The organism is Achromobacter sp. 18P8.1.1 (assembly GCF_057799415.1).
On the sequence record NZ_JBYOKH010000012.1, the window covers coordinates 1 to 56420 of the forward strand.

The following is a 56420-nucleotide window of genomic DNA, read 5'->3' on the forward strand; positions in this document are numbered from 1 at the left end:
GGCGGCCGGGGTGGGGGGGGGGCGGGGGCCCCCAATGCCGCTGCCATCATATCGTCAAACGACCCGCCGAATCAGTCCGGATTCATTGCCGCAAACGTCGCGTCGTACCGCCCGTCACGCTCTGCCCAGCGCCGGGCCCGGTCGCGTTCAACCAGCACTTCACCCCGGGGGTAATCGCCCGTCGACAACCGTTGCATCACCTCGGCCACGTATTCCGCCAACGGCATCGCGCGGGGATCAGAGGCCTGGCTGCCGCCCGTCAGCGCCGTTTGCACATAAGGCGGCGCCAGTTCCAGCACTTGAACCGGCACCTGGCGCAGTTGGTGGCGCAGCGATTGCAGCCACGAATGCAGGAATGCCTTGCTGGCGCAGTAGGCCGGAAAGTCGGCGCGGGGGATGAAGGCCAGGTTGGAGCTGGTTGCCATCAGCACCGCGTCCGCGTTGCGTTTCAAGAACGGCAGGAACGCCGCCGTGACGCGCACGACACCCATGATGTTGGTATCGACAATGGCCTGGGTGGCGGTGGCGTCCCAGCCATCTGCGCGCACGTCTTCTGCCCGCGAAATGCCGGCGTTGGCGATCAGCACGTTCAGGTCGGGAAAGCGTTGTTGAACGTCGGCGACGACTTGGGGCAACGAGGCCGGGTCGTCCAGGTCCAACGCCATGCCGGTCAAGCCCGGCCGGCTGGCGGTGATGTCATCCAGCAAGCGTTGCCGACGTCCGGTGACGATGACGCGGTTGCCCTGGTCGTGAAACGCTTCGGCCAGTGCACGGCCAATGCCGCTTGTGCCGCCGGTGATAAGGATGGTGTTGCCAGTGGTTTTCATGATTCGCGACTCCTGGGATGCAAGAGGCATCCGTCAAGGTGGCGGGCTGGCGACGTCGCCGGGTGCGGTTCGTGGATCAGGATCCCGCGAACGCGCCCCACGGCAAGCGGCCCCGGCATGGCAGAAGCCAAGATGGGGCGAAGCGAAGGAAGTGGGGGAAGTGACGTCATGCCAGCGCGCCTTTGTACCGTCAAGACACTCCCAGCTGGGATCCTCTCGACAAAGGACGCGTTGGATGACGGTAACGCCTACGGCCGCGCATTGCGCGCTGCGAAGCGAATTTAGCGCGGCGGGATTGCCGTCGTCAATACGCTTGCCGCATCGCTATCGACGGATGCGATCAGGCTCTGAAGCCACGCCCGATGCGCGGCGAAGGTTCCCAACTGCGCGTCGGCCGCATGCCGTTCGCGCAGGAATCGGTCCAGGTACCGGAAGCCGACCGCCTGCGCGGCTTGCCGGAGCGTGTCGTCCGGCAGGTCGCGTTCGTACAGGAAATCAAAGCGATGCAGCCAGAACCCTTGCTCGCTGCGGGCGATCACGTCGATATCGCGCGGGCGTTCGATGCTGTAGCGGTTGAACTCCAAACCGTCCTCGTCTTTCAGGACGGCGTAGACCATAGCGTCCTGGTCCCAAAGCGCGATCCAGACCGGGCCGTCGGACGCGCCGGGCCGCGGGTAGGCACGCGTTGGGGGTCCGACGCAGATGCCGCGGAACGCCTCGTGCAGGCACGTGCCGGATGACAACTGCACCAATGGCTCGGACACGCCAAGCCGCCGCAGCGCCGCGATCCGTTCTGCTTCGCTGCGGTCCGCCATCTTGGCCACCGTGCCGCCGCAATGGCGGCACACGCGGGCGTCCCGCAGGATGCGCTGGCCGCATCCCGGGCAATCGATGTGCGTCGCGACAACAGGCTGCCTGGCGCGCGGCGAGCGGTCGTCGATGGTCATCAGGAAAATGCCGGCCACGACCGGGCTGATCAGGCAGGCAAGAATCGTCCAACCGACAGCCTTGCGCCCCCGCCGGGCCGCCAACAGGCCGACCCCCAGGGACAACGCGATCCAAAGGAGGATAAGGGAAATGAGCATGGCGCGATGTTAAACCGATGGCGCACGCGGTTTATTTGCGCGCGGCGATCGAAACCGCGTCCGAAGGCATCGGGCGGGAGTAATCTTCACCCTAGCGTCAACCCTGACGCAACCCGGTCGCTTGCAACCAAAAGGAAGTCCACATGCTCAACTCTTTTTCGAAATTGCGTAAAACTGGCGTGGCCGCGTTGACGCTCGGGGTGGCCAGCGTGTTCCTTGCCGGTTGCACCATGAACGGCCCGCAGGCGTCGCCCACCGCCGCCGAAAAGCGCCAGGAACTGAATGCCGCCACCTCCGCCACCTTGTCCAAGCTGTACGAGGCCGCGCCGCAGTCCAAGCAATTGGTCGCGCAAGCCCGTGGCGTGCTGGTGTTTCCGGCGGTGCTGAGCGCCAGCTTCATCGTTGGCGCGCAGCATGGAACGGGCGCGTTGCGGGTGAACGGCCAGGACACCGGCTACTACAGCATCACGGGCGGCTCGATCGGATTCCAGGCGGGCGCCCAGTCCAAAGCCATGGTGGTGCTCTTCATGACGGATGACGCCCTGGCCAAGTTCCGCGCCAGCAGCGGGTGGACGATCGGGGCCGATGCGACGGTTGCCGTGGCGAACGTGGGCGCAAACGGCAATATCGATTCCAATACCGTCCAGCAACCCATCGTGGGCTTTGTCATGAACAACGGCGGCCTGATGGCCGGCGTGTCGGTAGACGGCAGCAAGATTTCCCCGCTGCTGCTGTAACGCCATCCGTAAAAGACTAGGGGCCCGCCGATTGGCGGGCCCCTGGTCTTTTGCGAGTGCGACTTCAAGCCAGCATCGGCGCCATATCCGGGTCGCCCTGCTTCATGGCGCGACGGTACGCGTCACGGGCGCCGATGCGCTGCAGATAGGCCAGGATATTCGGATACGGCGACAAGTCGAACGGATAGAACAGCCGCATCGTCGTCAACGAAAACACCGCGATGATGTCCGCAGCGGTCAACGCGTTGCCCGCCAGATAATCGTTCGCCCCCAAGCGGGTATCGATCAGGCTCAGCGCCTGCTTGCGCCGGGCATCGGCAAACTGCACAACCGGCTTGTCTGCCGGCACCTCGGCCCGGGCCAGGACCATGCACCGCATCAGGGCGGGCTGCAGCGAGCCGTTGGCGAAATGGAACCAATAAAGATAATCCGCGAAATTCGCATCGGCCGGCGCCGCCGTCAGGCGGCCATTGCCGAACTTGGCCAGCAGGTATTCGACGATGGCGGTGGATTCAGCCAGCACGGTGTCGCCGTCGGTAATGATGGGCGCGGTGCCCAGCGGATGCAGCGCCTTGTATTCGGGCGGCGCCAGGCGGGTGACCGGGTCGCGGTCATAGACCTTCAATTCGTAGGGGATGGCGAGTTCTTCGCACAGCCACACGATGCGTTCGGATTGCGATTTTCCCAGATGATGGACGGTCAGCATGCAAATTCCCCGATTCGGATACGCCAGCGCGTTAACCCCGCCACTCTACCCTGCTTGGCCAGCACCGCGATATCCTTGGACCATTCCCGGCAGACGCCGCTTTCCAGAACAAGGAGACCCCCGTGATCAACGAACAGGACAAGAAGCACCTTGCACGGTGCGTGGCGCTGGCCAGGCAAGCCCTGGAGTCGGGCGACGAACCCTTCGGTTCCATCCTGGTGTCCGCCGACGGCAAGGTGCTGTTTGAAGACCACAACCACGTGGCGGGCGGCGACCACACGCAGCATCCGGAATTCGAGATTGCCCGCTGGGCCGCCAACCATGTGCCGGCATCCGAGCGGGCCAGCTGCGTCGTCTATACCTCGGGCGAACACTGCCCGATGTGTTCGGCCGCGCATGGCTGGGTGGGTCTGGGCCGCATCGTCTACGCCAGTTCGTCCGCACAGTATTCGGCGTGGATGCGCGAATGGGGCGTGCCGGCGTCGCGGGTGCGGCCGCTGGCCATTGGCGAAGTGGTGGACGGCATAGAAGTCGACGGGCCAGTCGCGGAGTTTGCCGAGCAAGTCCGTCTGCTGCATCAGCAGAATGTGCAAAAGCGGACCGGGGCGTAAGACACTCCGTTGGTTAACCGATAGATACATTCCGCCGAAAACCGGCAACGATTTGACGCAATCTGCATGCTAATTTAGGCGCCCGTAACCGCCCTCGCCTGAGGGCGGCATTTTCCCCTCTATTCATGACCATGCACACGACGCCTGATCGCGATACGACTACCGCCCATAAGCCGAAGCGGATTTCCCGGATGATTCCCCTGGCGTTGGGCCTTGCGCTTGCCGTGGCTTCGCCCATTATTGCGGCGCAGAATGCAGGCGCGGTGCGGGCCCACGGCCCCGCCCAGCCTAATGGCGCCGCCACCCAGCAGAACGCCGCCCCCCTTCAGCAGAGCGGCGCTGCCCCCCAACAAAGCGTCGCGCCGGCCCAGCAGAATGGCGCCGCCCTTGCGCCGGTCGCCAAGACCGAAATCAAGAACCAGGCCGCCTACGAACGCCTGCTGAACAACAGCGGTGTCAGCGTGCAATGGCTCTGGTCCGCCGATCGCGGCCACCTGACCGCAAAAGATGAAAACGACGTCGTGCGCATCGATGGCACGCAAGCCAACTTTGAAGGCACCTTGAAAATCAAGGGTGAAATCGTCTCGATCGACAGCGACCGCTTTGTGTTCCGCGGCACCATCCTGATCCTGGACGCGCCGGATAAAGGCCGTCGCTGCGAACGCACCGGGGACTACGAGTTCCGCGCCACTGGCAAACGCAAATACTGGCGCTTGCAGCAGATGGAAAGCTGCGGCCGCCTGACCGACTACGTCGATATCTATTACTAAGCCGCCAGCGCCTCGACCCGGAATCCACGATGCCCCCTACCGCGATCAAATGGCTGGCCAGCATTGCATTTGGCCTGTTGGTCGGCAGAGCCGCCTACGGCATGGTCAATCCGCTCTTGATCCTCGCGTTCGGGCTGAACGGGCCGGCGGCGGGCGCCGACGTGGCTGCCGAAGCCGCCACCGTGGACAAACTGCAATTGGCCGGCGGCATCATCACGTTGCTGCTGACGATCGCGGTCGCGGCGGCGCTGGTCCGCGTTCCCAATATGCGCCGCCTGATCGGCTGGGGCTGCGCGCTGTTGGGGATCTCGTTGTTGCTCACGGTCCCCATGAGCCTGCTGACGATGGACTTCCCGGCGCATGATGCGGCAACCGTGGGCGCACGCGCCGCCAATGACGCAAACACGGCGCTCTTCTTCTGGGCGCTTATCTTTGGTTTGCCGTATGTCGGCGGCGGATTGGCGCTGACCATCGCCGGCGTCATCCTGATCCGTAAAAATCCGGGCCTGGCCGAGCCCAGCCCCGCGCGGCCCTAAGCGCCCCCTTACACCACGGGCAGCTTCAACACCTGTTCCGTCGTCAAGACATCCCCGAACGTGTCATCAATGCTGGCCAAGGCGGCGCGGTGCAGGCTGTCGTGCCCGACGACGCTGCCGTCGGCCCGGTCCAGGTCGCGCGTGGCGCAGGCATCTTCGGCCACGATGACGCCGTAACCCAGCGGCACGGCGTCGCGCGCGGCGCCGGCCACGCAAGCGTGCGTCATCAGGCCGGTGATCACCAGCGTCTTCACACCGGCGGCCTTCAACTGCTGATCCAGGTCGGTCGTGGGAAATACGCTGACCGAGGATTTGCGCACGACGTGGTGCTTGGCGCCCGGCTGCAGCTCGGCATGGAACTCGCCGGTGGGGCTTTGGTCGGCGAAGACCGGGCTGCCCGCAGGCGTGACGTGCTGGACGTGGTAAACGGGAATGCCCGCCTTGTCGGCGTGCGCGATCAGGCGTTGCGCATTGCCCAGGGCCGACTTGCCGGCGGGAATGGGCAGCTTGCCGCTGAAATATTCGTTCTGAAAATCGATCACCAGCAAAGCGGTACTGGACGCGTCGATCGAGGCCGGGGCGGCGGCGCCGGCCAGCGTGCGGATGGTGGGATGGTTCACGGCTTGCCTCTTGGAGTGAAGTGGAAGAAGCCCCAGTGTCCCGCTAACGCCAGGTTGGCGATAGTGGCCCGATGGACAACAATTGCTAGAATCGGGCCAAAGCCATCCTGCCCCTGCACCAGCCCTGCGCCAGCCCCCCCACACCCGCCATGCATACCGTCGCCGTCATCGCCTTTGAAGGCATCAGCCCGTTCCATCTGTCCGTCCCCTGCATGGTGTTCGGCGACGATCTGGCCCGCTTGGGCGTGCCGCGGTATCAGCTGCTGATCTGCGGCGAACGAACCGGGCTGATCCCCACCATGTCCGGGTTCAAGATCGAGGTCGAACACGACCTGTCGGCGCTGGCCCAGGCCGACACCATCATCATGCCCGCGTGGCGCGACCCCGAGGAATCCGCGCCCCCCGCGCTGCTGGACGCATTGCGGGCCGGCCACGCCCGCGGCGCCCGCATCGCCGGGCTATGCCTGGGCACCTTCGTGCTGGCCGAAGCGGGTTTGCTGGACGGGCGCACGGCGGCCACGCACTGGGTATGGGGCGACGATTTCGAGCGCCGGCATCCGAAAGTCCGCCTGGACCGGAAATCCCTGTACATCGATGACGGCGATATCCTGACGTCCGCGGGCACGGCCGCCGCCATCGATTGCTGCCTGCACTTGCTGCGCCGCGATCACGGCGCCGAGATCGCCAACCGCGTCGCCCGCCGCATGGTCGTCGCCCCCCACCGGCATGGCGGCCAGGCCCAATACATCGAGCAGCCGCTACCCGAACGCAAGGGCTCGGACATGCTCAGCGCCACGTTGGACTGGGCCATCGAAAACCTGCAGCAGCCCCTGACGCTGGACCTGCTGGCCGATAAAGCCGGCATGAGCCGCCGCAACTTCACGCGGCGTTTCAAGGCGAAGACGGGCGCCACGGTGTCCGGCTGGGTGTTGAACCACCGCCTGGCCGCCGCGCAGCGCCTGCTTGAGACCAGCGGACAGGCAGTGGACCAGATCGCTGAAAACGTCGGTTTCGGGTCGTCGGTGTCGTTTCGGCAGCACTTCACGCACGCGTTCGCGATTTCGCCTTCCGCCTACCGCAAGCAGTTCCGGGCAAACGTCGCGTAGGCCTAGCCGGATATCGCTTGCCAGCAATGGCGTGCCGGCCCGGGCCCCCACGACGTCTAGCGGTTCGCCACCAGCCAATCCCGCGGCGAGGCCCCCATCCGTTGCCGGAAGGCTTTGGATAAGGACGACGCGCTGGCAAAGCCCAGCTCGTCCGCGACCAGTTTGACGGGGCGGCCTGACCGCATCATCGATGCCGCCAGGCTCAAGCGCCAGTCGGTCAGGTAGGCGGCCGGCGTCGTGCCCGTGGCCTCCTTGAAGGCGGCAGCAAAAGCGCTGCGCGACATGCCGGCGATGGCCGCCATTTTCTCCAGCGGCCAATCGTCGCGCGGCGCCTGGTGCAGGGCCACCAGCGCCCGGGCCAGCTTCGGATCCGCCAGCCCCATCACCAGCCCACTGCTGACTCCGGCCTGTGCGGGGTGATCCAGTATCCACCGCAGCAATTGGATCAGCACCACTTCAAACAGCCGATCCGCCAAAAGGCGCGAACCGCAACGTACGTTGTCGGCCTCGGCAAACAGCAGATCCAAGGCGGGCCGCAGCCCTTCGACGGCGTTCAACGGCACCCGCAGCACCGGCGGCAAAGACTGCACAAGGGGATTGCGCTCGCCGCCATCGAAATCCAGCGCCGCGCAGGTGAAGTCCGACCCGGCGACGGGCGGATTGATGAACTCATGGTGCATGGCGCGGGGATAGAACAGCAGCGTCGGTTCGGTCAGCGTCATGCGTTGCGGGCCGGCCGCGCCAGGCAGGTGCCGGATTTCCATTTCGCCCTGGCGCAGCACATGTAGAAAGCCCCTGCCCGGCTGCGCCTCGAAGGTCTGGATACCGCAGAGCGCCCCCGTGTGGAACAAGCTGGCGCGCACGCGGAAGCGGTCCAGCAGGGCCGACAGACGATCAACGGGGGAAAGCATCGGGGTATTCATGGCTTGGACTATAGGACATGTTTTATGGACATAACAGACCCATACATCCAGGAATTGTACGTACGATTCCCTTAACCCGCCACTACCCGGCGGCGTCCCCTACCCCAGACAGGAGTTATAACCATGACCCGCGTATCCCTCATCGATTCCAGCAACACCACCGCTGACCGCGCTGCGCTGCTGACCCAGATCCACGGCGCCTTTGGCGCAACGCCCAACATGTTCAAGGCCGTGGCCAATTCGCCCGCCGCGCTGCAAAGCATGTGGGGCGCGTTCGGCGCCTTGGGCAGCGGCGTCATCCCGGCCAAGCTGGGCGAACAGATTGCCGTGGCGGTGGCCGACAGCAATGCCTGCGAATATTGCCTGGCCGCCCACACGGCGCTGGGCCGCAAGGCCGGCGCCAGCGCGGAAGAGATGTCGGCAGCCCAGGCCGGCCAAGCGACGGACCCCAAGACGGCCGCCGCCTTGCGCTTTGCGTTGCAGTTGGTGGAAGCACGCGGCCAGGTCAGCCAGGCGGACGTGCAAGCCGTGCGCGCCGCGGGCTTCAACGACGAAGCCATCGTCGAAATCCTGGCGCATGTGGCGCTGAACCTGTTCACGAACTATGTGAACGTGGCGTTTGCGGTGCCGGTGGACTTTCCCGGCGTGAAGCTGCGCCGCGCGGCGTAAGCGCATGGCGGGACGCGGGCGTGGTCCGCCGGCTTGCCGTACCAGGATCACGCGCCGCGCAGTTCCCGCACTCCGCGTCCCAAGCGGCGGCGCAGCAACGTGCGCAACGTTGCGCCGTCGCCGTAGCCGACTTCGGCCGCGATTGCCTCGATGTTCAGCTTGCTGGTGCGCAACAGGTGAACGGCGCGCTCCACGCGCAGGTCCTGGAAATACGACAAGGGCGATTTGCCCAGCACGGCTTCGATCCGGCGCTGCAGCGTGCGTGTGCTGGTCGCCAATGCCGCGGCGGCGGCATCCAGCGAAAAGCCTTCGGCCAGGCGCCCTCTTGCCCAATGTTCAAAACGTTCGACCAACGGGTCCGCGCGTGCCAGATGGTCGGGAATCATGTACGGCGCTTGCGATGGCCGGGCGTCCACCAACAGATAGCGGACGACCACGGACGCCAGGGCCGGGCTGGCCTGGTTCAGCAGCCACAGCGCCAGGTCCAGGTGCCCCATGGCGGCGCCCGCCGTGGTGAATTCACCCGAGGGCACCATCATGCGCGTGCTGTCCAGCCGCACGTCGGGATAGCGCTGGCGAAACAGCGGCGCCAGCCACCAGGAGGTGGTGGCCTCGTGGCCATTCAACAATCCCGATTCCGCCAGCACGAACGTGCCGATGCATGCGGCCGCGATTTTCACGCCACTGGCGTGGCTATCGCGCAGCAACGCCATGGCATCCGCCACGTCGGGGCGGGCCAGCGCCGGCAGCAGCTGTGCCGGCATTTTGGTGGCAATGGCCGGCATGACCAGCCAGTCGGGCTTGCCCAGGTCGGCAACAGCCTGCACGGGAACGCGCATGCCCAACCCCGTGCGCACATCGGGGCGTACGCCCACCACCTTGATGTCGAAAGGCTGCCCTTCGGCGGGCCGCTCCAACGCAGCCAGCTCGTTGGCGGTGGTGAATGCGTCAAGAATCGCCGACAGGCCGGTGTCGAAACAGCCCTCCAGGGCCAGAACGGAAATTTTCATGGCGGGAATGACTCTAAAAATGTCATTTACGACAATAGAGCCGATGTCGATTCCTGTCTACAGTAGGGCCCGTGACGCATCTGGCGCCAACTACCGGAATCCGCATGAATACCTCCCCCTCCCATCCGCTCGACAACCCCGTGTGGAACGCCCTGGCCGTGGCGCACGCCCATCTGCGTCAAGGCGATGGCCTGGCCTGCCGCTACCTGTCCGACGTCGCACCGTTCGCAGCCCTGGCGTCTGACGCCGCGCCGGCCTGGCAGGCGCTGGCGCAGCTTTTGCCGGCCGGCGAACAGGTCGCCATCCTGGCCGCGGGGCCGATCACGCCAGACGCCCGGTTTCGTACGCAGCCGATTGGCGTGCTGCACCAAATGACGGCGACGGCCGCTGCTTCCGCCGCCGACGATGCCCCCGACATCGCCCTCCTGGGCAGCGACGATGCGGCAGACATGCTGGAACTGACCCAAGCGACCAAACCCGGCCCGTTCTGCAAGCGCACCCACGAAATGGGGCGCTACATCGGCATTCGGAATCAAGGACGCCTGATCGCAATGGCGGGCGAACGGATGCGCCCGGAAGGACATGTCGAGATCAGCGCGGTCTGCGTGGATCCGGCCTGGCGCGGCAAGGGCATCGCCGCCCGGCTCATCAAACGGTTGCAAGCCAGCATCCAAGAGCGCGGCGACACGCCGTTCCTGCATGTGCTGGGCAGCAACCAGAATGCCATCGCCTTGTACGAACGCCTGGGATTCACCCTGCGGCGAACGTTCTTCCTGACGCTGATCGGACAGGCCGAGCGCAACGTCTAGCCGGCAACTGCCCCCCAAGCCTGACTGCGGCCTCGCCAGCGCTTATGCCTGGCTGCGCGAGGCGTCCCAGATCGCCATCAGCTGCGTGATCGCGGCGTCGAAGGTGGGATAGCGGACGCCGTCGCGCGCCAGCGTGGACACCCCCACCAGGAACCCGTCAAACACGCACGCCAGGGAACGGGCGTCCGTCGTGGCGGACAATTCGCCACTGGCGATGCCGCGTTCCACGCAATGGACAAAGCCCGCACGGGTGCGTTGGCGTGAGGCCGTCAGGGGTTTGGTCACGTCCGCGTGCTCGGGCGTCGGTGCGCTCATGACGCCCAGCGCCACCATGCAGCCCTTGGGATGCCCCCGCTCGCACTGCATCTTCGACGATTGGCGCAACGCCAGTTCGACCGCATTGCGGGCGGGCATGGCGTCGTCCCACAGGCATTCCGTGACCAGCGCATAGGTTTCCAGATAGCGCTGCACGGTCTCTTGGAACAAGGCCTCTTTCGATCCGAAGGCTGCGTAGAAGCTTGGCGCGGAAATGCCGCCGCCAATGCCGGCTTTCAGTTGGCTCAACGACGTGGATTCGTAGCCCTGCTCCCAGAATAGATGCAACGCCTGGTCGATCGCCTGGTGACGATCAAACGCGCGCGGCCGGCCCATCTGCGCCATATCAGACTCCTTTGGTCACGACATCCATACTACTCGATACAAAAGTCGTTGACAACGCGCTGGCTCGCACCCTACATTTGTACCGATCGATATATAAATGCTGAGGCATTGCCGACGGTCAGCCGTCCACCCGTCTGCCCGATCGGTCCCGATTCATCTTCAAAAGGATTTTTGTGTGAGCCACTTTTCCACTCAGGCCGGACAGCCCGCCTCCGACCGCCTGCCCGTCTCTGCCCTGCTGGCCCTGGCAATGACCGGCTTTATCTGTATCGTCACCGAGACCTTGCCCGCCGGACTGCTGCCGCAGATCAGCGACGGGCTGGATGTCAGCGCGTCGCTGGCCGGCCAGATGGTCACCGCCTATGCGCTGGGTTCGCTACTGGCGGCCATTCCGCTGACGATCGCCACCCGCGGCTGGCGGCGCCGCAACGTCCTGCTGCTGACCATCGTCGGCTTCCTGGTCTTCAATTCGGCCACGGCCTTGTCATCCCATTACGGGGTGACCCTGGTGGCGCGATTCTTTGCCGGCGTGGCGGCCGGGCTGGCCTGGAGCCTGCTGGCCGGTTATGCGCGGCGCATGGTCGCCCCTTACCAGCAAGGCCAGGCGATGGCGCTTGCCATGGTGGGCACGCCCATCGCCTTGTCCCTGGGCGTGCCGCTGGGCACCTTGCTGGGATCCGCAGTGGGTTGGCGTGCGGCGTTCTGGATCATGTCCGGATTGACGCTGGTGCTGATCGCGTGGGTGCTGGCCAAGGTGCCCGACTACCCCGGCCAGTCCGCCCATGAGCGGATGCCGCTGCGCCGCGTCTTCACGACGCCTGGCGTGCGGCGCGTGCTGGCCGTCGTCATCGCGTGGATGCTGGCCCACAACATCCTCTACACCTACATCGCGCCCTTTGTCGCGCCTGCCGGACTGGGCGCGCGGGTGGACCTGGTGCTGTTCATATTTGGGGCGTCCGCGCTTGTCGGCATCTGGATCACGGGCAAGCTGGTCGACCGCCACTTGCGCTCGACGGTGCTGGCCAGCCTGGCCGCATTTGGCGCCACCGCGCTTGCGTTTGGCCTGGTGCCGGGAAACCCGGCCGTGATCTACGTGGGAATCGCGGTGTGGGGAATCAGCTTTGGCGGCGCGGCCACGCTGCTGCAGACGGCGCTGGCCGACGCGGCCGGACGCGGCGCCGACGTGGCGCTGTCCATGAATGTCGTCGCCTGGAATGGGGCGATTGCCGGCGCGGGCGTGGTGGGCGGCATGCTGCTTGACGTGTGGGGCGCAGGCGCTTTCCCGTGGGCCCTGGTAATCCTGGCGGGTATTGCGTTCATGATTGCGTCGTCGGGCCACGCTTACGCGTTCCGGCCCGGGCTGCGCAGTTCGGGTGCGGTCGTTGTCGGACATTGACCGAGGTCGGCCCGGGCAGGCATTAAATTGCAGATTGAAACGTTTTGTCGCCCGGGGGCCGGCCCCCGCCCGGGCGACGCCAGTACAATTCCCCGCGCTCTCCTCTCTTTTTTCACTCCGGCCGCCTTTCTTCCCATGTCCAACCTCATCGTCCACGGTGGCACGCCCCTGCGCGGCCGCGTCATTCCTTCGGCCAACAAAAACGCCGTACTTCCCATTCTGTGCGCCACTCTGTTGACGGATCAGCCGTTGAAGCTGCATGGGGTCCCGGACATCACGGACGTGCGCAAGATCCTGGACATCTTCCGCACGCTGGGCAGCGAAGTCCGGCTGGATGAGACCACCCGCACGCTGGATCTGCACCACAAACACACTCAGTTCGACGCCACCGCCCACCGCCTGCCGGAAGAAATGCGGTCATCCATCATGCTGGTGCCGCCGCTCCTGGCCCGCTTTGGCGTGGCGCGGCTGGAAGACAACGTGAAGGGCTGCACGCTGGGGGTGCGCGAGATCGACCCGCACGTGGAGATCTTCCGTTCGTTTGGCGGCGAGGTCGAGCGCGCAAGCGGCTCCTTGCTGGTGCGCAGCAGCGGCGCGCTCAAGCCCACCCATCATTGGCTGGACTACGCGTCGGTCACCACGACCGAGAACTTCGTGCTGTGCGCGGCGGCCGCCGAAGGCGAATCGTCGCTGACCAACGCCGCTTCCGAACCGCACGTGCAGGAATTCTGCCGTTTCATGACGATGATGGGCGCCGATATCGACGGTATCGGCACGTCTCGCCTGACGGTGCGCGGCGGCACGCGCTTGGGTGGCGGCGAGTTCACGTTTGAAGAAGACTTCCACGAAATCACCACGTTCCTGGCGCTGGGCGCAATCACGGGCGGCGACGTCGTAGTGCGCAACCGCACGCCGGGCAATTTCCCTCTGATCGACCGCACGTTCGCCAAGTTCGGCGTGCAGATCGAACACAAGGACGGCTGGTCGCGCGCACTGCGTTCGGGCCCACTGAAGGTGCAGACGCCTTTCACCAGCAACGTGCTGACCAAGGTGGAAGCGGCGCCGTGGCCGTACTTTCCGGTGGACCTGCTGCCGATCTTCATCGCGCTGGGCGTGTGCGCCGAGGGCAACGCGATGTTCTGGAACAAGGTCTACGACGGCGCGCTGGGCTGGACGGGCGAATTGTCGAAGTTCGGCGCGCACGTGTTTTCGTCGGACCCGCACCGGGTGGTGACCTTCGGCGGCAATCCGCTGACGCCGGCCGTGGTCGAAAGCCCCTACATCATTCGCGTCGCGATCGCCCTGTTCATGGTGGCCAGCAGCATCAAGGGCCGCTCTGAAATCCGCAACGCCACGCCGATCCGCCGCGCCCACCCCCAGTTCGTGGAAAACCTGCGCAGCCTGGGCGTGCAGGTGGAATGGACCAGCGAAGAGTAAAACGGCGGCGCATCCCCGCTCTTTTTCGACCATCACATAAAAAGCACCAATTCCAGTGATGTTCAGGCTCCCCCCGGAAGAATAGTCTGCAGCAGGTCAGACCACGCCCCGACCCAGCAGGGGCATTCCGGGAGGCGGCATGCAGAATCTGTCCCATTCGAACGGCGTCAAGCACCTGGACATCGGCGTTCGCGCGATCCAGCGAGACTACGACGCGCTGATACGGCATCTGAAAGCAAACGATGTGGTTGCTGCGCAGACGACGATCCGCGCGCTCAAGCACAACATCGACTCCATGAAATCGCTGAGCGGCTTTGCAAAAGAAGCCGCCCTGGCGACTCAGGGAGCGATCGTGTACATGATCAAGGGGCTGATCGATCTGATGACGGAGACCGAATCCAACATCCGATCGTTGACGGCGCAACAGAACGACGTTCTAGCCAATCAAAACACCTTGAAGAAGGCCCTCGAAGACAAGCAAAAGGCGCTTGATCTCGTAGCGGCGAAAATAAAAAAGGCCAGGGACGACCTCGCCGAGAAAGAACGCGAGAAGGCGGCCCAGCGCAGCTCCAACATTCCAATCTGGAAATGGCTAAAACGGGCCTTCTATGCCGCATTGGACGCAATCAATACCGCCATCGAAGCAATCAAGAAAGCCCTGAATCTGGCCCACGATCAGCAGAAAACGCTTGAACGGGAGCTGGCGGACCTGGCTCGGGACCGAGCGAAACTGCAAGCCGCCATGGCGAATCTCAAGGCCCGGAATCAAGCGCTGCAGGCCGAACTGGATCAGTTGAAGCCGGTCAAGCGTTCACTTGTCGACCTCAAGAAATACATGGAAACCCAACTCGTGTTTTTCAACGACGTTGCGAACTTCTACGTCCTGGCCGCCAACCGTTGCGACAGCGTCAGCTACGACATTGCCGACATCAGCGAGATCATTTTGCTGCTTGGCGACAGCAATCCCGTCATCGACTACTTCGAAGACACCCGCATCGAGAGATTGTCTCTACTGGATGCCGTGATCCGATTCGACCAGATGGTCGTATCCGCATACCAGGCACTTGAGGCCCACCCGGCCTGATCGCCTTTCCCGCACGTTTACCTCCCACGCAATGCCGCCGACTCGCGCCGCAGAACGGCGGCCCCGCGTCCGCAATCAGTGTTTTCTTGAACCTTCAGCGCTAACTACGGAGAAGCAACATGGCTGCCGAATATGAAATCCTCATCGTTGAAAACCGCGAATACGTCCTCAACGAACGTCCGTCGGCCGCCGACGTATTGGTTCTGCAGAAGCAGAAGGAGATCCTGGGCAACCTGCGTCTGGACACCGTCATCAACAATCTGGACCTGTGCGTGGACATGTACCGGCTGGCTTATATCGGCGCCACCGCGGCCAACGCCGGCGTCGTCAAGTCCAAGGTCATCGACCTGCAAAGCGAATTCGGCAAGATATGCGTGCTGGCCAATGAAACGATGCTGACCCTCAAGGACAGTTGCCAGCAAACTTTGAAGCTGCTGGACGCAGCCTATGCCTACCTGATCCAGGGCAGCGACGGCGTGGCCCTGGCCAAATTGGCGCGCTGCGCGGATCAGGCCAAGAGAATGTCGGCGGCTGCGGCAAAATTGTCCGACCAGTTCCTGGACCTGCAAGGAAAATCCGCCGAGGCAAAAAGCGAAGCGGCGTTGGCCCACGCTTCCGAAGAAGAAAAGCGGCGTCACGCCCACCAGGAAATGGTGAAGCTGAACGCTGAACTGAAGGGTTGCGAAACCAGCATAGGGAACCTTGTCAAGGAACTCGAAAGCGTCAACGCTGACCAAGCGAAGGCCGAAAAGGAGTTGTCGGCCGACAAGAAGCGGGGCTTTGTCCTTGGCATCATTTCGCTGGTAAGCGGCGTGGCGGCGGCAGGCCTGCAGACGTATGCGCAGACACGCAATCCGCTGTCGGTGCTTGTTGCGCAGAATCAGACCGGCGCCCTGGACGCCGAACTCAAGCAGATAACCGAAAAATGGGAAGCAGCAAAGAAGGAAAAGGACGACGTCAACAAGAAGCTCAGGGATCTGACCCGCAAGCTGGATTGCGCCAAAGAGACCATCGCCTTGAGCCAGAAGGAAGTCGACGATCTGAAAGCGCAGCCGGACAGCGAGGCAGCACAAGAAGAGGACGGCGCCGCGAAGAAGATCAGCCGCGACAAATCCATTGCGGACAAGCAAGCGATCATTCAAGCCGAAACCAAGAACGTCGCGCAGTTTGAGGCCGACATCAAGGATCTGAAAGCGCAGTCGGCCGCGGCGGGTGAAACGTATGCCGCCCTGGGCGCCTCTGCGCGGAAGCTGGCGGAAGGCACCGACAACATGGCCAAACAGTCATTCAGCGCTGCGGACCAGTCTCAGTCAAAACTCGAAAAGATCATCGACATCAAGCGTCAGGTCAATCAAGAACGCAACGATCTTGAGATAAAGATGGGCGGGATGGTCGGGCAATTGGCAGCCACGCAGGTCGTCGGCGCCAATGCCGAGATCGCGGTCAAGGCGTTGCAGGTGGCGATGTTCGCCATCAGCCAAGTCATCGTGGCGCTGAATGATGCGGCCATGTTCTGGCGGCAGATTTCGACGGCGTGCGAGAACTTGCGCCAGGACAGCATGGACAAGCAGGTGATCGACCTGGAGTCGCTGTCCAAGGACGAACGTATCGCGGAATACAAATCGCAAGTCTTCATGCTGTCATACCTGGAGCACATCTGCTCCTGGGCCGCCCTGCACGAGATCGCGCATCAATACACCATCAGCGTCGAGCAGTCCCGCACGCTGAACAATCAGCACATCAGCCATTCGATCGATGATCCGGAGCAAGCTGCGAAGATCGTCTCGACGTTGGCCAAATCGATCAACGACAAAATCATGCTGCAGGCCACTCAAAGCCTGGCCGTGCTGGAAGCCTGACGATCGCCCCCACTCGAATCAATCTCTACTCCATTGACCAAGGACGACCCGCATGCCTCCCCCATACCAAACAGTACAGTTCGTCGGTCACAGTTTGTGCTCGGCGCCAAAGCAGGATGCGCAAGGCACCCTGACTTATTTGGGCAATGCCAACACCAACCAGGACTACGCCCTGCGATGCGACGTGGTGGACCAGGCGATCCAACAGGCGGTACGGCAGGACAGTATCGACAACAACCCCAGGTGCCTGAAGATCTACATGATGCCGGAGTTCTTTTTCCGCGGCGTGGACGGGGCCTATCCGGTAGACCGGACATCGGCAGTCGTGTTGAAACTGCAAGAGCTGGTCCGAAAGCCGGAATACAAGGACTGGCTCTTTGTGTTCGGCACCATCCTTTCTCAAAGCATCGACACCGGGGCTGACCGATACCAGGCGTATAACCACTGCCTTATCCAGAAGGGCGGCGCAACGCCAGCCCCGGAAGACGGCCATCTCGTCATCAAAGAGTTCAAGTCCACCATCGACTTCATCAAATGGCAAAGCCTTTCCGCCGGTAGGAACCTCTTTCCGCTGACGGACGAATGGACCGATCACCTGAGCCGGCTGCCGTCATCCATGGCCGGCATCCCCAGCAGCGAACGGCAGTTGCGCCACGACGACGGACACTGCATTTTTGTTCTGGACGGCCTGACGATCGGGGTCGAAATCTGCCTGGATCATTTGATGCAGAGAATCAAGAACTCCATGACGCCCCCTGCCCTGGACATCCAGCTGGTGACCTCGTGCGGCATGCAGTTGATCGACTCGGCGTTGAATCTGCGGGACGGCGGTTTGGCCTTTTGCACCGACGGTGCCGCGCAGGACGGCAACACACTTGCCGGGCTCCCGTACAAGACAGAGGTCAAAACCATCACGAACGGCCAGATCCAAGCCATGACCGCGACTCATGGCGGCCCGGTCCAGCGGGTGCCGCTGGCCATTCCCGCCGCGGCCGCGCTGTTCTGCGGCGGCGCAGGCAGCCTGGAAATCTACCCTGCCCTACCGCTTTAACCCCAAGCGCAGGCCAGGCAAGGCAGACGTCGGGCTGCGGCGTCCCCTACTCCGCTCTATCCCGCTGCCCGTCCAAGAAACTCCAGCACGGCCAGATAAGACCCTTCGTTGCCCGCCGCGTTCGCGGCGGGCGTGCCGCCCGCGTCGAGCAGCAACCCCGACATCGCATGGGGCTTGCTGATCAATGTGGCCGGCAAGTAGGGATAGTGCACGTGGTGCCCCGCCCCCATGCAGACATGGTGGAACGTGGGCAGGCCGTGCGACTGGCGCTGCCGCATCACGATTTCTGAATAAGCGGTGCTGGGCCAGAAGCCGTCGTCGGACGCGCTGACCAGCATGACCGGACCCGGATAGTTTTCAACCGGGATGCGCGCGCGTTCGAATGCGGCGCTGTCGCGGGTGGCGCTCAGGAACGCATGGGTCTGCCGGTATGGCGGTTCCGGCGCGTAGGCCGCTTCCCAATCCGCGCTGGCGTTGTCTTGCCACAGATGCGGCAACGGTTCGCCGCCCTGCGTCCAGACCTGCGCATTGCGCCCCGTTCCGGGCGCGCCGGCGCTGACCACGCCATGCGTGACGGGCGACGGCACATAGGCCACGACCGCACTGACCAGTTCCGGATAGTGCGAGGCCACCAGCAGCGAGGTCTCGCCGCCCCGGCTGATGCCGGACAACGCTACAAAGCCGTCGCGCGGCGCCAGTTCGGCGCGTGCCCACTGCAGCACATGCTGGAAATACTCCAGCGGCATGTCGTTCAGGTACTTGGGCCGCCCTTCGTAGTTGAAGATGGCCAGGGCCAGGCACTGGAACCCGCGGGCGGCGAAGAGCGCGGCGCGCGGCGCATTCACGCCGCCCGACGAACCGTTCATGTAGATCACCAGCGGATGCGGACCGGGCCCGGCCGGCGTATAGAGTTCGCCCGACACCGTCATGCCGCCGACCTGTTCGCGCACCGCGCGATGGGTCACGCCCTCTTCCAGGAATTCCTGCACCAGCCGCGCCGAGGCGATGTGGCTGCCGTCGGTCGCTTCGATCTGGATGACCAGGGGATCCGTGCGATCGGGCGGAAACACTACGCGGCTCATGTCTTCGCACACCATCGACCACACGATGCCCATCGCTGAGGGTTCGGCATAGCTGCCCGAGACGGGGCTGTCGCGCCCCAAGTCCAGGCTGCCGTCGTGGCCGGCCACGAAGACCGCTTGCGAGCGCCATGGGGCGCCACACATCTGCATGGTGGCGGTGACGGTGATGAAGGCGTAAGCCGGAAAGCCGTCGATGCGGATGTCGCGGGCGACGTCGATCAGCGCGAATTCGGGATTGACGGTGATGCGGGCTTGTTCAGTCACGGGATGTCCTTACGCTTTCAGATCGGTCTTGGGTACGCCGTTGGCCTTGATGACCTGGGCCCACATGGCGGATTCGTCGGCAATCACCTTGTCCAGATCGGCGGACGACGTGAACTCCACCGCCACGCCCTGTTCGGCGAACTGCTGCACCAGGCTGGGGTCCCGCGTGCCTTCGCGCACCGCGTTCTCCAGCACTTTCACCACCTCTGCCGGCATGGCGGCGGGGCCCGAGATCATCATGCGGGTGTAGAGCTCGAAGTCGTCCACGCCGGCCTCTTTCATGGTGGGCACGTCAGGCAGGCTGGACAGCCGCTTGTCGGCGGTCACCGCCAGCACCTGCAGCTTGCCCGACTTGATATTGGCCAGCGCGGAGGTGGGGAAGTCGAACGTGCTTTGCACCGTGCCGGCCATCAGGTCCAGCAGCGCGGGGCCGCTGCCCTTGTACGGCACGTCCTGGAACTGGGTGCCGGTCTTGGACTGGAAATGCAGCAGCGCCAGGTGGTTGATGACGCCGCGGCCGGCATGGGCGCAGGTGATGTCGCCCGGCTTCTTCTTGGCCAGCGCGATGAATTCCTGCACGTTCTTCACGCCCAGCGCGGGGTGCACGATCAACAGCATGGGCGACTTGCCCATCGACCCCAGTTGCTTGAAGTCCGACTGCTGGTACGGCAGGTTGTTGTACAGCAAGGGGTTCAGGATCATGCCGTTGGTGCCGGCGAACCCCAGCGTATAGCCATCCGGCTCGGCGCGCGCCACGGCCACCGTCGCGATGATGGCCTGACCGCCGGGGCGGTTTTCGACGACCACGTTCTGCTTGAGCGTCTTGCCCATGCGTTCGGCCAGCGCGCGGGCGGCGATGTCGGTCAGGCCGCCGGGCGCAAAGCCCACCAGCAGCCGCACGGGGCGCGTGGGGAACGTGCTCTGGGCCCAGACGGGACGGGACATCAGGGGCAGCGCGGCAAGCGCGCCCAGGGCGTGGCGGCGATTCATTCGCATACGGGTCTCCAGCAAGGAAACGGTATGTTGTATGCAATCTGATTCGTCCGCCATTTAGGGATATCCCGTGAGGGCCTCCCCCCAACAGCGGTCAAGCCCCGCCGTCAGGCCTTGGTCATCAGCTTCTTCCAGCCTTCCAGACCCAGCTTGTTCATCGTGTCGATGTTCTTTTCATAGATCTCGGCGGCGTCCGGGAAGGACTCCACGGCGCGGTCGATGCTGTCTTCGCGCAAGAGGTGCAGGATGGGGTACGGCGACCGGTTCGTGTAGTTCTCGATGTCGTCAGGTTGCGTATCGGCGAACTGGAACAACGGGTGGAAGGTAGCGACCTGAAGCTCGCCCACCAGGCGCATGCGCTTGAGCAAGCGGTCGGACAGTTCTTCGAAATCGTTGAAATCCAGGAAGTCGTCCAGCGCGTCCGGGATGATCAGCAGGGTCGTGTCGATCTTTTCGGGGTCGGCTTCGGCCAGCAGCGCCAGTTCGTCCTGCAGGTCGGTCAGCACGCCCTCGGCGTCGGTGGCGTCGCTGACGGCAAAGCGGATCTGGTCCTTGACCTGGACCGCTTTGGCGAACGGACAGAGGTTCAGGCCGATCACGGCCTTGGTCAGCCAATCGCGGGTTTCGGCAACCACGTTGGCGTAGGCGTCGGAAGTGGAAATCATCGGGTCAGTCCTGAAAAAAGAAAGAGCGCAAGGCCTGGCGGCCCGCGCTCTGTGGAGCGTGCGTGTACGTCAGGCAGCCGGCATGGCCGCCATGGTTTGGGCGACCGCTGCGGTCAGCTTCTTGCCGTAAGGCACGTGCAGGAATTCATTGGGACCGTGGGCGTTGGACTTGGGGCCCAACACGCCGCAGACCATGAACTGGGCCTTGGGGAAGCCCTTTTGCAGGATGCTCATCAGCGGAATCGTGCCGCCCTGGCCGATGTAACCGCAGGGTTGGCCGTAGTATTGCTGGGACGCGGCGTCCAGGGCCTGGGTCAGCCACGGCACGGATGCCGGCGCGTTCCAGCCGGTGGCGGCGCCTTCGTTGGCCTTGAAGATGACCTTGGCGTTGTAGGGCGCGTCGGCTTCCAGCAATTCCTTGATCTCTTGCGAGGCGGCCACGGCGTCCACCAACGGCGGCAGGCGCAGCGACAGCTTGAACGCGGTGCGCGGGCGCAGCACGTTGCCGGCGCTGGACAGCGGCGGCAGGCCTTCGGCGCCGGTCACCGACAGGGTCGGACGCCAGGTGCGGTTCAGCAGGGCCTGTTCGGGTTCGGTCGTCATCGGCAGCACGAAGCCGCCTTCAGCGCCGCAGCTCCAGGGGAAACGGCGCCAGACTTCGTCGCCCAGGATGCGCGCGGTGGCGGACACCTGTTCAATGCGTTCGGCGGGAATCTCGCAGTGCAGGCTTTGCGGCAACAGGCGGCCGGTGCCGCTGTCTTCCAGGCGGTCCAGCAGATGGCGCAGGATGCGGAACGACGACGGCACGACGCCGCTGGAGTCGCCCGAGTGCACGCCTTCGTCCAGCACCTGGACTTCCAGCGTGCCCGACACCATGCCGCGCAGCGACGTGGTCATCCACAGTTGGTCGTAGTTGCCGGCGCCCGAATCCAGGCACACCACCAGGGCCACGTTGCCCAGGCGGTCGCGCAGCGCATCCACGTAAGGCAGCAGGTCATAGCTGCCGGATTCTTCACAGGTCTCGACGATGCCCACGCAGCGCGGACGCGGAATGCCCTGCTTGTCCAGCGCCATGATGGCGGTCAGCGAGGCATACACGGCGTAGCCGTCATCCGCGCCGCCGCGGCCGTACAGCTTGCCGTCTTCGTATTTGGGCGTCCACGGGCCCAGGCCCGCGCGCCAGCCCGAAAATTCCGGCTGCTTGTCCAGGTGACCGTACAGCAGCACGGTGTCGCCGTTGTCGCTGCGGGTGGCGGGCGCGTCGAAAAAGATGACGGGCGTGCGGCCCGGCAGGCGCACCACTTCCAGCTTCAGGCCCGACACCTTCTGCGCTTCGACCCATTGCGCCGCATCGCGCACCACGCGCTCGATGAACGCGTTCTTTTCCCAGTCGGCATCAAACGCCGGGCTCTTGGCGGGCACGGCGATGTAGTCGGTCAGCGCGGGGATGATCTCGTTATCCCATTTGTCGTCGACAAATTCCTGGAGGGCCTTGGGGTCCAGGGTGGGCGGCAGTGCGTCTTCGGGGATACGTGCGTTCATGGCGCGGGATCCTGTGTGTGCGGGAAAGGGTAATTTTCTATTTTATGCCTGAGCGCGCCCGGCGGCATCTTTTGTCCCCGTTTGATCGCTCAAAGCGCCAAAACGGTGTCGTCATCTGGCCGCGTAGGCTTCGATCCGGCTCCATACCTGGCGGGCCAGCGGCTTGGCGTTGTCGACCGACTGGTACAGCCGGATCTCCATATGGATATCGTTGCGGGCGCTGTCGGCGCGCACCAGCGTGCCGGCCCGCAGGTCGGCTTCGATCAGCGTATGCGGCAACCAGGCCAGGCCAAAACCCTGGCGCGCCATCGCGTGCAAGGCATCGGCCAGATCGGATTCATACATGGTCTGCAGCTGCGGCACCACGCAAAGCCCGCGCAGGCGGTCATGCAGGATGCGGCCCAGCGACATGCTGTCCGCGTAGGCCAGGAACGGCACGGCGGGGTCCGAGGCCAGCTTGGGCACCGCGTGGCGCGGATGGCGCCCGCCCGGGCTGACGGGCGCGCTGACGGCCACCAGCTTGTCGGCGCCGACGCGCCGGCACCGGTAGCCGGGGTTGTCGATCTTGGCGTAGAGCGGCTCGTGCGCATGGCACAGCAGGAAATCCACCTCGCCGTCCGCCAGCATGTCCACCCCGTAGTTCAACGTGGTGGTGGTGACTTTCAGCTGGAACGCCGGCATGCCCTGCTGCACGCTGGCCATCACGCCCGGCAGCACGGAATGCGCCAGCGTCTTGCCCGAGGCGATGGTGATCTTGCGGTTGCGCTCCTGCTCGGGCTTTTGCAACGCCTGGCGCGTGTCGCGCAGGATGTCCAGCACGTCGATGGCCGCAGCCAGCATGCTGCGCCCCGCCGGGTTGAGGGTGGTGGCCTGATGGCCGCGCTCAACCAGCGGCACGCCCGCCCATTCCTCAAGCGCCTTGATGCGGCGCCCGAACGCCGGATGCGTCACGCTGCGCGCCTCGGCCGCCTGGAACATGTTGCGCGACTTCGATAAGGCGACGAAGTCTTCCAGCCATTTGATGTCCATATCACTCTCAAGAACTGCCTGCGGGTTCGTGCGCCCTTTCCCCGCCGGGCCGCCCCAAGGGGAAAGCGCCCCCTCGGGGGGCAGCAAGCGCACGAAGTGCGTGCAGCGTGGGGGCAACATCTGTGCCGAATCGGCACATGGGTGGCTCATTTTGCACAACCCAGATACATCTGGCAACTAACATCGCGGCGTCCATTCCTTGGAAACGCCGATGTCCGACTCCCCTGTCCTGCTCAAATCCATCCGCAGCCATTTCCTGGGCGGCGTCGAAGCCGTGGCCGGCGGCGTGCCGATGCTGCAGAAAAAAGTGGTGGACAACGCGTCGGCCCGCTTGATCGACATGAACGGCGGCTACAGCGTCGGCCAGCTTTACGTGCAGGAATACCGGCTGGCCAAGCCGCTGCATCCCTACCCCGTGTTGCTTTGGCACGGCGGCGGCATGACGGGCGCGCAATGGGAGAGCACGCCCGACGGCCGCGAAGGCTGGCTCTGGCGCCTGCTGCAGGCGGGCTACGACGTGTTCGTATCCGACGCGCCCGAACGCGGCCGCGCGTCCTGGGCGATGTATCCGCAGGTCTACGACAGCGCGCCGATCTTCCGGTCCAAGGAAGAAGCCTGGCGCCTGTTCCGCATCGGCCCGGCCTCGGGCTATGCGCCCGCCGGGCAACCGCGCCACGCCTATCCGGCGCAGCAGTTCCCCATCGACGCTTTCGACACTTTCGCCAAGCAGTTCGTGCCGCGTTGGCTGACGCATGGCGACATGGCGCTGGACGCGTACCGGCAATTGCTGGAACTGGCTGGCCCCTGCATCGTCTTCGGCCATAGCCAGGGCGGCGGCTTCGCCACGCTGCTGGCCCATGAATACGCCGCCACCATTCGCGCCGTCGTCGCGCTGGAACCCACCGGCACCCCGGCCGCCGTGCCCTGGCAGTTGCCTCCGCACTTGCTGGTGTGGGGCGATCACTTTCAGGCGGACGAGACCTGGCTGCGCTACCGCGCCCAGACGGACGCCTATTGGCGGGCCCTGCGTGCCGCCGGCGTCCGCGCCGAAACGCTGGACTTGCCTTCCGCCGGCATCGCCGGCAATTCCCATTTCTGCATGCTGGACCGCAATAGCGACCAGATAGCCGGATTGATCGTCGATTGGCTCGACCGCAGCCTCGACTAACCTTCGCCTGGAGACACAGATGAACTTCAAGAAATCCACCATCGCCCTGGCGCTGCTGACCGGCGCCACGCTGGCCGCCGGCGCCGCTTCGGCGCAACAGGCCACCGACTACCCCTCCAAGCCCCTGCGCCTGATCGTGCCGTTCGCCCCCGGCGGCACCGCCGACATCATCGGCCGCGTCTTCGCCGCGCAACTGGGCACCGAACTGGGCGCCACCGTGGTCGTGGAAAACAAGGCGGGTGCCGGCGGCTCGATCGGCACGCGCTACGTCGCCGATGCCGCCCCCGACGGCTACATCTTGCTGCTGGCCTCCTCCAGCACCCACGGCACCAACCCCGCCGTGTACAAGTCGCTGACCTATGACGCCGTGCAGGACTTCACCGCGATCACGCAACTGGTGACCGTGCCGGGCGTGCTGAGCGTGACGAAGGACTTCCCGGCGGCCGACTTGAACGCGCTGATCGCCACCTCCAAGGCAAACCCGGACCGCTACACCTACGCCTCGTCGGGCGCGGGCGGCCTGGGCAACCTGGCCATGGAGCTGATGAAGTCGATGACGGGCGCCAAGCTCATGCACATCGCCTACCGCGGCGCAGGCCCGGCGTTCACCGACGTGATCAGCGGCCAGGTCTCGATGATCTGGGAACCGGTGCCGGCATCGCTGCCCTACATCAAGGGCGGCCAGATTCGTCCGATCGCCATCGCCGCCGATACGCGTTCGCCGGAACTGCCCGACACGCCGACCTTCAAGGAAGCCGGTCTGCCGCGTTATGAAGCCAATGCCTGGAACGGCCTGCTGGCGCCCAAGGGCCTGCCGGAAGACGTGAAGAAGAAGCTGCACGACGCTTCGGTGAAGGCGCTGAACACGCCGGAAGTGAAGGCCAAGATGGCCAGCCTGGGCGGCACGGTCGTGGCCGGCACGTCGGATGAATTCCAACAGGTCATCGCCAGCGACGTGAAGAAGTGGAAGAACGTGGCGGCCGACGCCAAGATCCAGCTGGATCAATAATCGTCTCGGTACCGCACTAATGAGAAATGCCCCGCAAGGGGCATTTCTCATTGCATGGCTGGAGCCAGGACTGCCGCGACGAACGCCATCGGCGCCATTAGCGGCATCGCCCCCATCAGGCGCCCAGCAGCGCCGGCTCCGCACCGCGGCCCAACGCGGGCGCTTCCTCGTCGATCACCCGGCCGCCGGCTTGCAGCTTGAACACCGCAACCGCTTCGCGCAGGCGTTGCGCCTGGGTTTCCAGCGACGCGGCGGACGCCGCCGCTTCTTCGACCAGCGCCGCGTTCTGCTGCGTCACGCTGTCCATCTGCGACACTGCCTGGTTCACCTGCTGGATGCCTTGCGACTGTTCTTCGGACGCGCTGGAGATCTCGTTGATGATGTCCGTCACGCGGCGCACCGACACCACGATCTCTTGCATGGTGGCGCCGGCGGCTTCCACCTGGTCCGACCCGATCGACACCTTCTGCACCGACTCGTCGATCAAGCCCTTGATTTCCTTGGCCGCCTGGCCGCTGCGCTGCGCCAGCGCGCGCACTTCGCTGGCCACCACCGCAAAGCCCTTGCCCTGCTCGCCCGCGCGCGCCGCTTCCACGGCCGCGTTCAACGCCAGGATGTTGGTCTGGAAGGCGATGCCGTCGATCACGCCGACGATGTCGGCGATGCGCTTGGAGCTATCGGCGATGCCGCGCATGGTGCCCACCACGTCGCCCACGGCCTTGCCGCCGCGAGTGGCCACTTCAGAGGCCGCCGTCGCCAACTGCGAGGCGCTGCGCGAACTGTCGGCGTTGTTCTTCACGGTGGACGACAATTCGTCCATGCTGGCCGCGGTTTCCTCCAGAGAGGCCGCCTGCTGCTCGGTGCGGGAAGACAGGTCGATGTTGCCGGCCGCGATCTCGCGCGAACCGGTGTGGATCTCTTCCACGCCCAGGCGCACGGCGGACACAGTACGGGCCAGGCTGTCCTGCATGCGCTTGACCGCGGCGTACAGCACGCCGATCTCGTTGTCGCCGCGCTGCTCGATGCGGTTACTGAGGTCGCCGCTGGCGATGCGGTCGAACAGGCGGCCGGCGTCGTGCAGCGGACGGAACACCGACCGCGCGAAGACCACGTACAGGCTTACCACCAGCACGGCCACCACGGCCAGCAGACAGACCAGCAGCACGATCGCGCCGTTGATGCGCGCAGATGTGTCGCGCGCCACGCGCTGACCCACATCGTCCGCATAGTCCACGTACTTCTGGATAGCCTGCGTGAAGGCGATGCCCAGCGGGGTGACCTTTTCCAGGTTCAGCCGGCTGGCGTCCTGCGGTTTGCCGGCGCGGATGGCGGCCACCATCGGCGCGATCGCGTCGCGCTGATAGACGTCGTAGGCGGCCAGTGCGGCGTCGAACAAGGGCTTGCCCTCGGCGGACGTCTCAGGCTGCTTGCGGGCGCTGTCGATCAGGTCGGACGCCTTCTTGGTATAGCCGTCCAGCCGCTGCATGCTGGCCAGCGTGTCGATGCTCTTGCCTTCCAGCAGCGCGCTCTGCGCCGCCAACAGGACCAGGCGCGCACGCAGCAATTCAGCGCCTGCGCCGTCCACGGCGTTGGCACGGACCAGGTTGGTGTCCAGCAGCAATTCAATCGAAGTGCGGTTGGACGTCAATTGCTGATACACGGCTGCGCCGGTTACCAGGAAAAGCGCGAAAAAGACGCCCAAGGCGGACGTCAGGATTGCGCGGATACTTAAATTCTTGAACATGAAAGGCCACTCCGGGGTTGCGTAACGCTCATCCGGTTAACGGCCCAATGCAATGAAAAGTTAAATATCTCATTGGGTTACATGCAAAACGCGGCTTCTGCGCCCTGCCCTGGACGAAAAAAACGGGCCGCAGGGCCCGTTTTGTTCCTGTGCCCGACGTGCGGGCCTGGCGTTGCTTGTCCGGCCTTACTTCAGCCAAACGCGCGCGTTGCGGAAGATGCGCATCCACGGGCTGTACGTGCCGCCCTGGTCCGCATTGCCCCATTTTTCGGGCGCCCACGACATCATGACGTTGCGCGTCACGCGTTCCGGGTGCGGCATCATGACCGTGAAGCGGCCATCGGCCGTGGTGACGGAAGTCAGGCCGCCCGGGCTGCCGTTCGGGTTGAACGGGTAGGCTTCGGTGGCTTGCCCACGGTTGTCGATGTAGCGTGCGGCGGTCAGCACACGGCTGGCGTCGCCCTGCTGCGAGAAGTCGGCAAAACCTTCGCCGTGCGCCACGGCGACCGGGATGCGGGCGCCTTCCATACCGTTGAAGAAGATGGACGGCGACTTGGCCAGTTCCACCATCGACAGGCGGGCTTCGTACTTTTCCGACTGGTTGCGCGTGAAGCGCGGCCAGTGTTCGGCGCCCGGGATCATCGGCGCCAACGCGGCCATCATCTGGCAGCCGTTGCACACACCCAGCGCGAACGTATCCGGACGCGCGAAGTACGCGGCGAACTGGTCCGACAGCTTGCTGTTGAAGCGGATGGTGCGCGCCCAACCTTCGCCAGCGCCCAGCACGTCGCCGTAGCTGAAACCGCCCACCGCCACCAGGCCCTGCATCTGCGCCAGGTCCACGCGGCCGGCCAACAGGTCGGTCATGTGGACGTCAATGGCTTCGAAGCCCGAGGTGTCGAACGCCCAGGCCATTTCGACCTGGCTGTTGCAGCCCTGCTCGCGCAGGATGGCCACGCGCGGACGCTTGCCGGTGTTGATGAACGGCGCGGCGATGTTCTCTTGCGGGTCGAAGGACACATTCGGGCTCATGCCCGGGTCGGTCGTGTCGTTCCAGACGTCCAGTTCAGCCTGGGCGCACGCGGGGTTGTCGCGGCGCGCCATGATGCGGTAGGACACTTCGCTCCAGGCGCGGCCCAGTTCGGTGCGCGGCTGGCCCCAGACCTTCTTGCCGTCGCGGTAGAACTCCACTTCGTCGGCGCCGTTCAGGCCGCCGATGACGTGCGAGTGGGCCGACAGGCCCGCGCCGCGCAGCACTTGCATGACGGCGTCGCGCTGCGATGCCGGCACCTGGATCACGGCGCCCGCCTCTTCCGAGAACAGGGCCTTGAGCGTCAGTTCTTCGCGCTGCACCTTCACCTGATCCGGGCGGATCTTGTAGTCGCCCCAATCCGCCGATTGCGGATCGAAAGTCAGCATGTCCAGGTTCACCGAGATACCGGTGCGGCCGGCGAAGGCCATTTCGGTCAGGGTGGCGAACAGGCCGCCGTCGGAACGGTCGTGGTAAGCCAGGATGGTGCCGGCTTCGGCCAAGGTGCGGATGGTGATGAAGAAGGCGCGCAGGTCTTGCGGCGAATCGATGTCCGGCACGGTCTCGCCGACCTGGTTGTAGGTCTGCGCCAGGATCGAGCCACCCATGCGGTGACGGCCACGGCCCAGGTCGATCAGGATCAGCACGCTGTCGCCCGCGTCGGTACGCAGCTGCGGGGTCAGGCTGGCGCGCACGTCGGCCACCGGCGCGAACGCCGTGACGACCAGCGACACCGGCGCCACGACCTGGCGCTGCTCGCCGTCCTGTTCCCAGGACGTCTTCATGGACAGGGAATCCTTGCCCACCGGAATGGACAGGCCGGTGGCCTGGCACAGTTCGCTGACGGCGGACACGGTGTCGTACAGCGCGGCGTCCTGGCCTTCCACGCCGCAAGCGGCCATCCAGTTGGCCGACAGCTTGATGTCTTCCAAGCGCGCCACGTCGGCGGCGGCCAGGTTGGTCAGGGCTTCGGCCACGGCCATGCGGCCCGAGGCCGGGGCGTCCAGCATGGCGATGGGGGTACGTTCGCCCATCGACATGGCTTCGCCGCGGAAGCCTTCGTAATCCGCCAGCGTCACGGCGCAGTCCGCCACCGGCACCTGCCAGGGGCCGACCATCTGGTCGCGGCTGGACAGGCCGCCAACGGTGCGGTCACCGATGGTGATCAGGAAGGACTTGTTGGCCACAGTGGGGTGGCGCAGCACGCGGTAGGCGGCTTCAGTCAGGTCGATGCCGGCCAGGTCCAGCGGCGCGGACACGCCGGGCAGACGGCGCACGTCGCGCGTCATGCGCGGCGGCTTGCCCAGGATCACGTCGATCGGCACGTCCACGGGGCGCACTTCGGCGTCGCCTTGCGGGCGGATGGTGTCCAGGCCCGGCAGGCCCTCGCCGTCCACCACGCGCAGTTGGCGCTCTTCGGTAGCCACGCCCACGACCGCGTACGGGCAGCGTTCGCGGCGGGCGATGGCGTCAAAGCGTTCCAGGTCCTTCGGCAGGATCGACAGGACATAACGTTCCTGCGATTCATTGCTCCAGATTTCTGCGGGCGACAGGCCCGACTCTTCCAGCGGCACGCGCTTCAGGTCGAAAATGGCGCCACGGCCGGCGTCGTTGACCAGTTCCGGGAAGGCGTTGGACAAACCGCCCGCGCCCACGTCGTGGATGGCGATGATGGGGTTGTTCTCGGCCTGCTGCCAGCAGCGGTCGATAACTTCCTGCGCACGGCGCTCGATTTCCGGGTTGCCGCGTTGGACGGAATCGAAGTCCAGCTCGGCAGAATTGCTGCCCATGCTGATACTGGAGGCGGCGCCGCCGCCCATGCCGATACGGAAGCCCGGGCCGCCCAGCTGGATCAGCAGCGCGCCGGGGGGAATCACGTCCTTGTGGGTCAGGCCCGCGTCGATGCTGCCCAGGCCGCCCGCGATCATGATGGGCTTGTGATAGCCCCAGCGCGTGCCGCCAGCGGTCTGCTCGAACGAGCGGAAGTAGCCAAGCAGGTTGGGCCGACCGAATTCGTTGTTGAACGCCGCGCCGCCGATGGGGCCGTCGATCATGATGGACAGCGGCGAAGCGATGCGTTCGGGCAGGCCGTGGTGATCGGCTTCCCAGGGTTGCAGCGCGTCGTCGAAGCGCAGGTGCGACACGGTGAAACCAGTCAGGCCGGCCTTGGGCTTGGAGCCGCGGCCGGTGGCGCCTTCGTCGCGGATTTCGCCGCCCGCGCCCGTCGAGGCGCCGGGGAACGGCGCGATCGCGGTCGGGTGGTTGTGCGTCTCTACCTTCATCAAGGTATGCACGGTGGTGTCGCGGCGGATGTACTTGGCGCCGTCGGCGCCCTCGCCGGTGACACCAGGCACGCCGGCCTGGAAGCGCTGCGCGGGGCCGCCTTCCATGATGGCGGCGTTGTCCGAATAGGCGACGACCGTGCCTTCCGGCTGCGCCTTGTGCGTGGCGCGGATCATGCCGAACAGCGTGTTGGGCTGTTCCTGGCCGTCAATCACCCATTCGGCGTTGAAGATCTTGTGGCGGCAGTGTTCGCTGTTGGCCTGCGCGAACATCATCAGTTCGACGTCGGTGGGGTCGCGCCCCAGGTCGGTGAACGACTTGGCCAGGTATTCGATTTCGTCTTCCGACAGGGCCAGGCCCAGCGAGACGTTCGCTTCGGCCAAAGCCTGCACGCCGTTAGCCTGGACGCCCACGGTGCGCATCGGCTTGCCGGCCAGCGTCTGGAACAGCGCCTGGCCGTCGAAATTGGCGTCGACCACGGTTTCGGTCATGCGGTCGTGCAAGCAGTCGGCCGCGCGCGCCAGCATGGCGTCGTCAAACGACTTGGTGCCCAGCAGGCCGCGTTCCGGGGTGATCACGTAGCGCACGCCGCGTTCGATGCGGTGCACCGACGCCAGGCCACAGTTGTGGGCGATGTCGGTGGCCTTGCTGGCCCACGGGGAAATGGTGCCCAGGCGCGGAATGACCAGCAGGGACAGGCTCTTGGCCGGCACGTCGGCCGTGCTGGGCGTGCCGTAATCCAGCAGTTGGGTCAGGTGTTGCTGCTGTTCGGCCGTCAAGGCGGCGTCGGTGCTGACGAAGTGCTCGTAACGGGCGGAGATGTCGGCCACCGGCAGGCCGGCTTCCTTCAGTTGCGCAAGAAGGCGATCACGACGAAAGGAGGACAGGACGGAGGAACCAGGCAGATGCTGAACTAGGGACACGATGCGGGCGCCGTATAAGGATGGGTGCAAAAAGTGATTTTACCTGTTTAGGGGGTTTTCCCGGAGCGCTTGTTCAAGAAGGGTCCCAAGCCCGGGTTTTATCGCGTGTTACAAAAGAATTCCGGACGCCGCGCACTGGAATGGTGCGAAGCAATATTCCAGTAAAGCCCCGACGCGAACGTGGTTTATCCCTGCCCCGCCGCTTCCTGCAAGGGCTGCTCTGGTGCAATGCAGCATGTTGTTGCCGCCCCGCACCACGGGAAAACACGAACTATCGCGTCTGCGGGGCAACGGTAGGATGCAGCGACTTATTCATAGAACGCGCGTCAAGCGCCGAAGCCGTCGCCTCACCCCATGTCCCGCCCCGAAGCCCCCGCCGAGCCTGTCGAACCGATCATCCCCGTTGAAGCAGATCCCGCCGTAAAGGTGCCGCTGGCCATCGAAGACTGGCTGGCCGTGATCTTGCTGGCCACGCTGGCGCTGATTACCTTCACGAACGTGCTGGTGCGTTATTTCACCGACCAGTCTTTCGCCTGGACGGAAGAGATATCGGTGTTCCTGCTGATCGTGCTGACGATGGCGGGCGGCAGCGTGGCCTTCGTGCGCAACCACCATATCCGTATCGAGATCCTGGCGGACAACGGCTCGCCGCGCCGCCAGCGCATCATGGCGTTGATCGCCAACAGCTGCGTGCTGGCGTTCTTCGTGCTGCTGACCGTGCTGTCGGTGAAGCTCGTGTCGGACGAATTCATTTATGAAGAGACCTCCCCCGCGATCGGCGTGCCGACCTGGTGGTATTCCATCTGGCTGCCCGTGATGGCCGCGGCGATCTCGCTGCGCACCCTCGGCATCCTCCGCCGCATCGCGCGTGGCGCCGGGACCGACGCCAAATGATCGCCACTATCCTCTTCATCGTCTTCATCGTCCTGATGCTGATCGGCGTGCCGGTCGGCGTGGCGCTGGGTATCGGCGGCACCGTCGCTATCGTGCTGTCCAACCTGGACACGCCCTGGTATGGCCTGTTGACCGTGCCGCAGAACTTCTACGCCGGCCTGGCCAAGTACCCGCTGCTGGCGATCCCCATGTTCGTGCTGGTCGGCTCTATTTTCGACCGGTCGGGCGTGGCCAAGCGGCTGGTGGACTTTGCCATCGCCATCGTGGGCCGCGGCCCCGGCATGCTGCCGCTGGTGTCCATTGCGGTCGCCATGTTCCTGGGCGGCATCTCGGGGTCCGGACCGGCGTGCGCGGCGGCCGTGGGCGCCGTGATGATCACCGCCATGTCGCGCGCGGGCTATCCGGGCTCGTTTTCGGCCTCGATCGTGGCGGCAGGCGCCGCCACCGACATCCTGATTCCGCCGTCGGTCGCCTTCATCATCTATTCGGTACTGGTGCCGGGCGCTTCGGTGCCCGCGCTGTTCGCCGCCGGCATGATCCCGGGCATCCTGGCCGGCCTGGCCCTGATCGTTCCGGCCGTCTGGCTGTCGCGCAAGTACAAGATGGGCGCGCTGGAATCCCACCTGCCGCGCCCCCCCTTCTGGGCCAGCCTGCGCGAAGCGTCGTGGGGCCTGGCTGCCCCGGTGCTGATCCTGGGCGGCATGCGCATGGGCTGGTTCACGCCCACCGAAGCCGCGGTCGTCGCCGTCTTCTACGGCTTGTTCGTGGGCGGCTTCATTCACCGCACCATCAAGTTCCGCGACCTGTACACCATCCTGCGCGAAGCCGCTGAGCTGTCCGCCGTGATCATGCTGGTGGTGACGCTGGCGGGCATCTTCGCCTGGGCCCTGTCCACCCTGAGCGTGATCGACCCGATCACCCACGCCATCGTCAATTCCGGGCTGGGCGAATGGGGCGTGCTGTCGCTGTTGATCCTGCTGCTGATGACGGTGGGCATGTTCCTGGACGGAATCTCGATCTTCCTGATTTTCGTGCCGCTGCTGATGCCGATCGCCAATGCCTACGGCTGGGATCCGGTGTGGTTCGGCGTGATCCTGACGTTGAAGGTGGCGCTGGGCCAGTTCACCCCGCCGCTCGCCGTGAACCTGATGGTGTCGTGCCGTATTGCGCGCGTGCCGATGGAATCCACGGTGCGCTGGGTGGTGTGGCTGCTGGGCGCCATGTTCCTGGTGCTGGTGGCGGTGCTGGTGTTCCCGCAACTGGCGCTGTGGCTGCCGCATAAGTTGGGCTATTGAAGCTGGGCTATTGAAGCTGGGTTATTGAAGTGCTGGATCTCAAGACAACAACAGACACACTCGCAGAGAGAGGAGACATCACATGAACTTCCGCAACCTGATCGGCGCCGCGCTGTGCGCCGCCGCCGTCGTCGGCACGGCGCCCGCCATCGCGCAAAACTACAAGCCCGAATACAAGCTGTCCATCGTCGTGGGCACCACCTTCCCGTGGGGCCAGGGCGCCGAAATCTGGTCCAACCTGGTGCGCGAACGCACCCAGGGCCGCATCAACATCAAGGTCTATCCCGGCACCTCGCTGGTCCAGGGCGACCAGACCCGCGAATTCACCGCGATCCGCCAGGGCGTGATCGACATGGCGGTGGGCTCCACCATCAACTGGTCGCCGCAGGTCAAGCAGCTGAACCTGTTCTCGCTGCCCTTCCTGATGCCCGACTACGCCGCCATCGACGCGCTGGTGCAAGGCGACGTGGGCAAGGAAATGTTCAAGCTGATCGAGAAAGCGGGCGTGGTGCCGCTGGCCTGGGGTGAAAACGGCTACCGCCAGCTCAGCAACTCCAAGCGCGACATCAAGAAGCCCGAAGACATGAAGGGCATGAAGCTGCGCGTGGTGGGTTCGCCGCTGTACATCGACACGTTCACGGCGCTGGGCGCCAACCCCACGCAGATGAGCTGGGCCGATGCGCAGCCCGCGCTGGCCAGCGGCGCGGTGGACGGCCAGGAAAACCCCCTGTCCATCTACACGGGCTCCAAGCTGTACACGGTGGGCCAGAAATACCTGACCCTGTGGAACTACGTGGCCGACCCGCTGATCTTCGTGGTCAACCGCGAGGTCTGGAATTCGTGGTCGGAAAAGGACCGCGACATCGTGCGCCAGGCCGCGCTTGACGCCGGCAAGCAGCAGATCGTGATCGCGCGCAAGGGTGTCACGCCCGAAGACCCGTCGCTGCTGAAAGAGATCGAAGGCCACGGCGTGACCGTGACGTCGCTGTCGCAAGCCGAGCACGACGCATTCGCCAAGGTCACCCAGCCCGTCTACGACAAGTGGAAGAAGCAGATCGGCGAAGACCTGGTCAACATGGCCGAAAAGTCGATTGCGGCGCGCAAGAAGTAAGCGGCGCGAGTCAAAGGAACTGAATTAGCAGCAAGCCCCAGGGGAACGACGGCGCAAGCCGCCACACCGAGGCAGGGACGTCAGATCCCTCCCAACCAAACAGGCGCCGGCCACAAGCTGGCGCCTGTTTCCTTTTTGGGGTGCTGGATTGGCGGAATGACGACCTAAGCGCCGTAGGATGGGTGGAGCGCGAGCATCTTGATGCAAGAACAAGATATCTAGCGCGCGAAACCCATCAAGCAACCGCTGCATAATGGCGAAAGCTGGCTAGCAAGCAGCCCCCCCGCGATGGGTTACGCGCGCTGAACGGTCTGCCTGATTTCCCCGCCTTCTCGCGCTCCACCCATCCTACGCATCGAGCACTGCGCTCAAGAATTACGGGTAGCTGACTTCCAGGATGTCCAGTTCTTCGATCCCGCCCGGTGTGCGCAGCACGACCGTATCGCCTTCGCGCGCCTTGATCAGCGCACGCGCCACCGGTGAAATCCAGCTGATCTTGCCGGCCAGCGGCTCGGCCTCGTCCACGCCGACGATGGTGACCGTGTGGTCTTCGCCGGCCTTGTCCGAATACGACACCGTGGCGCCGAAGAACACTTGGTCGCGGTTGGGTTGCGCGGCGGGGTCCACCACTTCGGCGATATCCAGCCGCTTCGTCAAAAAGCGCATGCGGCGGTCGATCTCGCGCAGGCGCTTCTTGCCGTACAGGTAATCGCCGTTCTCGGAACGGTCGCCGTTGGACGCCGCCCAGGACACCACTTGCACGACGGACGGACGCTCCACGTTCATCAGGTGCGTCAGTTCGCCGCGCAGGCGTTCATAGCCCTCGGGGGTCATGTAGTTCTTGGTGCCTGCCGGCAACGCCTGGGCTTGCGGCAGATCGTCGTCGTCCTCGTTATCGGACTCTTTAACAAAGGCTTTGTTCATGGCGCATGCGCCGCAAGGGCGCGCTCACAATCGATGGCTTGCAGGATGGGCGGAGATGACCGCCCGCGTCAGAACCAGTCGTGCCAGACCGGCTTCAAGTCGGACGGCAACGGCGGCAAACGGCCCAGGTCCATCCGGCTTTCCTTGGGGCTATGGAAATCCGACCCGCGCGAGGCCAGGAACCCATAGCGGCGCGCAACCTCGGCGTATTGGCGGGCTTCTTCGGCGGTATGGCTACCGGTGTTGACCTCGATGCCCAGCCCCCCCAGTTGCAGGAATTCGTCGAACAGCGCGGCGAATTGCAGCGGGGTGTACTTATAGCGGCCCGGATGCGCGATGACGGCGATGCCGCCCGCGCCGCGGATCCAGCCCACGGCTTCGGCCAGGGTGGCCCATTGCATGGGCACGTGGCCGGGCCGGTCGTCGCCCAGGTGCTTGGTGAAAACGGTTTGCACGTCGGGGCAGTAGCCGGCTTCGACGAGATACCGCGCAAAGTGCGTGCGGCTGATCAGTTCGGGGTTGCCGGCGAACGGCAGCGCGCCTTCGTAGGCGCCGGGCATGCCCATGTCCGCCAGGCGTTCGCCGATGCGCTTGGCGCGTTCGGCGCGGCCAGAACGGGTCTTGCGCAAACCTTCGACCAAGGCAGTGTTTTCCGGGTCGAAGCGCAGGCCCACGATGTGCACCGTCAGGCCGGCCCAGGTCACGGAAATCTCGACACCGGTGGCAAAACGCATGCCCAGGTCCTTGGCCGCGCTGGCGGCTTCGGCCAGGCCGCCCACTTCGTCATGATCGGTCAGTGCCCAGACGTCCACGCCGTTGGCGTGCGCGCGCTGCGCCACATCGCGGGGCGCAAGCGCGCCGTCCGAGACGGTGGAATGGCAATGCAGATCGATGTTCAGGGTGGGCGATGTCATGGGTCTATTGTAGAGAAGGCCCGGCACCCTGGATAGCGCCGGGGTGTCCCCATAATCGCTGGGCGGACGATCAGGCCAGGAGAAAAGCCGCGACCGGGTCCACCTGGCTGTCGGCGATCAGCGTGGGCGCATGCCCCACCCCGGGCACTTCCAGCGCCTGGGCCCGCGGGTTGCGCTTGAGCATTTCTTCGACGGTGGCGGGCGTCAACAAGTCGGACAGCGCGCCGCGCAGGATCAGCACGGGGCAGGACACCGCGTCATAGGAGCGCCACAGGATCTGTTCGCCGGCAGCCAGTTCTTCGGGGGTCTGGGCCGCCAGCGGCTGGGCCAGGGCCAGATCGTAGTGCTTGACCCATTTGCCGCCGTATTCCGGGTACAGGTACTGGGCCAGGTCCGCCCATTGCGCGTCGGTGTGCGGCCCGAACGTCTGGGAATTGGCCCGCATGGTGGCCACGGCTTCCTCGAACGAAGCGAATTCACCGGGTTCGCCCACGTACTGGCCAATGCGCGACAAGGCGCCGGTTTCCAGCCGCGGCCCCACGTCGTTCAGCACCAGCTTGTCCAGGCGGATGCCTTGCCCGGGCGGCAGCATGCCCGCATGCGGACGCATGGCCTGCAAGGCGCCCGCGAACGCGGCGGCGCCCGACAGCGCCAGGCCGACCAGCCCGCCCATCGACGTACCCACCCAGGCCAGCCGGGCCGGACGCAGGCGCGCGATCAGCGTGACCATGTCGGACACGTACTGCGGCACCGTGTAGAAAGCGGGATTGGCCAGCCAGTCGGATCGGCCACGACCCACCACGTCGGGGCAGACCACGCGGTAGCGCCCGGCCAGCCGGCGCGCCAGCGCGTCGAAATCGCGCCCGCTGCGGGTCAGACCGTGCACGCAGAGCAGCACCTGGTCGTTGGCGGGATCGCCCCATTCCCAGTACGCCATCCGGTGCAAACCGGCCGGGCTGGCGCAGGTGACGAATTCCAAACGGGGTTGCAGGCTGGCGTCCACCATCAAAACACTCCACGGGTCGGCGCAAGCCTGAAACGGCGGCGCACTAAGGCGGACTAGTGTAATCGCGCCAGTCGAACAATCACATGAACGGCACGGGGATGTGGCCGCCGCGCCGCCCCTCGCTGCCCGTGCTGGACACCCGGCCCGCGCCTCGCTACGATCAAGCCCATCCTCTTAGGCGCACCCGCAGCACGGTAGGAAATTGCCGTTTCCTATCGCGCCGATCCAATCATTAAATTGGAGTTGCCTGCCCGTTAGGGCGAGAGTAATGAGCTTCAGGCATTGCCAGATCAGTCATCCCAAAATTGATATGGAGTCCGTATGCAGCAAAGCAGTCCCGTCTCTCCGCTGACCACCGATCATTCCCCCCCTCCCGCGGTCAGCCCCCCTCCCCCCGAACCGCCCAAAGTGCTCCAGGACGTGTTGTCCCGGGCCGACGTCCTGATCAACGGTCCGCGCCCCTGGGACATCCAGGTGCATGACAAGCACATGTACGAGCGCGTCTTCGCCAGCTGGTCGCTGGGGCTGGGCGAGTCCTATATGGATGGCGAGTGGGATTGCGAGCAGCTGGACGAGCTCTTCACCCGCCTGCTGCGCGCGGACATGGGATCGGCCGCGCTGGGCGTCGCCCGCATCAAGCTGATCGCCGAACACCTGCGGCACAAGCTGTTCAACCTGCAGTCCAAAAACCGCGCCTTTGAAGTTGGCGAACAGCACTACGATGCCGGCAACGACGTGTTCGAGGCGATGCTGGACAGCCGCATGATCTATTCCTGCGCCTACTGGGAAAACGCCCAGACGCTGGAAGAGGCTCAGCTGGCCAAGCTGGACATGATCTGCCGCAAGCTGCAGTTGAAGCCGGGCGAAACGCTGCTGGACATCGGTTGCGGATGGGGCGGGCTGGCCAAGTTCGCCGCCGAAAACTATGGCGTCACGGTCACGGGCGTGACGGTGTCGAAAGAGCAGCTGGCGCTGGCGCAGGAGCGCGTCAAGGGCCTGCCCGTGCAACTGCTGCTGCAAGACTACCGCGACCTGCAAGGCAGTTTCGACAAGGTGGTGTCGGTCGGCATGTTCGAGCACGTGGGGCCGAAGAACTACGACACCTACTTCAGCAATGTGCAGCGCCTGATGGCGCCCGACGGCGTCTTCCTGCTGCACACCATCGGCATCGCCGCCACCAGCCAGAGCACCGACCCCTGGATCGACCGCTACGTGTTCCCGAACGGCAAGCTGCCGTCCGCGCGCGAGATCGCCAGCGCCGTCGAACACCGCTTCATCATCGAAGACTGGCACAACTTCGGCGCCGATTACGACCGCACGCTGATGGCGTGGTGGGACCGGTTCGAACGCGCGTGGCCCACGCTGCAGGAACGCTACGGCACGCGCTTCTACCGCATGTGGAAATACTATCTGATGTGTTGCGCCGGCTTCTTCCGTTCGCGTGAAGGCCAGCTCTGGCAGGTGATGCTGACGCATCCGCAGCGGAAAGACACGTACCGTTCTTTGCGTTGAATGCCTGACCACACCAAGAAAAACGGGAACCTCGCGGTTCCCGTTTTTCTTGTGCCTTATTAAACCGTTCCCTCATCCCCTACCGGCATCTTCGCGGATCATGTCTGCCGCCCGCTCCGCGATCATGATGGTCGGTGAATTGGTGTTGCCCGACGTGATCAGCGGCATGACCGACGCGTCGGCGATGCGCAGGCCCTCCAGTCCGAAGACCCGCAGCCGCGCGTCGACCACCGCGCCGCTGTCGGCGTCCTTGCCCATTGCGCAGGTGCCTACCGGATGGAAGATGGTGGTGCCAATCTTGCCGGCCGCTTCGCGCAATTGCGCGTCTGTCTGGTAAGCCGGGCCGGGCAGCCATTCCTGCGGCTGATAGCGCTGCAAGGCCGGGGCCGCCGTAATGCGGCGCACCAGCCGGATCGAATCGGCGGCCACCTGGATATCCGCTTCCGTACTGAGGTAGTTGGCGGCGATGACCGGCGTCGCAGCTTCCGGCGTACCGGCCGGGCCCTGCGCATGGATGCTGCCGCGCGACGTCGGCCGCAAATTGCACACGCTGGCCGTGAAGGCGTCGAAGTCGTGCAGCGGTTCACCGAAAGCACCCAACGACAGCGGCTGCACGTGGAATTCCACGTTGGCGCGCGACTGCCCGGGGTCGGACTTGGCGAACGCCCCCAGTTGGGACGGCGCCATGCTCATCGGCCCGCTGCGTTTCAGCAGATACTCCAGGCCGATGCCCGTCTTTCCCAGCCACGACGAGGCAATCCGGTTCAGCGTCTTGACTCCGTTGACCTTGATGATGACCCGCAGCTGCAGGTGGTCTTGCAGGTTCTCGCCCACGCCGGGCAAGGCATGGCGCAGCGCGATGCCGCTTTCACGCAGCCGGGCGGGTTCTCCGATGCCCGACAGCTCCAGCAGATGAGGCGTGTTCACCGCCCCCGCCGCCATCACCACTTCGCGCGTCGCGCGCACGGTCAGGCTTTGGCCGCCGCGCCGCAGTTGCACGCCGACGCAGCGCTTGCCCTCGAACACCAGTTGCTCGGCCTGCGCGCCCGTCATCACATGCAGGTTCGGGCGTTTGACCACCGGGCGCAGAAACGCTTTGGACGTGTTCCACCGCCAGCCGCGCCGCTGGTTCACTTCGAAGTAGCCGCTGCCGAAGTTGTCGCCCCGGTTGAAGTCCTGCACGCGCGGAATGCCTTCTTGCTCCGCCGCGCTGGCAAAGGCTTCCAGGATGTCCCAGCGCAAGCGTTGGGACTCGACGCGCCACTCGCCCCCGGCGCCGTGGAATTCGTCGGCGCCGCGGTGATAGTCCTCGCTGCGCTTGAAGACTGGCAGCACCTGATCCCAGCCCCAGGCCGGGTCGCCCGAAAGCGCGGCCCAGTCTTCGTAGTCTTCACGCTGGCCGCGCATGTAGATCATGCCGTTGATGGACGAGCATCCACCCAGCACCCGGCCCCGAGGGTAGATCAGCGAACGGCCACCCAGCCCGGGTTCCTTGACCGTGCGGTACATCCAGTCCGTGCGTGGGTTGCCGATGCAATACAGGTATCCCACCGGGATGTGGATCCAGTGGTAGTTATCGCGCCCGCCGGCCTCCAGCAGCAGCACCCGGGTGCCCGGGTCCTGGCTCAGGCGGTTGGCCAGCACGCAGCCGGCCGACCCCGCGCCCACGATGATGATGTCGTATGTCTCCATAAGCTCTTCTTATCTGGGTAGCGGCGCTTTTGGGGCTGCCGCCACGGTGAGCCGACCCGGCTGCAGCGTCTGGACGCGCGCCGGGCATCTGGCGTGACTCTGGCGCAGCGGCCCGGAACTGTCCAATGAAATGTTGAAAAACGCTTTATAAGCATCTTTAATAATGCATACCCCCTTTCCGGACACCGCCATGGACCTCAAGCACATCCGGACCTTTGCCGCCGTGGCGCGCGAAGGCAATCTGACGCGCGCGGCCGAGCACCTGCATCTGACCCAGCCCGCGCTGAGCCTGCAACTGAAGAACTTCCAGGAATCCCTGGACCTGACCCTGTTCTCGCGCACCGCGCAAGGTCTGGCGCCGAATGCAGACGGACGGGCGTTGCTGCCGTCGGCGCAACGCGTGCTGGATGCGCTGGACGACTTCCGGCGGGCCATCGGCGCCCTGCGCGATACCGTGCAAGGCGAACTGCGCATCGGCACCATCCTGGATCCGGAATTCCTGCGGCTGGGCGCCACCCTGCAATACCTGGTTGAGCATTACCCGAAAATCCGGCCCACCCTGCGCCACGGCATGTCGGGGTCGGTCGGCCGGCAGGTGCGCGCCGGCGACCTGGACGTGGGCTTTTGCCTGGGTCCGCCGGCGCCTGCCGCCGGCCAGCCGGGCCTGCAAGCGCTGCCGCTGGCGTCGTTCGCCTATTACGTGGTGGCCCCAAAAGGCTGGGGCGCGCAGGTGACCGGGCGCGGCTGGGCCGAAATTGCGGCGCTGCCGTGGATCTGGACACCGCCTGATTCCGTGCACCACCGCCTGCTGACGGACAAGTTCGATTCGCTGGGGCTCACCCCCAACGCGGTGGCCGAAGTGGACCAGGAAGCGTCCATGCTGGACCTGGTGCGGTCGGGGGTGGGCTTGTCGCTAGCGCGGGATTCCATCGCGTTGCGGGAGTCCCAGGCCAACGGGCTGCTGCTGGTGAAGGGGCTGGCCATCCAGGCAGAGCTGTCTTTCGTCACCCAGACCGCGCGTCGGGACGACCCGCTGGTGGCCGCCGCCTTCGACGCTGTGCAGGCGGCGTTCGCCTGACGGCGCTGCTGCATCCATTCCCGTTTCAAATGTCACGATTTTGCGCACGACCCGGGCGCGGCGGAAGTTCAATAATGTCCCATTCTTGGCGGACCCCGACCAGATTCACCCCGCCAAGACGCCGCACATGGCACGTATCGCCCTGCACCTGGGCGAAGCCGACCGTGCGCGCGCCTTCGCACAGTCGGGCCTGGCAAGGGCGCCGCAAGCGGCCAGGTCGCTGAAGGCCGAGTTGGAGCAAGTGCTGGCGGGCTGACGACGGCAAGCCCAAGCGTGTCTGCCGAACGGAAGGGCCTGCCAGCAGCAGTTCAACCTCAGGAGACACACGATGCTCAGTAAAAATACGATTTGCCTCTGGTACGACGGCGATGCGCTGGAGGCCGCGACGTTCTACGCCAAGACGTTTCCGGACAGCGCCGTCAAGGCGGTCCACCGTGCCCCCGGCGACTATCCGGCGGGTAAGCAAGGCGACATCCTGACTGTCGAATTCACGGTCATGGGCATACCGTGCCTGGGCCTGAATGGCGGCCCCGGCGTCCAGCACAACCAGGCCTTTTCGTTCCAGGTCGCGACCGACGACCAGGAAGAGACCGACCGCCTGTGGACCGCGATCATCGAAAACGGCGGCAGTGCAAACGTCTGCGGCTGGTGCCAGGACAAGTGGGGACTGTCATGGCAGATCACCCCGCGCATCCTGTCCGCCGCGATCATCGACCCGGACCCCGCCGCCGCCAAGCGCGCGTTCGAAGCCATGATGACCATGGGCAAGATCGACATCAGCGCGATCGAGGCGGCGCTGCGCGGCTGACCCGTCACGCAAGTCAGCGCGGCAGGCATCGCGCCAAACCGGTGCGGCGTGCACCCCACCCTGCACCGGTTTGACGCATGACTGCGCGCCGGGCCGTCCTGCCGCTTGGTCGCATCACCGCGCTTTCCTGCCGCGTGCCCCTATGAAAACGCGGACAAAATCCGCCCACCCAGGCCTATTGCATTTCGCTGGCACGGACCTTGCTTAAGTGTCCATGCAGGCCGCAAGGCCCGCAGCACAACTCGAGCAGTTCCGGCAAAGGCGCCCCGACCGCAAGGTCCAGGGCGCCTTTTGCCTTTTTGATTCACGTATCCAAGCCTGGGGAACTTCATGAAAGCAGCGGCCACTTCCGATTCCTTGCAGACCCTGGTCGTGATCGGCAACGGCATGGTGGGGCACCATTGCGTCGAGCAGCTGATCGCCCGCGGCGCGCTGGCACGCTATCGCATCCACGTCTACGGCGAAGAAACCCGCCGCGCCTACGACCGCGTGCATCTGTCCGAATACCTGAACGGGCGGGACGCCGAGTCGATGGCGATGAGCGGGGCCGAGTTCTATACACAGGATGGGCTGACGCTGCACCTGGGCGAGCCGGTGCTGGAAATCGACCGCCAGGCCGGGGAAATCGTGACAGCGACGGGCCGCCTCGCCTATGACAAGCTGGTGCTGGCCACCGGCTCTTACCCCTTCGTTCCCCCGATCGCCGGCGCCGAGGGCGCGTCCCGGCTGGTGTACCGCACGATCGACGACCTGGACCTGATCCGCGCGGCGGCCAGCGGCGCGCGGCGCGGCGTGGTCGTGGGCGGCGGGCTGCTGGGGCTGGAGGCCGCCAATGCGTTGAAATCGCTGAACCTGGAAGCCCATGTGGTGGAATTCGCGCCGCGCCTGATGCCGGTGCAGCTGGACGACGCCGGCGGCGCCGCGTTGCGCGCCCGGATCGAGGCGCTGGGCGTGGGCGTGCACTTGTCGCGCGCCACGCAGGACATCAAACCTGGCACGCGCTACCGCTACCGCATGCGCTTTGCCGAAGGCGAGCCGCTGGAAACCGATTTGATCGTGTTCTCGGCCGGAATTCGCCCGCAAGTGACGCTGGCACGCCAGGCCGGGCTGGCGCTGGCCGAACGCGGCGGCGTGGCCATCGACGACCGCTGCCGCAGCAGCGACGACCGCATCTACGCCATCGGCGAATGCGCGGCCTGGAACGGCAGCGTGTTCGGGCTGGTGGCGCCGGGTTATCAGATGGCGCGCATCGTTGCGGCCGATCTCTGCGACGCGCCGGAACAAGCGTTCTCGGGCGCCGACATGTCGACCAAGCTGAAATTGCTGGGGGTGGACGTCGGGTCCATCGGCGACGCGCACGGCACGACGCCGGGCGCGCGCAGCTACCGCTACATCGACGAGGCCGGGTCCAGCTACCGCCGGCTGGTAGTGTCGGCCGACGGCAAGCGCGTTCTGGGCGCGGTGCTGGTGGGCGACAACCGCTATTACGACACCCTGCTGCAGTATGTGCAGAACGGCATCGCGCCGCCGGCCGATCCCGCCAGCCTGATCTTGCCGCTGGGCCAGGCCGCGCCCGCGCTGGGCGTGGATGCGCTGCCGGCGACTGCCACCCTCTGCTCCTGTCACAACGTCAGCAAAGGCGCGGTCAGCGCCGCCATCGACGGCGGCTGCACCGATCTGGCCAGCGTCAAACGCTGCACGAAAGCGGCCTCGGGCTGCGGCGGCTGCGCCAGCCTGCTCAAGCAGGTGGTGGAACACGAACTGGCCAGCCGCGGGGTCGCCGTGGACAAAAGCCTGTGCGAGCATTTCTCCTACACCCGCCAGGAGCTGTACGCCATCGTGCGCGTGGGCGGCGTCGAAACCTTCGAGGCCCTGCTGGCCAGCCATGGCAAGGGGCACGTAGGTTGCGACATCTGCAAGCCTGCGGTCGGCTCCATCCTGGCGTCGTGCTGGAACCGTCCCATCCAGGACCCGCACCTGGTGCCGCTGCAAGACACCAACGACACCTTCATGGCAAACATGCAGAAGAACGGCACGTATTCGGTGGTGCCGCGCATTCCCGCCGGCGAGATCACGCCCGACGGCCTGATCGCGATCGGCGCGGTGGCCAAGAAGTACAAGCTCTACACCAAGATCACAGGCGGCCAGCGCATCGACCTCTTCGGCGCGCAACTGCATGAACTGCCCGACATCTGGGCCGAGCTGATCGCCGCCGGCTTCGAGACCGGGCACGCCTACGGCAAGTCCACCCGCACCGTGAAGTCTTGCGTGGGCAGCACCTGGTGCCGCTATGGCGTGCAGGACAGCGTGCAGATGGCGCTGGATATCGAACACCGCTACAAGGGCTTGCGTTCGCCGCACAAGCTGAAGTTCGCGGTATCGGGCTGCACCCGCGAATGCGCCGAAGCGCAAAGCAAGGACATCGGCGTGATCGCCACCGAAAACGGCTGGAACCTGTACGTGTGCGGCAACGGCGGCATGCGCCCGCGCCACGCCGAGCTGTTCGCCACTGATCTGGATGACGCCGCGCTGATCCGCACCATCGACCGCGTGCTGATGTTCTACATCCGCACGGCCGACAAGCTGCAGCGCACCTCCGTCTGGCGTGAATCGCTGGAAGGCGGCCTGGACTATCTGAAGGACGTGGTGCTGAACGACAGCCTGGGTCTGTGCGCGGAACTGGACGCCCAGATGCAACTGGTGGTGGACCGCTACGAATGCGAGTGGGCCAACGCGCTGAACGACCCGGAAAAACTCAAGCGCTTCCGCACCTTCGTGAACGATCGCGGCGGCGACCCCGACATCCAGTTCGTCGAGGAACGCGGCCAGCCCCGCCCTGCCCCGGCGCGCGCATCCGCGCGCGTCATCCCCATCGCAGAGGAAATCGCCTGATGAACGCTCCCGCCCTCGCCCCTTCCCGCTCCTGGCGTCCCGTCTGCACGCGGCAGGATCTGGTAGCCCAGTCCGGCGTTGTCGTGCTGGTGGATGGCGAACAGATCGCCTTGTTCTACCTGCCCGGCGCCGAAGGCCCCGACTTGTACGCCATCGAAAACCGCGATCCGAAATCGGGCGCAAACGTCATCGGCCGCGGTCTGGTCGGTCATATCGGTGGCGAACTGGTGGTGGCCTCGCCGCTCTACAAGCAACACTTCCGGCTGGCCGACGGCAGCTGCGTGCAGTTTCCCGAGCAGCAGCTGCGCACCTGGCAAGCGCGCTTTGCCGGCGACGCCGTGGAAATCGCCTGACCCGCCATGACCGAACGCCACCTGCCGCCGCCGTTGCGCTTCCTGCTGGCCGCCCGGCGCAGTGAACTCCAGGGCCTGGAGGCCCTGGCGGGCACCTGCGAATTGGTGGTGCGCATCAGTGCGCTCGTGCACGCGCTGCAAAAAGAGCGCGGTTACTCCAACCTGACGCTGTGCAGCCCGCCGGGCCGCCTGCAACCCACCCTGGCCGGACTAAGCCAGGACGCCGCAAGCGTCGAGGCGCAGGCACGCCAGTTCCTGGACGGCGAAGCCGCCGACAGCACGCAGGGCAGCGGCCGCGCGCGCCTGCTCAACTGCATCGCCTTCGCCCTGTTCCGCCTGGATGAGCTTCCCGCGCTGCGCCGGCACGTCCGCGACCGATCCGTGCCCGTCGAGGATGCCGACTCGCGCTTCACCCAGGTGATCGGCAGCCTGCTGGCCGTGGTCTTCGAAGCGGCCGATTCGGCGCTGGATCCAGGCGTTACCCGCATCCTGGTGGCGCTGCTGAACTTCATGCAGGGCAAGGAATTGAGCGGCCAGGAACGCGCCTGCGGCGTGACGGGCTTTACCGCCGGATATTTCACCGACACCCAGAAAGCGCGCATGCTGGGCCTGGCCGCCAACCAGCGGCGCAGCTTCGATACCTATGCCCACTATGCGGAAGGCACCGCGCTGCAATGCTGGGCCGAACTCCAGCAGCAAGACCCGCCCGTGCAGCGCATGCGCGACATGGCGCAGCACACCTCCAGCGAACAACGCGTGGATGGCGCCCTGGCCGAGCTGTGGTTCAACCTGAGCACGGCGCGCATCGATGCCATGCGCGACGTCGAAAGCCTGCTGGCCGAAGCATTGGCCCAGCAATGCAACCGGCGCATCGCCGAAACCCGCCAAGAGCTGAACGACCGCCGCCTGCTGCTAAGCCGCTATGCCGACCATGCCAGCGGCCGCGCGCCCAGCATGCTGTACAGCGTGCAAAGCCGCGTCGTCGATACGCCGCCCCCGGACGGCGTGGGCAGTGAATTGGAGCGGTCGATCCTGGACATGATGCGTGAACAGACGCTGCGCCTGCAGCGTACCGACGACGCGTTGAACGCCGTGCGCGGCGCGCTGGACGAAAAAAAGCGCATCGACCGCGCCAAGCTGCTGCTGATCAGCCATTACGGCCTGACCGAGCAAGCCGCGCATGAACGCCTGCAACGCGCCGCGATGGACGCCGGCCTGGCGCTGGCGGACGTGGCGCGCCAGGTGATCGGCCAATTGGGCGGTCAGTCAGGCGGCCAGTTAGGCGGCAATTGACGCGCGAGCCTACCGGAACACCCGCTGCGTCAGGCTGACCAGGACCCCGGCCACCGCCAGCACGGCCAGCACCCGGAAATGATCCAGATTCGCCAACAGCACCGATTGCTGATTCAGCATTTGCGAGATATGGGCCATGGCCATCTGCTGCGCCTGCGCGGGATCCGCCACCGTGGCGTACACGCTGCTGAGCTGTGCCTTGGCCGCTTCAAAATTGGCGTTGCCCGTGGCGATGCTTTCTTGCAGCACGTTGTAGTGCTCGGACGTCAGCCACTGCTGCCCCACGGTCGCCAGCATGATGCCGAGCGCCTGTCCCACCTGCGCCAACATGTTCTTCACCTGCTGCGCATGGGCGAAGACGGCGGGGTCGTGGGTCAGCCCCGCGAAGGTGTTCATGGCAGTGGCAGGCATGACGATCATGATAAACACGCCGTAGCAGGCCAGCGCGGGCAACACGTCCGTCCAGGCGTCCGCCGTGGGCGACAGGCGCGACATCAGGACGCCGAACGCCGCCAGCGCCAGGAACCCCGCCACGAAGAACTTGCGCGGCGACGGCCAGCGGGCAAGCAACTGCGACATCACCGCAAACGTCAGCACGCCCGCGCCCAGCCCCATCGCAAAGAACACGCCCGTGTTGGCCCAGGAATGGCCCAGCGCGCGCTGCAACATCAGGGGCACCAGATAGCCGTTGGCGCCCAGCATCAGATAGCAGAACATGAAGAGCGCCAGGCCACTCAGGAAGCGCACCTCTTTCATCCCGCCCAGCTTGAGCAGCGGCGCACCCGTGCGCGTTTCCGACCACACGAAATACGCCAGCGCGGCCAGCCCCCCCAACGCGAACAGCACAAGCAGATGGCGGTCGCTGAAGAAGTCGTAATAGGACCGCTGCAAGGCATGCAACACCAGGAAGCTGCCCAGCCCCAGCGCGGCGATCGGCGCCAGGCGCGCCTGCCCGGCCACCGTCGCGCCGCCTCCCTTGCCCGGCATGGACAAAGCGACCGGGATCATCGCCAGCACCGACAGCACCGCCACCAGCCAGAACATCAGCGGCCAGCCGTCATGCTCGACCGCCAGAGACGCCAGCCAGGGCGCCAGCGCCGTACCCGTGCACAGCCCAGTGGCCAGCGCCTTGATGCCCTGGAAACGCGCAGGGCCCGGCGGGATCAGGTTCACCGTCAGCCGCGACGAAGTCAGCATGGCAGCGCACCCCGTAGCCATCAGCACCCTGCCCAGCAGAAATCCCGCTTCGCTGAGCGACAAGGCGCACACCACGGCACCTACCCCCGCGGCGCCCAGCGAGGCCAGCAGGTAGCGGCGCAAACCCAGGTGATGCACCAGCCACCCCTGCAACGCAATCAGCACCACGGCGACGCAGGCGTAGATGACTGCAACCGTTGTGTATTCCTCTGGACTGGCACCGATCTCGCCCATGATCGGTGCGGCGGCAAACGTGACCATGCCGTTCTGCAGGAAATCGACGAAGGTCAGCGCACCGATCGTCATCAGCAAGGCAGGCGGAACCGGGGGGTGGGTAGGACTCATGGCGGCGGTACCGTAAACGTTTGTCTATGCCCAGGCTGTATATGCCTAGGCAGTTAAATAATAAAAAAAAAGCGGCTGGCGTTATCAGCCGGCGATGTCAGCCCGTAATGTCAGTCCGCTGCAGCATTGACGAGCAAGCGCGACAACAGCTTGTGCAAGGTCTCGGCATCGCCTTCCGAAAACCCGGCCAACAGACGCTGCATGGCGACCTCGGCCGCGGCAAGCGCTTGCGGCAACGCGGCCTGCCCCTGTTCGGTCAGTTCGATCAGATAGCTGCGCCGGTCGGCTTCGTTTTCCACGCGGCGAATGAAGCCCTTGGCCACGATGCGGTCCAGCAGCCGGGTCATGGCGCCCGAGTCGTACGCCAGCACCCGGCAAAAGTCGCTAAGCGTGCGGCCCCAGCCCTTGGCCAGGCAGTTCAGCACCACGTACTGCGGCGTCGTGAGTTCGAACGGGGCCAATTCGCGTTCCAGGGCCTCGTGGATGCTGTTGCGCACCGACGTCACCATGAAGCCGAGTTCGCCGGTATGGAAACGGTCCAGCACGGTAGGTTTGACGGGAGACATGGTTGCCTTCAGGCCGATAGAGGTCGATTGGCGAATTTTATCTGCCTAGGCAGTTAAAACGCAAGCAATAAATGTACGCATGCGGGACCCCGCACGGACTACGGCAGGTTCTCGCGGAAAATCACCTGGCTGCGCGCCAATTCCACGCCGTTCATCGGGCTGCGCTTGTCGCGCAGGTTGCAGAAGATGCGCACGCAGCTCATCAGCGCCTCCATCGGGCTTTGCGTGATGACGGCGTCCATCGTGCCGTCGATCAGCAAGGACCGGGTGTCAGGCGTCAAGCCGTGGCCGATGAACACTACCCGGTGCTGCTGGCCCGCCTCTTTCAACGCCCGCGCCACGCCGTCGGACGCGCCGCCGATGTTGTAGATGCCCGCCAGATTGGGATATTGCTCCAGCAACTGGCGCGTCTGTTCGTAGTTGCGTTGGGCATCGTCATAGCCTTCACGCAGGTCCACCACCTGCATGGCCTGGAACTGCTCGGCGTACAACTGCAGAAAACCGCTTTCGCGCTCTTCGTGGGCGCGGTAGTGGCGCGAACCGGCGATCAGCGCCACATGCGCCGCGCGCGACCCGATGAAGCGCGCGATCAGGTAGCCGGCCGTGCGGCCCGCGGCGCGGTTGTCCAGCCCCACATAGGCCGTGCGCGCGCTGTTGGCCAGATCAGAAATCAGCGTGACCGTCGGCACGCCCTGCTGCGCCAGGGTGTTGACGGCTTCGCGCACCACCGGGTGCTCCAGCGCCATGAAGGCGATGCCGTCGGCGCGCTTGCCGTGCTTGGCCAGCGCCTGCGCCAGGGCGTCGGGGTTGAAGCTTTCCACGTATTCGATCTGGCACTTGGCATTCAGCGGCCCGAAGTGCTCGTGCGCATAGCTGACGGTGTCGCCCAGCATGCGCAGGTAGCGGTTGCTGCCGCGCGGCAGCAGGAACACCAGCCGCATCGGTTCGGCCGGGGCCGCCGCACCCAGTTCCTGTTCGGGCAGGTAATCCAGTTCGATGGCGGCCTTGAAGACCTTTTGCGCAGTATTGGCGCGCACCCCGGGCCGGCGGTTCAGCACGCGGTCGGCCGTGGCGGTGGACACGCCGGCGCGCGCGGCTACGTCGGCCAGGCGGGCGAGCTTGCGTTCGGGAGCAGTTTTATTCACATCAAAAACCATCATGAATAAGGTTTGACGATATTACCGCCTATTCACTATTGTCCACACTGCCGCATGGGATTGGCGTTTTTGTGGCACATCAAAAAACATCATAAATACGATTATGGAGACAACCATGAAGCTGCTGACACGCCGCAGTGCCCTGCGCCGCCTTTGCGCCGTTCCCGCCGTGGCCCTGGCGGGCGGATTCCCGCTGATTGCGCGCGCCGCCGACTACACGCTGAAATACGGCAACAACCTGCCGGTCACGCATCCGCTGAACATCCGCGCCCAGGAAGCCGCCGAACGCATCCTGAAGGAAAGCAACGGCCGCGTGGACATCAAGATCTTCCCGAATAATCAGCTGGGCGGCGACACCGACATGCTGGCGCAAGTGCGCTCGGGCGGCATCGACTTCTTCACGCCATCGGCGCTGGTCATCGCCACGCTGGTGCCGGTGGCCGCCATCAACGCCGTCGGCTTCGCCTTCAAGGACTACAACCAGGTCTGGGGCGCCATGGACGGCGCGCTGGGCGCGCACGTACGCGCCGCCATCGCGCAGCGCAAGCTCTACGCGTTTGAAAAGATGTGGGACAACGGCTTTCGCCAGACGACCAGCAGCAAGGCGCCTGTTGCGTCCGCCGCCGACATGAATGGCCTGAAGATCCGCGTGCCGGTCAGTTCGCTGCCGATCTCCATGTTCAAAGGCCTGGGCGCCGCGCCCGCCAGCCTGCAGTTCAGCGAGGTGTATTCGTCGTTGCAGACCAAGGTGGTGGACGCGCAGGAAAACCCGTTGCCCATCATCCAGGTCGCCAAACTCTACGAAGTGCAGAAGTACTGCTCGCTGACCAATCACATCTGGGACGGCTACTGGTTCATCGCCAACGGCCGCATGTGGGAAGGCCTGCCGGAAGACTTGAAGACGATCGTCGCGCGCGGCATCAACGAAGCCGGCCTGGCGCAACGCGAAGACATCAAGAAGCTCAACGCCTCGGTGCAGTCCGACCTGGAAGCCAAGGGTCTGCTCTTCAACCAGCCGGCCGCCGACAGCTTCCGCGAACAGTTGCGCACCGCCGGCTTCTACAAGGAATGGCAAGGCCGTTTCGGCAACGAAGCCTGGTCGCTGCTGGAACAAAGCGTCGGCAAGCTGGCCTGAGGTCGCGCCATGTCCTCCCTGTCCGCCCCCCACGCCGCGGCCCCGGTGCTGCCGGCCAATCCCCTGCGCCGGGCCGCCGGCGCGCTGGACAGCGCGCTGGGCTGTGTCGTCGAGCACGCCGCCGCCGCCATCGTGCTGATCGAGATCTTCGTGCTGTTCGCCGGCGTGGTCGCACGCTACGCGTTCCATAGCCCGCTGGTCTGGTCCGACGAGCTCGCCTCCATTCTGTTCCTGTGGCTGTCGATGCTGGGCGCCGTCGTGGCCCTGCGGCGCGGCGAGCACATGCGCATGACGGCGCTGGTCAACAACGTCAGCCCGGCGCGCCGCGCGCAGCTGGAAACCGTGGCGCTGGCCGCGTCGCTGGCGTTTTTGATCCTGATCCTGGCGCCCGCCATCGAGTACGCCCACGAAGAACACTTCATCATCACGCCGGCGCTGGAACTCAGCAACGCGTGGCGCGCGTCAGCCATTCCGGTGGGCATGGGCTTGATGGCCGTGGTGGCCGTGCTGCGCCTGTTGCGCACCCAGCCGCTGCCGCAAGTGCTGATGGCGCTGGTGGGGGTGGCCGTGGTGGTAGCCGTGTTCTGGTTGGCGCAGCCGCTCTTCAAGGGGCTGGGCAAGATCAACCTGGTGATCTTTTTCGTCGGCATCGTGGCCGCCACCGTGTTCTCGGGCGTGCCCATCGCGTTCTCGTTCGCGCTGGCGACGTTTTCGTATCTGGCGCTGACCACCAATACGCCGATGGAGGTCATGGTCGGCCGGCTGGACGAAGGCATGTCGCACCTGATGCTGCTGGCGGTGCCGCTCTTCATCTTCCTGGGCTCGCTGATCGAGATGACGGGCATGGCGCGCGCCATGATCCAGTTCCTGGCCAGCATGCTGGGGCACGTGCGCGGCGGCCTGTCCTATGTGTTGATCGGCGCCATGTACCTGGTGTCGGGCATCTCGGGCTCGAAGATCGCCGACATGGCGGCCATCGCGCCCGTGCTGTTCCCGGAAATGCAAAAGCGCGGCGCCAAGCCGGGCGACCTGGTGGCGCTGCTGTCGGCCACGGGCGCGCAGACCGAGACCATTCCGCCGTCCATCGTGCTGATCACGATCGGGTCGGTCACCGGCGTGTCCATCGCCGCGCTGTTCACGGGCGGTCTCTTGCCCGCGGTGGTGCTGGGGCTGGCGCTGTGTTCGGTGGTGTGGTGGCGCTACCGCAAGGAAGACCTGAGCCTGGCGCAACGTTTCAGCGCGAAGGAAATCGGCCGCTTCTTCGTCATCGCCCTGCCCGCCGTCGCCCTGCCCTTCGTGATCCGCGCCGCGGTCGTTGAAGGGGTGGCCACGGCCACCGAAGTATCGACCATCGGCATCGTGTATTCCGCCGTGATCGGCATCCTGATCTACCGGCGTTTCGACTGGGCGCGCTTGCGGCCCATGCTGATCGAAACGGCCTCGCTGTCCGGCGCCATCATGCTGATCGTGGGCTGCGCCACCGCCATGGCATGGGCGCTGACGCAATCGGGCTTTTCGGGCGACCTGGCCCGCCTGATGGCCGGCATGCCCGGCGGCAGCTACGGTTTCCTGGCCGTGTCCATCGTCGCCTTCATCATCCTGGGCAGCGTCTTGGAAGGCATTCCCGCCATCGTGCTGTTCGGGCCGCTGCTGTTCCCGATCGCGGTGCAGGCCGGCGTGCATGAAGTGCACTACGCGATGGTCGTCATCTTCGCCATGGGCATCGGCCTGTTCGCGCCGCCCTTCGGAGTGGGCTACTACGGCGCCTGCGCCATCAGCCGCGTCGACCCCAACGAGGGCATCGGCCCGATCTGGGGCTACATCGCCGCGCTGCTGGTCGGGTTGATTGTCGTCGCCGCTTTCCCCTGGTTCTCGATCGGTTTCCTGTGACGCGACGCGGCGGGCGTCCGACGCCTGCCGCACGCCTCGCCTATTCAGCCACCTTTTCATAAAGATCCATCATGAGTCGTTTCCTGGGCGAAATCCGCCAACTCGGTTATGTGGTGCACGACATCGAAGCCGCCATGGACTACTGGAGCACCACGCTGGGCGTGGGCCCCTGGTACTACAACCCGCGCGTGCCGATCGTGAATTACCAGTACGACGGCGTCAGCCACGAACCGCACAACTCGGTGGCGCTGGCCAACTCGGGCTTCGTGCAGGTCGAACTGATCCAGACCCGCAACGACGTGCCGTCCATGTACCGCGACTTCCTGCAGGCGGGCCGCACCGGTTTGCAGCACGTGGCGTACTGGACCGAAAACTACGACGCCGATCTGGAACGCCTGCTGGCCCAGGGCTTCAAGCCCAAGATGAGCGGCGAAGTCGGCGAAAAAGGCCGCTTCATCTATTTCGACACCGAATACCACCCCGGCACGGTGATCGAACTGTCCGAAGTGGCTGGCCCCAAAGGCCGCCTGTTCGACCTGATCCGCAACAGCGCCACCGACTGGGACGGCAAGGATCCGGTCCGTCCGTTCCCCGACCTGAGCCGCCTGTAAAAGCCCCCCGCCCCGACACCGCTTGCCGCCCGCCACCATGAATTCCCAATTGTTTAGCGCTACCTACCTGATCGAAACGCCGATGGACCCCGCCCGGGTCGCGGAGGTCATGGCAGGCGAGCAGTCCTGCGGCACGTTCACCCGCGTGCAGGGCGAAACCGACGAACTGCGCGCCCGCGCAAGAGCGCGCGTGGAGTCCGTCGAACTGTTGGAATCCGTCGCCACGCCCAGCCTGCCCAACGCCTGGCTGGCGCGGCAGGCGGGTGGCATGCCCGGGCAGTACCAGCGGGCCCGCGTCCGCATCGCCTTCCCCGTCGCCAACGTGGGCGCCAACCTGGCGACCTTGGCGGCAACCGTCGGCGGCAACCTGTACGACCTGGGCGAAGTCACCGGCCTGCGCCTGGAAAGCCTGGAGCTGCCCGCCAACTACCGCGCCCAGTTCGACATGCCGCAAGTCGGCATCGCCGGCACGCGCCAACTGACCGGCGTTGCGACCGGGCCGCTGGTGGGCACCATCATCAAGCCCAATGTCGGGCTGTCGCCCGAACAGACCGCGCATCTGGTGGCACAGCTGTGCGCGGCGGGCGTGGACTTCATCAAGGACGACGAGGTCTGCGCCAACCCCGCGCATGCCCCGCTGGCGCAGCGCGTGGCCGCCGTCATGGCGGTGGTGCGGGCGCACCGCGAACGCACGGGCCGGCAAGTCATGGTGGCCTTCAACATCAGCGACGAGACCGACGCCATGCGCCGCCACGCGGACCTGATCGAACGCGAAGAAGGCACCTGCGTCATGGCTAGCCTGAACTGGTGCGGCTTCTCGGCGATCCAGACCCTGCGACGCAGCACGCCGCTGGCCCTGCACGGCCATCGCAACGGCTATGGCGCCCTGTCCCGCGCGCCACTGCTGGGCATGGATTTCCAGGCTTACCAGACGCTGTGGCGGCTGGCGGGCGTGGACCATATGCACGTGCACGGCTTGCAGGGCAAATTCGCCCAGGACGACCGCGAAGTCGTCGAGTCCGCGCGCGATTGCCTCGCGTCGCTGACGCTGGGCATCGACGACCCCGTCATGCCGGCGTTCTCGTCCGGCCAATGGGCCGGCACCGTCCCCGCCACGTGGTCGGCGGTACGCACCGACGACCTGATGTTCATGTCGGGCGGCGGCATCCTGGCCCATCCGGACGGCCCCGCCGCCGGCGTGCAGAGCATCCGCCAGGCTTGGCAGGCCGTGCGCGAAGGGCAGTCGCTGGAAGACTTCGCGCGGCATGCGCCGGAACTGCAACGCGCCCTGGCCTTCTTCGGAAACCGCGCATGACTGGCGCCGAAGACGGCACGTCCGCACCGCGCGTCTGCTGGTACGGCGACGACTTCACGGGCGCAACCGACACGCTGGCCGAAGTGGCCCGCGCGGGCCTGCGCAGCCTGCTGTTCCTGGGCGTGCCCACGCCTGAACAACTGCGCCGCGCGGGTCCGTTGGACGCCTTGGGCATCGCGGGCGCCGCGCGCGCCATGGCGCCCGATCAGATGGAAGCCGAGCTGCGCGCCGTCGGCCGCTTCATGGCCGGCACCGGCGCTCGCGTGCTGCACTACAAATGCTGTTCCACCTTCGACAGCGCGCCGCACGTCGGCAGTATCGGCGTCGCCATCCGCGAACTGCGCCGCCACATGCCGAACCCGCTTGTGCCCATCGTCGGCGGACAACCCGGCATCGGGCGCTATTGCAGCTTCGCCCAACTGTTCGCCCGCGCGGGCAGTGCGCCCGAGATTCACCGGATCGACCGCCATCCTGTCATGAGCCAGCACCCCGTCACGCCCATGCACGAGGCCGACCTGCGCCTGCATCTGGCGGCCCAAGGGGTGGCCGACATCCGTTCGGTGCCGCACACCGCCTACCCGCGCCTGCGGCAAGCTGCCGACGCCCCCGGCGTGGAGGACTGGATCGACAGCATCATCGACACCTCCGACGGCCCCGTGTTGTTCGACGTGATCGACGATGAGCAATTACCCATCATCGGCCGCCTGATCTGGCGCGCGGCCGCCTGCGTGCCGCTGCTGGCGGTCGGGCCCAGCAGCGTGCAGCAAGCGCTGGCCCGCGCCCACGCGCCCAGCCGCGCGAGCG

Annotated in this window: 50 protein-coding genes (1 of these 50 running past the window's edge); 29 read left to right on the forward strand and 21 right to left on the reverse strand. The window is 65.4% G+C overall.

Annotated features, from left to right (window positions below; translation table 11 throughout):
- Positions 1-71: 71 nt before the first annotated feature.
- Both AC27VE_RS10120 and AC27VE_RS10125 read right to left on the reverse strand, forming a co-directional pair.
- Entirely contained in the window at positions 72-827 is a 756-nt protein-coding gene (locus tag AC27VE_RS10120; protein ID WP_424625494.1) for an SDR family oxidoreductase, read from the reverse strand.
- A gap of 281 nt (positions 828-1108) precedes the next feature.
- Positions 1109-1912 (reverse strand): hypothetical protein, encoded by an 804-nt coding sequence (locus AC27VE_RS10125; RefSeq protein WP_488703756.1) that lies wholly within the window; start codon positions 1910-1912, stop codon positions 1109-1111.
- A 143-nt stretch (positions 1913-2055) separates the two neighbouring features.
- Here AC27VE_RS10125 and AC27VE_RS10130 point away from each other — a divergent pair, with 143 nt between their 5' ends.
- A complete protein-coding gene (locus tag AC27VE_RS10130) occupies positions 2056-2649 on the forward strand; it encodes a BPSL1445 family SYLF domain-containing lipoprotein (protein ID WP_488703757.1) in 594 nt (197 codons plus the stop codon).
- 64 nt (positions 2650-2713) lie between these two features.
- Here AC27VE_RS10130 and AC27VE_RS10135 read toward each other — a convergent pair whose 3' ends face one another.
- Positions 2714-3355 (reverse strand): glutathione S-transferase family protein, encoded by a 642-nt coding sequence (locus tag AC27VE_RS10135; RefSeq protein ID WP_006225197.1) that lies wholly within the window; start codon positions 3353-3355, stop codon positions 2714-2716.
- A gap of 122 nt (positions 3356-3477) precedes the next feature.
- On the opposite strand from AC27VE_RS10135, the gene AC27VE_RS10140 reads away from it, so the two are divergent.
- The 3 genes from AC27VE_RS10140 (at position 3478) to AC27VE_RS10150 (ending at position 5272) form a co-directional block, all read left to right on the forward strand.
- Positions 3478-3966, forward strand: coding sequence for a nucleoside deaminase (locus tag AC27VE_RS10140; protein WP_006225198.1), 489 nt, complete (start codon positions 3478-3480; stop codon positions 3964-3966).
- Between the two features lie 191 nt (positions 3967-4157).
- A complete protein-coding gene (locus AC27VE_RS10145; RefSeq protein ID WP_488703758.1) occupies positions 4158-4736 on the forward strand; it encodes a hypothetical protein in 579 nt (192 codons plus the stop codon).
- A 29-nt stretch (positions 4737-4765) separates the two neighbouring features.
- A complete protein-coding gene (locus AC27VE_RS10150) occupies positions 4766-5272 on the forward strand; it encodes a hypothetical protein (protein ID WP_280028164.1) in 507 nt (168 codons plus the stop codon).
- An 8-nt stretch (positions 5273-5280) separates the two neighbouring features.
- Here AC27VE_RS10150 and AC27VE_RS10155 read toward each other — a convergent pair whose 3' ends face one another.
- Positions 5281-5892: a cysteine hydrolase family protein gene (locus AC27VE_RS10155; protein ID WP_488703759.1), complete on the reverse strand. Its 612-nt coding sequence runs from the start codon at positions 5890-5892 to the stop codon at positions 5281-5283.
- 149 nt (positions 5893-6041) lie between these two features.
- Here AC27VE_RS10155 and AC27VE_RS10160 point away from each other — a divergent pair, with 149 nt between their 5' ends.
- Positions 6042-6998: a GlxA family transcriptional regulator gene (locus AC27VE_RS10160; protein WP_006225202.1), complete on the forward strand. Its 957-nt coding sequence runs from the start codon at positions 6042-6044 to the stop codon at positions 6996-6998.
- Between the two features lie 56 nt (positions 6999-7054).
- Here AC27VE_RS10160 and AC27VE_RS10165 read toward each other — a convergent pair whose 3' ends face one another.
- Complete coding sequence (locus tag AC27VE_RS10165) at positions 7055-7909, reverse strand: AraC family transcriptional regulator (RefSeq protein ID WP_488703760.1); 855 nt, start codon at positions 7907-7909, stop codon at positions 7055-7057.
- 135 nt (positions 7910-8044) lie between these two features.
- Between AC27VE_RS10165 and AC27VE_RS10170 the strand changes: the two genes are divergently transcribed.
- Entirely contained in the window at positions 8045-8590 is a 546-nt protein-coding gene (locus AC27VE_RS10170) for a carboxymuconolactone decarboxylase family protein (RefSeq protein ID WP_488703761.1), read from the forward strand.
- 47 nt (positions 8591-8637) lie between these two features.
- Here AC27VE_RS10170 and AC27VE_RS10175 read toward each other — a convergent pair whose 3' ends face one another.
- A complete protein-coding gene (locus AC27VE_RS10175) occupies positions 8638-9600 on the reverse strand; it encodes a GlxA family transcriptional regulator (RefSeq protein ID WP_488703762.1) in 963 nt (320 codons plus the stop codon).
- Between the two features lie 104 nt (positions 9601-9704).
- Between AC27VE_RS10175 and AC27VE_RS10180 the strand changes: the two genes are divergently transcribed.
- Positions 9705-10409: a GNAT family N-acetyltransferase gene (locus tag AC27VE_RS10180; protein WP_488703763.1), complete on the forward strand. Its 705-nt coding sequence runs from the start codon at positions 9705-9707 to the stop codon at positions 10407-10409.
- Positions 10410-10451: 42 nt separating this feature from the next.
- Here the strand turns inward: AC27VE_RS10180 and AC27VE_RS10185 are convergent, their stop codons facing one another.
- Positions 10452-11069: a TetR/AcrR family transcriptional regulator gene (locus AC27VE_RS10185; protein ID WP_488703764.1), complete on the reverse strand. Its 618-nt coding sequence runs from the start codon at positions 11067-11069 to the stop codon at positions 10452-10454.
- A gap of 250 nt (positions 11070-11319) precedes the next feature.
- On the opposite strand from AC27VE_RS10185, the gene AC27VE_RS10190 reads away from it, so the two are divergent.
- The 5 genes from AC27VE_RS10190 to AC27VE_RS10210 all read left to right on the forward strand — a co-directional run bounded on the left by AC27VE_RS10190 (position 11320) and on the right by AC27VE_RS10210 (position 17896).
- Positions 11320-12465, forward strand: a complete 1146-nt coding sequence (locus AC27VE_RS10190; RefSeq protein WP_488703818.1) for an MFS transporter — start codon at positions 11320-11322, stop codon at positions 12463-12465.
- Positions 12466-12600: 135 nt separating this feature from the next.
- Positions 12601-13902 carry a UDP-N-acetylglucosamine 1-carboxyvinyltransferase gene (locus tag AC27VE_RS10195; protein WP_427961375.1) on the forward strand — a complete coding sequence of 434 codons (1302 nt, stop codon included), beginning with the start codon at positions 12601-12603 and terminating at the stop codon, positions 13900-13902.
- 139 nt (positions 13903-14041) lie between these two features.
- Entirely contained in the window at positions 14042-14986 is a 945-nt protein-coding gene (locus AC27VE_RS10200) for a hypothetical protein (RefSeq protein ID WP_488703765.1), read from the forward strand.
- 119 nt (positions 14987-15105) lie between these two features.
- The gene (locus AC27VE_RS10205; RefSeq protein WP_488703766.1) at positions 15106-16845 is read left to right on the forward strand and encodes a hypothetical protein; all 1740 of its coding nucleotides are present in this window, start codon (positions 15106-15108) and stop codon (positions 16843-16845) included.
- A gap of 52 nt (positions 16846-16897) precedes the next feature.
- Entirely contained in the window at positions 16898-17896 is a 999-nt protein-coding gene (locus tag AC27VE_RS10210) for a hypothetical protein (RefSeq protein ID WP_488703767.1), read from the forward strand.
- Between the two features lie 56 nt (positions 17897-17952).
- On the opposite strand, the gene AC27VE_RS10215 is transcribed toward AC27VE_RS10210, so the two are convergent.
- The 5 genes from AC27VE_RS10215 to AC27VE_RS10235 all read right to left on the reverse strand — a co-directional run bounded on the left by AC27VE_RS10215 (position 17953) and on the right by AC27VE_RS10235 (position 23471).
- Entirely contained in the window at positions 17953-19242 is a 1290-nt protein-coding gene (locus AC27VE_RS10215) for an acyl-CoA thioester hydrolase/BAAT C-terminal domain-containing protein (RefSeq protein WP_488703768.1), read from the reverse strand.
- Positions 19243-19251: 9 nt separating this feature from the next.
- Positions 19252-20238, reverse strand: a complete 987-nt coding sequence (locus AC27VE_RS10220) for a Bug family tripartite tricarboxylate transporter substrate binding protein (RefSeq protein WP_488703769.1) — start codon at positions 20236-20238, stop codon at positions 19252-19254.
- A 104-nt stretch (positions 20239-20342) separates the two neighbouring features.
- Positions 20343-20900 (reverse strand): DUF1415 family protein, encoded by a 558-nt coding sequence (locus AC27VE_RS10225; protein WP_315846301.1) that lies wholly within the window; start codon positions 20898-20900, stop codon positions 20343-20345.
- 69 nt (positions 20901-20969) lie between these two features.
- Positions 20970-22442 carry a M20 family metallopeptidase gene (locus tag AC27VE_RS10230; RefSeq protein ID WP_006225213.1) on the reverse strand — a complete coding sequence of 491 codons (1473 nt, stop codon included), beginning with the start codon at positions 22440-22442 and terminating at the stop codon, positions 20970-20972.
- A 111-nt stretch (positions 22443-22553) separates the two neighbouring features.
- A complete protein-coding gene (locus AC27VE_RS10235) occupies positions 22554-23471 on the reverse strand; it encodes a LysR family transcriptional regulator (RefSeq protein ID WP_488703770.1) in 918 nt (305 codons plus the stop codon).
- 211 nt (positions 23472-23682) lie between these two features.
- Between AC27VE_RS10235 and AC27VE_RS10240 the strand changes: the two genes are divergently transcribed.
- Positions 23683-24639: an alpha/beta hydrolase gene (locus tag AC27VE_RS10240; protein WP_006225215.1), complete on the forward strand. Its 957-nt coding sequence runs from the start codon at positions 23683-23685 to the stop codon at positions 24637-24639.
- Between the two features lie 19 nt (positions 24640-24658).
- Positions 24659-25648 carry a Bug family tripartite tricarboxylate transporter substrate binding protein gene (locus AC27VE_RS10245; RefSeq protein WP_006225216.1) on the forward strand — a complete coding sequence of 330 codons (990 nt, stop codon included), beginning with the start codon at positions 24659-24661 and terminating at the stop codon, positions 25646-25648.
- A gap of 115 nt (positions 25649-25763) precedes the next feature.
- Here the strand turns inward: AC27VE_RS10245 and AC27VE_RS10250 are convergent, their stop codons facing one another.
- The gene (locus AC27VE_RS10250) at positions 25764-27392 is read right to left on the reverse strand and encodes a methyl-accepting chemotaxis protein (RefSeq protein WP_315139237.1); all 1629 of its coding nucleotides are present in this window, start codon (positions 27390-27392) and stop codon (positions 25764-25766) included.
- 186 nt (positions 27393-27578) lie between these two features.
- Entirely contained in the window at positions 27579-31628 is a 4050-nt protein-coding gene (gene purL / locus AC27VE_RS10255) for a phosphoribosylformylglycinamidine synthase (protein WP_488703771.1), read from the reverse strand.
- Positions 31629-31982: 354 nt separating this feature from the next.
- Here purL and AC27VE_RS10260 point away from each other — a divergent pair, with 354 nt between their 5' ends.
- The 3 genes from AC27VE_RS10260 to AC27VE_RS10270 all read left to right on the forward strand — a co-directional run bounded on the left by AC27VE_RS10260 (position 31983) and on the right by AC27VE_RS10270 (position 34928).
- Positions 31983-32522 carry a TRAP transporter small permease gene (locus AC27VE_RS10260; RefSeq protein ID WP_488703772.1) on the forward strand — a complete coding sequence of 180 codons (540 nt, stop codon included), beginning with the start codon at positions 31983-31985 and terminating at the stop codon, positions 32520-32522.
- Positions 32519-33817: a TRAP transporter large permease gene (locus tag AC27VE_RS10265; protein ID WP_280028184.1), complete on the forward strand. Its 1299-nt coding sequence runs from the start codon at positions 32519-32521 to the stop codon at positions 33815-33817. The genes AC27VE_RS10260 and AC27VE_RS10265 overlap by 4 nt, the downstream gene beginning before the upstream one ends.
- An 82-nt stretch (positions 33818-33899) precedes the next feature.
- Positions 33900-34928, forward strand: a complete 1029-nt coding sequence (locus AC27VE_RS10270) for a DctP family TRAP transporter solute-binding subunit (RefSeq protein WP_006225221.1) — start codon at positions 33900-33902, stop codon at positions 34926-34928.
- A gap of 375 nt (positions 34929-35303) precedes the next feature.
- On the opposite strand, the gene greB is transcribed toward AC27VE_RS10270, so the two are convergent.
- The 3 genes from greB to AC27VE_RS10285 all read right to left on the reverse strand — a co-directional run bounded on the left by greB (position 35304) and on the right by AC27VE_RS10285 (position 37772).
- On the reverse strand, positions 35304-35852 hold the full coding sequence (greB, locus tag AC27VE_RS10275) for a transcription elongation factor GreB (RefSeq protein ID WP_006225222.1): 549 nt from the start codon (positions 35850-35852) through the stop codon (positions 35304-35306).
- 68 nt (positions 35853-35920) lie between these two features.
- Complete coding sequence (locus tag AC27VE_RS10280) at positions 35921-36766, reverse strand: 3',5'-nucleoside bisphosphate phosphatase (RefSeq protein WP_280028186.1); 846 nt, start codon at positions 36764-36766, stop codon at positions 35921-35923.
- 70 nt (positions 36767-36836) lie between these two features.
- Positions 36837-37772: an alpha/beta fold hydrolase gene (locus tag AC27VE_RS10285; protein ID WP_488703773.1), complete on the reverse strand. Its 936-nt coding sequence runs from the start codon at positions 37770-37772 to the stop codon at positions 36837-36839.
- A 321-nt stretch (positions 37773-38093) separates the two neighbouring features.
- On the opposite strand from AC27VE_RS10285, the gene cfa reads away from it, so the two are divergent.
- Positions 38094-39284, forward strand: coding sequence for a cyclopropane fatty acyl phospholipid synthase (gene cfa / locus AC27VE_RS10290; RefSeq protein WP_488703774.1), 1191 nt, complete (start codon positions 38094-38096; stop codon positions 39282-39284).
- A 72-nt stretch (positions 39285-39356) separates the two neighbouring features.
- Here the strand turns inward: cfa and AC27VE_RS10295 are convergent, their stop codons facing one another.
- The gene (locus AC27VE_RS10295; protein WP_488703775.1) at positions 39357-40976 is read right to left on the reverse strand and encodes a GMC family oxidoreductase; all 1620 of its coding nucleotides are present in this window, start codon (positions 40974-40976) and stop codon (positions 39357-39359) included.
- A gap of 190 nt (positions 40977-41166) precedes the next feature.
- Between AC27VE_RS10295 and AC27VE_RS10300 the strand changes: the two genes are divergently transcribed.
- From AC27VE_RS10300 to AC27VE_RS10325, 6 genes are all read left to right on the forward strand, one after another.
- The gene (locus tag AC27VE_RS10300) at positions 41167-42054 is read left to right on the forward strand and encodes a LysR family transcriptional regulator (protein WP_488703819.1); all 888 of its coding nucleotides are present in this window, start codon (positions 41167-41169) and stop codon (positions 42052-42054) included.
- A gap of 127 nt (positions 42055-42181) precedes the next feature.
- Complete coding sequence (locus tag AC27VE_RS10305) at positions 42182-42310, forward strand: hypothetical protein (RefSeq protein ID WP_272938474.1); 129 nt, start codon at positions 42182-42184, stop codon at positions 42308-42310.
- A 72-nt stretch (positions 42311-42382) separates the two neighbouring features.
- Positions 42383-42862, forward strand: a complete 480-nt coding sequence (locus tag AC27VE_RS10310; protein ID WP_488703776.1) for a VOC family protein — start codon at positions 42383-42385, stop codon at positions 42860-42862.
- Positions 42863-43192: 330 nt separating this feature from the next.
- Positions 43193-45754 carry a nitrite reductase large subunit NirB gene (gene nirB / locus AC27VE_RS10315; RefSeq protein ID WP_488703777.1) on the forward strand — a complete coding sequence of 854 codons (2562 nt, stop codon included), beginning with the start codon at positions 43193-43195 and terminating at the stop codon, positions 45752-45754.
- Positions 45754-46107 carry a nitrite reductase small subunit NirD gene (gene nirD, locus AC27VE_RS10320; RefSeq protein ID WP_088591175.1) on the forward strand — a complete coding sequence of 118 codons (354 nt, stop codon included), beginning with the start codon at positions 45754-45756 and terminating at the stop codon, positions 46105-46107. Before nirB ends, nirD begins: the two co-directional genes overlap by 1 nt.
- A gap of 6 nt (positions 46108-46113) precedes the next feature.
- The gene (locus tag AC27VE_RS10325; RefSeq protein WP_488703778.1) at positions 46114-47400 is read left to right on the forward strand and encodes a nitrate- and nitrite sensing domain-containing protein; all 1287 of its coding nucleotides are present in this window, start codon (positions 46114-46116) and stop codon (positions 47398-47400) included.
- Between the two features lie 9 nt (positions 47401-47409).
- Here the strand turns inward: AC27VE_RS10325 and AC27VE_RS10330 are convergent, their stop codons facing one another.
- The 3 genes from AC27VE_RS10330 to AC27VE_RS10340 form a co-directional block, all read right to left on the reverse strand.
- Positions 47410-48942 carry an MFS transporter gene (locus tag AC27VE_RS10330; RefSeq protein WP_488703779.1) on the reverse strand — a complete coding sequence of 511 codons (1533 nt, stop codon included), beginning with the start codon at positions 48940-48942 and terminating at the stop codon, positions 47410-47412.
- 110 nt (positions 48943-49052) lie between these two features.
- Entirely contained in the window at positions 49053-49508 is a 456-nt protein-coding gene (locus AC27VE_RS10335) for a MarR family winged helix-turn-helix transcriptional regulator (protein ID WP_006225234.1), read from the reverse strand.
- A gap of 98 nt (positions 49509-49606) precedes the next feature.
- Positions 49607-50668 carry a LacI family DNA-binding transcriptional regulator gene (locus AC27VE_RS10340; protein ID WP_427959210.1) on the reverse strand — a complete coding sequence of 354 codons (1062 nt, stop codon included), beginning with the start codon at positions 50666-50668 and terminating at the stop codon, positions 49607-49609.
- Between the two features lie 112 nt (positions 50669-50780).
- Between AC27VE_RS10340 and AC27VE_RS10345 the strand changes: the two genes are divergently transcribed.
- The 5 genes from AC27VE_RS10345 to AC27VE_RS10365 form a co-directional block, all read left to right on the forward strand.
- On the forward strand, positions 50781-51800 hold the full coding sequence (locus tag AC27VE_RS10345) for a TRAP transporter substrate-binding protein (RefSeq protein ID WP_006225236.1): 1020 nt from the start codon (positions 50781-50783) through the stop codon (positions 51798-51800).
- Positions 51801-51809: 9 nt separating this feature from the next.
- Positions 51810-53690 carry a TRAP transporter large permease gene (locus tag AC27VE_RS10350; RefSeq protein WP_006225237.1) on the forward strand — a complete coding sequence of 627 codons (1881 nt, stop codon included), beginning with the start codon at positions 51810-51812 and terminating at the stop codon, positions 53688-53690.
- A 71-nt stretch (positions 53691-53761) separates the two neighbouring features.
- Complete coding sequence (locus AC27VE_RS10355; protein ID WP_006225238.1) at positions 53762-54301, forward strand: VOC family protein; 540 nt, start codon at positions 53762-53764, stop codon at positions 54299-54301.
- Between the two features lie 37 nt (positions 54302-54338).
- Positions 54339-55616 carry a ribulose-bisphosphate carboxylase large subunit family protein gene (locus tag AC27VE_RS10360; protein ID WP_035213339.1) on the forward strand — a complete coding sequence of 426 codons (1278 nt, stop codon included), beginning with the start codon at positions 54339-54341 and terminating at the stop codon, positions 55614-55616.
- Positions 55613-56420, forward strand: partial view of a four-carbon acid sugar kinase family protein gene (locus AC27VE_RS10365; RefSeq protein WP_488703780.1) — the 5' portion only. 542 nt of this gene lie beyond the right edge of the window; 808 of the gene's 1350 nt are visible here — the first part of the coding sequence; it begins with the start codon at positions 55613-55615; the stop codon falls past the right edge of the window. The genes AC27VE_RS10360 and AC27VE_RS10365 overlap by 4 nt, the downstream gene beginning before the upstream one ends.

Bases quoted from the DNA above. Each gene is read 5' to 3' on its own strand.
- AC27VE_RS10235 (WP_488703770.1), bottom strand. From the start codon at position 23,471: ATGGACATCAAATGGCTGGAAGACTTCGTCGCCTTATCGAAGTCGCGC.
- AC27VE_RS10245 (WP_006225216.1), top strand. From the start codon at position 24,659: ATGAACTTCAAGAAATCCACCATCGCCCTGGCGCTGCTGACCGGCGCC.
- AC27VE_RS10325 (WP_488703778.1), top strand. From the start codon at position 46,114: ATGACCGAACGCCACCTGCCGCCGCCGTTGCGCTTCCTGCTGGCCGCC.
- AC27VE_RS10345 (WP_006225236.1), top strand. From the start codon at position 50,781: ATGAAGCTGCTGACACGCCGCAGTGCCCTGCGCCGCCTTTGCGCCGTT.
- AC27VE_RS10195 (WP_427961375.1), top strand. From the start codon at position 12,601: ATGTCCAACCTCATCGTCCACGGTGGCACGCCCCTGCGCGGCCGCGTC.
- AC27VE_RS10160 (WP_006225202.1), top strand. From the start codon at position 6,042: ATGCATACCGTCGCCGTCATCGCCTTTGAAGGCATCAGCCCGTTCCAT.
- AC27VE_RS10330 (WP_488703779.1), bottom strand. From the start codon at position 48,942: ATGAGTCCTACCCACCCCCCGGTTCCGCCTGCCTTGCTGATGACGATC.
- AC27VE_RS10250 (WP_315139237.1), bottom strand. From the start codon at position 27,392: ATGTTCAAGAATTTAAGTATCCGCGCAATCCTGACGTCCGCCTTGGGC.
- AC27VE_RS10165 (WP_488703760.1), bottom strand. From the start codon at position 7,909: ATGCTTTCCCCCGTTGATCGTCTGTCGGCCCTGCTGGACCGCTTCCGC.
- AC27VE_RS10335 (WP_006225234.1), bottom strand. From the start codon at position 49,508: ATGTCTCCCGTCAAACCTACCGTGCTGGACCGTTTCCATACCGGCGAA.
- AC27VE_RS10185 (WP_488703764.1), bottom strand. From the start codon at position 11,069: ATGGCGCAGATGGGCCGGCCGCGCGCGTTTGATCGTCACCAGGCGATC.
- AC27VE_RS10240 (WP_006225215.1), top strand. From the start codon at position 23,683: ATGTCCGACTCCCCTGTCCTGCTCAAATCCATCCGCAGCCATTTCCTG.
- AC27VE_RS10125 (WP_488703756.1), bottom strand. From the start codon at position 1,912: ATGCTCATTTCCCTTATCCTCCTTTGGATCGCGTTGTCCCTGGGGGTC.
- AC27VE_RS10225 (WP_315846301.1), bottom strand. From the start codon at position 20,900: ATGATTTCCACTTCCGACGCCTACGCCAACGTGGTTGCCGAAACCCGC.
- AC27VE_RS10220 (WP_488703769.1), bottom strand. From the start codon at position 20,238: ATGCGAATGAATCGCCGCCACGCCCTGGGCGCGCTTGCCGCGCTGCCC.
- AC27VE_RS10340 (WP_427959210.1), bottom strand. From the start codon at position 50,668: ATGATGGTTTTTGATGTGAATAAAACTGCTCCCGAACGCAAGCTCGCC.
- AC27VE_RS10145 (WP_488703758.1), top strand. From the start codon at position 4,158: ATGATTCCCCTGGCGTTGGGCCTTGCGCTTGCCGTGGCTTCGCCCATT.
- greB (WP_006225222.1), bottom strand. From the start codon at position 35,852: ATGAACAAAGCCTTTGTTAAAGAGTCCGATAACGAGGACGACGACGAT.
- AC27VE_RS10180 (WP_488703763.1), top strand. From the start codon at position 9,705: ATGAATACCTCCCCCTCCCATCCGCTCGACAACCCCGTGTGGAACGCC.
- AC27VE_RS10120 (WP_424625494.1), bottom strand. From the start codon at position 827: ATGAAAACCACTGGCAACACCATCCTTATCACCGGCGGCACAAGCGGC.
- AC27VE_RS10285 (WP_488703773.1), bottom strand. From the start codon at position 37,772: ATGGTGGACGCCAGCCTGCAACCCCGTTTGGAATTCGTCACCTGCGCC.
- AC27VE_RS10175 (WP_488703762.1), bottom strand. From the start codon at position 9,600: ATGAAAATTTCCGTTCTGGCCCTGGAGGGCTGTTTCGACACCGGCCTG.
- AC27VE_RS10265 (WP_280028184.1), top strand. From the start codon at position 32,519: ATGATCGCCACTATCCTCTTCATCGTCTTCATCGTCCTGATGCTGATC.
- AC27VE_RS10300 (WP_488703819.1), top strand. From the start codon at position 41,167: ATGGACCTCAAGCACATCCGGACCTTTGCCGCCGTGGCGCGCGAAGGC.
- AC27VE_RS10305 (WP_272938474.1), top strand. From the start codon at position 42,182: ATGGCACGTATCGCCCTGCACCTGGGCGAAGCCGACCGTGCGCGCGCC.
- AC27VE_RS10295 (WP_488703775.1), bottom strand. From the start codon at position 40,976: ATGGAGACATACGACATCATCATCGTGGGCGCGGGGTCGGCCGGCTGC.
- AC27VE_RS10190 (WP_488703818.1), top strand. From the start codon at position 11,320: ATGACCGGCTTTATCTGTATCGTCACCGAGACCTTGCCCGCCGGACTG.
- AC27VE_RS10130 (WP_488703757.1), top strand. From the start codon at position 2,056: ATGCTCAACTCTTTTTCGAAATTGCGTAAAACTGGCGTGGCCGCGTTG.
- AC27VE_RS10150 (WP_280028164.1), top strand. From the start codon at position 4,766: ATGCCCCCTACCGCGATCAAATGGCTGGCCAGCATTGCATTTGGCCTG.
- AC27VE_RS10260 (WP_488703772.1), top strand. From the start codon at position 31,983: ATGTCCCGCCCCGAAGCCCCCGCCGAGCCTGTCGAACCGATCATCCCC.
- AC27VE_RS10210 (WP_488703767.1), top strand. From the start codon at position 16,898: ATGCCTCCCCCATACCAAACAGTACAGTTCGTCGGTCACAGTTTGTGC.
- AC27VE_RS10355 (WP_006225238.1), top strand. From the start codon at position 53,762: ATGAGTCGTTTCCTGGGCGAAATCCGCCAACTCGGTTATGTGGTGCAC.
- AC27VE_RS10170 (WP_488703761.1), top strand. From the start codon at position 8,045: ATGACCCGCGTATCCCTCATCGATTCCAGCAACACCACCGCTGACCGC.
- AC27VE_RS10310 (WP_488703776.1), top strand. From the start codon at position 42,383: ATGCTCAGTAAAAATACGATTTGCCTCTGGTACGACGGCGATGCGCTG.
- AC27VE_RS10230 (WP_006225213.1), bottom strand. From the start codon at position 22,442: ATGAACGCACGTATCCCCGAAGACGCACTGCCGCCCACCCTGGACCCC.
- AC27VE_RS10205 (WP_488703766.1), top strand. From the start codon at position 15,106: ATGGCTGCCGAATATGAAATCCTCATCGTTGAAAACCGCGAATACGTC.
- AC27VE_RS10280 (WP_280028186.1), bottom strand. From the start codon at position 36,766: ATGACATCGCCCACCCTGAACATCGATCTGCATTGCCATTCCACCGTC.
- nirD (WP_088591175.1), top strand. From the start codon at position 45,754: ATGAACGCTCCCGCCCTCGCCCCTTCCCGCTCCTGGCGTCCCGTCTGC.
- AC27VE_RS10270 (WP_006225221.1), top strand. From the start codon at position 33,900: ATGAACTTCCGCAACCTGATCGGCGCCGCGCTGTGCGCCGCCGCCGTC.
- AC27VE_RS10200 (WP_488703765.1), top strand. From the start codon at position 14,042: ATGCAGAATCTGTCCCATTCGAACGGCGTCAAGCACCTGGACATCGGC.
- AC27VE_RS10135 (WP_006225197.1), bottom strand. From the start codon at position 3,355: ATGCTGACCGTCCATCATCTGGGAAAATCGCAATCCGAACGCATCGTG.
- AC27VE_RS10350 (WP_006225237.1), top strand. From the start codon at position 51,810: ATGTCCTCCCTGTCCGCCCCCCACGCCGCGGCCCCGGTGCTGCCGGCC.
- nirB (WP_488703777.1), top strand. From the start codon at position 43,193: ATGAAAGCAGCGGCCACTTCCGATTCCTTGCAGACCCTGGTCGTGATC.
- AC27VE_RS10360 (WP_035213339.1), top strand. From the start codon at position 54,339: ATGAATTCCCAATTGTTTAGCGCTACCTACCTGATCGAAACGCCGATG.
- cfa (WP_488703774.1), top strand. From the start codon at position 38,094: ATGCAGCAAAGCAGTCCCGTCTCTCCGCTGACCACCGATCATTCCCCC.